Annotated in this window: 53 protein-coding genes (1 of these 53 running past the window's edge); 27 read left to right on the top strand and 26 right to left on the bottom strand. The window is 45.6% G+C overall.

Annotation, left to right across the window (positions count from 1 at the left end):
* Window positions 1-340, bottom strand: the 5' portion of a protein-coding gene (locus tag BP688_RS02625) for an XTP/dITP diphosphatase (RefSeq protein ID WP_290596778.1). Its footprint begins 203 nt before the window's first position; only the first 340 of its 543 coding nucleotides appear in the window; the start codon lies at window positions 338-340; its stop codon lies off the left edge, out of view.
* A 78-nt stretch (window positions 341-418) separates the two neighbouring features.
* On the opposite strand from BP688_RS02625, the gene BP688_RS02620 reads away from it, so the two are divergent.
* Window positions 419-1,054: a hypothetical protein gene (locus BP688_RS02620; protein WP_290596779.1), complete on the top strand. Its 636-nt coding sequence runs from the start codon at window positions 419-421 to the stop codon at window positions 1,052-1,054.
* Window positions 1,055-1,071: 17 nt separating this feature from the next.
* Here the strand turns inward: BP688_RS02620 and BP688_RS02615 are convergent, their stop codons facing one another.
* The 10 genes from BP688_RS02615 to BP688_RS02570 all read right to left on the bottom strand — a co-directional run bounded on the left by BP688_RS02615 (window position 1,072) and on the right by BP688_RS02570 (window position 8,792).
* Complete coding sequence (locus tag BP688_RS02615; protein ID WP_290596780.1) at window positions 1,072-1,479, bottom strand: VOC family protein; 408 nt, start codon at window positions 1,477-1,479, stop codon at window positions 1,072-1,074.
* 155 nt (window positions 1,480-1,634) lie between these two features.
* Complete coding sequence (locus BP688_RS02610) at window positions 1,635-2,057, bottom strand: type II toxin-antitoxin system VapC family toxin (protein WP_290596781.1); 423 nt, start codon at window positions 2,055-2,057, stop codon at window positions 1,635-1,637.
* On the bottom strand, window positions 2,054-2,281 hold the full coding sequence (locus BP688_RS02605) for an AbrB/MazE/SpoVT family DNA-binding domain-containing protein (protein WP_290596782.1): 228 nt from the start codon (window positions 2,279-2,281) through the stop codon (window positions 2,054-2,056). Before BP688_RS02605 ends, BP688_RS02610 begins: the two co-directional genes overlap by 4 nt.
* A gap of 132 nt (window positions 2,282-2,413) precedes the next feature.
* Window positions 2,414-3,562, bottom strand: a complete 1,149-nt coding sequence (locus BP688_RS02600) for an acyl-CoA dehydrogenase family protein (RefSeq protein WP_290596783.1) — start codon at window positions 3,560-3,562, stop codon at window positions 2,414-2,416.
* 4 nt (window positions 3,563-3,566) lie between these two features.
* Entirely contained in the window at window positions 3,567-3,977 is a 411-nt protein-coding gene (locus BP688_RS02595; protein WP_290623896.1) for a Zn-ribbon domain-containing OB-fold protein, read from the bottom strand.
* A gap of 4 nt (window positions 3,978-3,981) precedes the next feature.
* Window positions 3,982-5,169, bottom strand: a complete 1,188-nt coding sequence (locus BP688_RS02590; protein ID WP_394329809.1) for a thiolase C-terminal domain-containing protein — start codon at window positions 5,167-5,169, stop codon at window positions 3,982-3,984.
* A gap of 12 nt (window positions 5,170-5,181) precedes the next feature.
* Window positions 5,182-5,667 carry an ATP:cob(I)alamin adenosyltransferase gene (locus tag BP688_RS02585; protein WP_290596786.1) on the bottom strand — a complete coding sequence of 162 codons (486 nt, stop codon included), beginning with the start codon at window positions 5,665-5,667 and terminating at the stop codon, window positions 5,182-5,184.
* On the bottom strand, window positions 5,651-6,691 hold the full coding sequence (gene meaB, locus BP688_RS02580; RefSeq protein ID WP_290596787.1) for a methylmalonyl Co-A mutase-associated GTPase MeaB: 1,041 nt from the start codon (window positions 6,689-6,691) through the stop codon (window positions 5,651-5,653). Before meaB ends, BP688_RS02585 begins: the two co-directional genes overlap by 17 nt.
* Window positions 6,681-7,103: a cobalamin B12-binding domain-containing protein gene (locus tag BP688_RS02575; RefSeq protein ID WP_290596788.1), complete on the bottom strand. Its 423-nt coding sequence runs from the start codon at window positions 7,101-7,103 to the stop codon at window positions 6,681-6,683. The genes meaB and BP688_RS02575 overlap by 11 nt, the downstream gene beginning before the upstream one ends.
* Window positions 7,104-7,112: 9 nt before the next feature.
* The gene (locus BP688_RS02570; RefSeq protein ID WP_290623894.1) at window positions 7,113-8,792 is read right to left on the bottom strand and encodes a methylmalonyl-CoA mutase family protein; all 1,680 of its coding nucleotides are present in this window, start codon (window positions 8,790-8,792) and stop codon (window positions 7,113-7,115) included.
* A gap of 134 nt (window positions 8,793-8,926) precedes the next feature.
* On the opposite strand from BP688_RS02570, the gene BP688_RS02565 reads away from it, so the two are divergent.
* Window positions 8,927-10,687 carry an acyl-CoA synthetase gene (locus BP688_RS02565; RefSeq protein WP_290623892.1) on the top strand — a complete coding sequence of 587 codons (1,761 nt, stop codon included), beginning with the start codon at window positions 8,927-8,929 and terminating at the stop codon, window positions 10,685-10,687.
* A 6-nt stretch (window positions 10,688-10,693) separates the two neighbouring features.
* Window positions 10,694-11,518, top strand: coding sequence for an arginase family protein (locus BP688_RS02560; RefSeq protein ID WP_290596791.1), 825 nt, complete (start codon window positions 10,694-10,696; stop codon window positions 11,516-11,518).
* A gap of 9 nt (window positions 11,519-11,527) precedes the next feature.
* On the opposite strand, the gene BP688_RS02555 is transcribed toward BP688_RS02560, so the two are convergent.
* Window positions 11,528-13,123 (bottom strand): sodium:solute symporter family protein, encoded by a 1,596-nt coding sequence (locus BP688_RS02555; RefSeq protein WP_290596792.1) that lies wholly within the window; start codon window positions 13,121-13,123, stop codon window positions 11,528-11,530.
* Window positions 13,123-13,341: a hypothetical protein gene (locus BP688_RS02550; RefSeq protein ID WP_290596793.1), complete on the bottom strand. Its 219-nt coding sequence runs from the start codon at window positions 13,339-13,341 to the stop codon at window positions 13,123-13,125. The genes BP688_RS02555 and BP688_RS02550 overlap by 1 nt, the downstream gene beginning before the upstream one ends.
* A 164-nt stretch (window positions 13,342-13,505) precedes the next feature.
* Here BP688_RS02550 and BP688_RS02545 point away from each other — a divergent pair, with 164 nt between their 5' ends.
* The 6 genes from BP688_RS02545 (at window position 13,506) to BP688_RS02520 (ending at window position 22,312) form a co-directional block, all read left to right on the top strand.
* Window positions 13,506-15,317, top strand: a complete 1,812-nt coding sequence (locus BP688_RS02545; RefSeq protein ID WP_290596794.1) for a DUF294 nucleotidyltransferase-like domain-containing protein — start codon at window positions 13,506-13,508, stop codon at window positions 15,315-15,317.
* Window positions 15,314-15,934, top strand: coding sequence for an exonuclease domain-containing protein (locus BP688_RS02540; RefSeq protein WP_290624497.1), 621 nt, complete (start codon window positions 15,314-15,316; stop codon window positions 15,932-15,934). The genes BP688_RS02545 and BP688_RS02540 overlap by 4 nt, the downstream gene beginning before the upstream one ends.
* A 90-nt stretch (window positions 15,935-16,024) precedes the next feature.
* A complete protein-coding gene (locus BP688_RS02535; protein ID WP_290623890.1) occupies window positions 16,025-17,347 on the top strand; it encodes a CoA transferase in 1,323 nt (440 codons plus the stop codon).
* Between the two features lie 9 nt (window positions 17,348-17,356).
* Complete coding sequence (locus BP688_RS02530) at window positions 17,357-18,709, top strand: CoA transferase (protein ID WP_290596797.1); 1,353 nt, start codon at window positions 17,357-17,359, stop codon at window positions 18,707-18,709.
* A gap of 23 nt (window positions 18,710-18,732) precedes the next feature.
* Complete coding sequence (locus BP688_RS02525; protein ID WP_290623888.1) at window positions 18,733-20,652, top strand: AMP-binding protein; 1,920 nt, start codon at window positions 18,733-18,735, stop codon at window positions 20,650-20,652.
* A gap of 4 nt (window positions 20,653-20,656) precedes the next feature.
* A complete protein-coding gene (locus BP688_RS02520; protein ID WP_290596799.1) occupies window positions 20,657-22,312 on the top strand; it encodes an acyl-CoA synthetase in 1,656 nt (551 codons plus the stop codon).
* 3 nt (window positions 22,313-22,315) lie between these two features.
* Here BP688_RS02520 and BP688_RS02515 read toward each other — a convergent pair whose 3' ends face one another.
* Entirely contained in the window at window positions 22,316-22,615 is a 300-nt protein-coding gene (locus BP688_RS02515) for a hypothetical protein (RefSeq protein WP_290596800.1), read from the bottom strand.
* A gap of 101 nt (window positions 22,616-22,716) precedes the next feature.
* Here BP688_RS02515 and BP688_RS02510 point away from each other — a divergent pair, with 101 nt between their 5' ends.
* Window positions 22,717-23,166 carry an Lrp/AsnC family transcriptional regulator gene (locus BP688_RS02510; RefSeq protein ID WP_290596801.1) on the top strand — a complete coding sequence of 150 codons (450 nt, stop codon included), beginning with the start codon at window positions 22,717-22,719 and terminating at the stop codon, window positions 23,164-23,166.
* Here the strand turns inward: BP688_RS02510 and argJ are convergent, their stop codons facing one another.
* Window positions 23,167-24,306: a bifunctional ornithine acetyltransferase/N-acetylglutamate synthase gene (gene argJ / locus BP688_RS02505; protein ID WP_290596802.1), complete on the bottom strand. Its 1,140-nt coding sequence runs from the start codon at window positions 24,304-24,306 to the stop codon at window positions 23,167-23,169. It abuts the gene before it with no gap.
* Between the two features lie 100 nt (window positions 24,307-24,406).
* On the opposite strand from argJ, the gene BP688_RS02500 reads away from it, so the two are divergent.
* The 12 genes from BP688_RS02500 (at window position 24,407) to BP688_RS02445 (ending at window position 40,194) form a co-directional block, all read left to right on the top strand.
* The gene (locus BP688_RS02500) at window positions 24,407-25,636 is read left to right on the top strand and encodes a phosphoglycerate kinase (RefSeq protein ID WP_290596803.1); all 1,230 of its coding nucleotides are present in this window, start codon (window positions 24,407-24,409) and stop codon (window positions 25,634-25,636) included.
* A gap of 118 nt (window positions 25,637-25,754) precedes the next feature.
* Window positions 25,755-27,182 (top strand): acetyl-CoA hydrolase/transferase family protein, encoded by a 1,428-nt coding sequence (locus BP688_RS02495; RefSeq protein WP_290623886.1) that lies wholly within the window; start codon window positions 25,755-25,757, stop codon window positions 27,180-27,182.
* Between the two features lie 53 nt (window positions 27,183-27,235).
* Window positions 27,236-28,594, top strand: a complete 1,359-nt coding sequence (locus BP688_RS02490; RefSeq protein ID WP_290623884.1) for an MFS transporter — start codon at window positions 27,236-27,238, stop codon at window positions 28,592-28,594.
* 31 nt (window positions 28,595-28,625) lie between these two features.
* A complete protein-coding gene (locus tag BP688_RS02485; RefSeq protein ID WP_290623883.1) occupies window positions 28,626-29,594 on the top strand; it encodes a FecCD family ABC transporter permease in 969 nt (322 codons plus the stop codon).
* Window positions 29,591-30,814, top strand: coding sequence for an ABC transporter ATP-binding protein (locus BP688_RS02480; protein WP_290596807.1), 1,224 nt, complete (start codon window positions 29,591-29,593; stop codon window positions 30,812-30,814). The genes BP688_RS02485 and BP688_RS02480 overlap by 4 nt, the downstream gene beginning before the upstream one ends.
* Window positions 30,786-31,352 carry an adenosylcobinamide amidohydrolase gene (locus tag BP688_RS02475; protein ID WP_290596808.1) on the top strand — a complete coding sequence of 189 codons (567 nt, stop codon included), beginning with the start codon at window positions 30,786-30,788 and terminating at the stop codon, window positions 31,350-31,352. The genes BP688_RS02480 and BP688_RS02475 overlap by 29 nt, the downstream gene beginning before the upstream one ends.
* 73 nt (window positions 31,353-31,425) lie before the next feature.
* Entirely contained in the window at window positions 31,426-33,276 is a 1,851-nt protein-coding gene (locus tag BP688_RS02470; RefSeq protein WP_290623881.1) for an outer membrane protein assembly factor BamB family protein, read from the top strand.
* Complete coding sequence (locus BP688_RS02465; RefSeq protein WP_290623879.1) at window positions 33,276-35,723, top strand: PKD domain-containing protein; 2,448 nt, start codon at window positions 33,276-33,278, stop codon at window positions 35,721-35,723. The genes BP688_RS02470 and BP688_RS02465 overlap by 1 nt, the downstream gene beginning before the upstream one ends.
* Window positions 35,720-36,670: an ABC transporter substrate-binding protein gene (locus tag BP688_RS02460; protein ID WP_290596811.1), complete on the top strand. Its 951-nt coding sequence runs from the start codon at window positions 35,720-35,722 to the stop codon at window positions 36,668-36,670. Before BP688_RS02465 ends, BP688_RS02460 begins: the two co-directional genes overlap by 4 nt.
* 31 nt (window positions 36,671-36,701) lie before the next feature.
* Complete coding sequence (locus BP688_RS02455) at window positions 36,702-37,574, top strand: hypothetical protein (RefSeq protein WP_290623877.1); 873 nt, start codon at window positions 36,702-36,704, stop codon at window positions 37,572-37,574.
* 21 nt (window positions 37,575-37,595) lie between these two features.
* Complete coding sequence (locus BP688_RS02450) at window positions 37,596-39,893, top strand: tRNA(Met) cytidine acetyltransferase TmcA (protein WP_290596812.1); 2,298 nt, start codon at window positions 37,596-37,598, stop codon at window positions 39,891-39,893.
* Window positions 39,880-40,194: an ASCH domain-containing protein gene (locus tag BP688_RS02445; protein ID WP_290596813.1), complete on the top strand. Its 315-nt coding sequence runs from the start codon at window positions 39,880-39,882 to the stop codon at window positions 40,192-40,194. Before BP688_RS02450 ends, BP688_RS02445 begins: the two co-directional genes overlap by 14 nt.
* On the opposite strand, the gene BP688_RS02440 is transcribed toward BP688_RS02445, so the two are convergent.
* From BP688_RS02440 to BP688_RS02415, 6 genes are all read right to left on the bottom strand, one after another.
* Complete coding sequence (locus tag BP688_RS02440; protein WP_290596814.1) at window positions 40,160-41,320, bottom strand: MFS transporter; 1,161 nt, start codon at window positions 41,318-41,320, stop codon at window positions 40,160-40,162. The two genes, BP688_RS02445 and BP688_RS02440, sit on opposite strands and share 35 nt — an antisense overlap.
* Entirely contained in the window at window positions 41,317-42,681 is a 1,365-nt protein-coding gene (locus tag BP688_RS02435) for a pyridoxal phosphate-dependent decarboxylase family protein (protein WP_290596815.1), read from the bottom strand. Before BP688_RS02435 ends, BP688_RS02440 begins: the two co-directional genes overlap by 4 nt.
* A 146-nt stretch (window positions 42,682-42,827) precedes the next feature.
* Entirely contained in the window at window positions 42,828-44,495 is a 1,668-nt protein-coding gene (locus tag BP688_RS02430; protein WP_290596816.1) for an FAD-dependent oxidoreductase, read from the bottom strand.
* Window positions 44,496-44,531: 36 nt separating this feature from the next.
* Window positions 44,532-44,912 carry a toprim domain-containing protein gene (locus BP688_RS02425; RefSeq protein WP_290596817.1) on the bottom strand — a complete coding sequence of 127 codons (381 nt, stop codon included), beginning with the start codon at window positions 44,910-44,912 and terminating at the stop codon, window positions 44,532-44,534.
* Window positions 44,905-46,383, bottom strand: a complete 1,479-nt coding sequence (locus tag BP688_RS02420) for a hydantoinase/oxoprolinase family protein (protein WP_290596818.1) — start codon at window positions 46,381-46,383, stop codon at window positions 44,905-44,907. Before BP688_RS02420 ends, BP688_RS02425 begins: the two co-directional genes overlap by 8 nt.
* A 40-nt stretch (window positions 46,384-46,423) precedes the next feature.
* Window positions 46,424-47,662: an MFS transporter gene (locus BP688_RS02415; protein WP_290596819.1), complete on the bottom strand. Its 1,239-nt coding sequence runs from the start codon at window positions 47,660-47,662 to the stop codon at window positions 46,424-46,426.
* Window positions 47,663-47,762: 100 nt separating this feature from the next.
* Here BP688_RS02415 and BP688_RS02410 point away from each other — a divergent pair, with 100 nt between their 5' ends.
* The gene (locus tag BP688_RS02410) at window positions 47,763-50,105 is read left to right on the top strand and encodes a DNA-directed DNA polymerase (RefSeq protein WP_290596820.1); all 2,343 of its coding nucleotides are present in this window, start codon (window positions 47,763-47,765) and stop codon (window positions 50,103-50,105) included.
* Here the strand turns inward: BP688_RS02410 and BP688_RS02405 are convergent.
* From BP688_RS02405 to BP688_RS02395, 3 genes are read right to left on the bottom strand one after another with little or no spacing between them, the layout of a single operon-like run.
* The gene (locus BP688_RS02405) at window positions 50,094-50,594 is read right to left on the bottom strand and encodes an archaemetzincin family Zn-dependent metalloprotease (protein WP_290596821.1); all 501 of its coding nucleotides are present in this window, start codon (window positions 50,592-50,594) and stop codon (window positions 50,094-50,096) included. The two genes, BP688_RS02410 and BP688_RS02405, sit on opposite strands and share 12 nt — an antisense overlap.
* Before the next feature lie 8 nt (window positions 50,595-50,602).
* Entirely contained in the window at window positions 50,603-51,778 is a 1,176-nt protein-coding gene (locus BP688_RS02400; RefSeq protein ID WP_290596822.1) for a TraB/GumN family protein, read from the bottom strand.
* On the bottom strand, window positions 51,763-52,842 hold the full coding sequence (locus BP688_RS02395; protein WP_290623874.1) for a M50 family metallopeptidase: 1,080 nt from the start codon (window positions 52,840-52,842) through the stop codon (window positions 51,763-51,765). Before BP688_RS02395 ends, BP688_RS02400 begins: the two co-directional genes overlap by 16 nt.
* Window positions 52,843-52,987: 145 nt before the next feature.
* Here BP688_RS02395 and BP688_RS02390 point away from each other — a divergent pair, with 145 nt between their 5' ends.
* The 4 genes from BP688_RS02390 to priL are packed head-to-tail and all read left to right on the top strand — an operon-like array spanning window position 52,988 to window position 56,628.
* Entirely contained in the window at window positions 52,988-54,466 is a 1,479-nt protein-coding gene (locus BP688_RS02390; RefSeq protein ID WP_290596829.1) for a 4-hydroxyphenylacetate 3-hydroxylase family protein, read from the top strand.
* Window positions 54,463-54,726 (top strand): hypothetical protein, encoded by a 264-nt coding sequence (locus BP688_RS02385; protein ID WP_290596824.1) that lies wholly within the window; start codon window positions 54,463-54,465, stop codon window positions 54,724-54,726. Before BP688_RS02390 ends, BP688_RS02385 begins: the two co-directional genes overlap by 4 nt.
* A gap of 28 nt (window positions 54,727-54,754) precedes the next feature.
* Window positions 54,755-55,492, top strand: coding sequence for a DNA polymerase sliding clamp (locus BP688_RS02380; RefSeq protein WP_290596825.1), 738 nt, complete (start codon window positions 54,755-54,757; stop codon window positions 55,490-55,492).
* Window positions 55,492-56,628, top strand: coding sequence for a DNA primase regulatory subunit PriL (gene priL, locus BP688_RS02375; protein WP_290623873.1), 1,137 nt, complete (start codon window positions 55,492-55,494; stop codon window positions 56,626-56,628). Before BP688_RS02380 ends, priL begins: the two co-directional genes overlap by 1 nt.
* 2 nt (window positions 56,629-56,630) lie before the next feature.
* Here the strand turns inward: priL and BP688_RS02370 are convergent, their stop codons facing one another.
* Both BP688_RS02370 and BP688_RS02365 read right to left on the bottom strand, forming a co-directional pair.
* Complete coding sequence (locus BP688_RS02370) at window positions 56,631-56,834, bottom strand: histone family protein (protein ID WP_290596827.1); 204 nt, start codon at window positions 56,832-56,834, stop codon at window positions 56,631-56,633.
* A gap of 195 nt (window positions 56,835-57,029) precedes the next feature.
* On the bottom strand, window positions 57,030-57,548 hold the full coding sequence (locus BP688_RS02365) for a DUF488 domain-containing protein (RefSeq protein ID WP_290596828.1): 519 nt from the start codon (window positions 57,546-57,548) through the stop codon (window positions 57,030-57,032).
* Window positions 57,549-57,671: the final 123 nt, after the last annotated feature.

Below are 57,671 nucleotides of genomic sequence, written 5' to 3'. Positions count from 1 at the left end.
CATCGAAATATGCCACCACTGCCTTGAAGTATGCCTTTCTGTTCTCCTCCCCTTTCATGAGCTTCAGTATTCCCTCATTGCCAATAGTCTTGAAAACGTAGCTTGAATAAGGTCCCGGAAAGCCCTTCAAAGCCTCAACAAAAAGCCCGCTATCTTCAATGACAAAGTCTCCGTCTACTTTCTCAGCCAGCATTTCCGCACTCAGCTTGGCTATTTCTTCAAGAGAGTTTCCCTGTGGCTCTATATATTCCATTTTCAGCCATTTAACCTCAACACTGTACTTTGCAGCAAGTTCCTTAGCCTCTCTGAACTTTCCCTCATTGGAGGTTATGAAGTACATGCCCTGAAGTGGAGAATGGATTAAAAAATGGTTTGGCAAAATGGTAAATATTAAATAATCCAGAAAAATTCGAATGATATGCCAACACAAGCAGCTCTTCAGGCTCTGTCAATTCTCAGAGATGCATCCCAGTTTCAGTGGTATGTCATTACCCTCTTTTTGGTTGTGATTTACATCTACGCCTCGGAAATTTCCGCTAAGAACTACAGGGCTGTGTTTGCTGCGTTAGCCTTCTGGGGGATGGACTGGTTTAACGAAATCTGGAATGCTCTCGTGTTTCACTTCACAAATTACGCTGCCGTATGGATGGCGCCCGGAAAGACTTCCTATCTAATCCTCATTGGGTTGAATATTGAAATATCAATGATGTTCGCAATAATGGGTATTGCAGCAACAAAGATTCTACCTGAGAACAAGAACGAAAAGGTATTTGGTGTAAACAACAGAATTTTCTATGCGGTTGTACTTTCCGCAGCCTGTGTATTTGTTGAAATTCTGCTGAACGCTGCCAATGCGCTTGTCTGGGAATATTGGTGGTGGAATACGAATATGCCCTTCCTGATCTTTCTCATTGGCTACCTGCCTTTCTTCCTCGTAGCCTACTGGGTGTACGATATGGACTCAACAGAGAAACAGGCTGCAGTGACCTTTGGTATTCTTGGATTTGATATGACACTATTGGCAATATTCTCAGGATTTCTTGGATGGATTTGAAGGGCTTGGTTATAAAATCAAACCTGAATAAACTCCAGAGTTATGCCGATGTCTTTCTCCGTGTCAAGGTACGCGTACCTTACACCAGCTATCTCGCCCTGCTCAACAACGTCAATACCCCTCTTCTTGGCAATTCGGAGTTTTTCATCCAAATCCTTCACAAAGAATCCAATGTGGTGCAATCCCCCTCCCTTACGCCTGAGAAAATCTGCATGGATTGTCTCGCCCTCGATGACCTGAATGAGTTCAAGTTGCACCTCGCCGAGATTGGTCAAACCAATTCTGATCTTTCCTCTCTCCTGCTCCGTTTCGAAGGTGACAAAGTCAATGCCAAACTTTTCCTTGAAATACTCAGCAATTCGATCGAGGTTGTCGGTAACAACCCCTATCTGATCTATTTTCAGGTCGCCAAATTCGGATGACATGTTAAAAATGGAACGATAAAAAATAAAAATGTATCTGTAACATCCCCAGACTCGTAAAATTTACCTTATCACCAGTATTATTTTCAGTATTATATAAGTCGTGGAGCAAGTTTTAGATTACGTGTTGAAATTAGGCAAGAGGGTTTAACAAAACATTAAAATCCAACTTCACCAAGTTTCTCTTTTTCTACAACCTCTCTTATTACAGGATCAAGGTCTAAATACTCTAATCTGTCTATGATAGCAATTGAAGCGTGAAGCGAATCGAAAAAAGTTAGTTCTCTGTATTTCTTCCTCAATTCCGCCGAAAGAGCTAAATGCTCCGCTCTCAAGCAAGCATACTGAACCTTAGTATACATTTTTATTGCATCCTCGATAGATAGGAAAGCGGTGCTAATGATATCTTCATCCAACCCCTTACTTCTAAGCAAAAGTGAAAGCTCGATAAGGGAAGGAGAAGATATGTAGAGTTTGATCTCGCCTTTTTTAGCTTTTTTCAATACATCCATTGCTCTTTTATGGTGAGAATCATCAGGATTCAGTGCAAGGAGAAAACCTGTTTCGACAAGTGCTCTCATTCATTCACCAGTTTTATAGCTTCACTTTCAGCGACCTTTCTAATTTCTCTGGAAAAGCTCAAACCAGAAAAAGCTTTCCTGAGGTTTTCAAACGGGTCTTCTGCTTTTCTTATAACCAATTTATCTCCCTCTACGGAGATTGCGACCTCGTTATTAATCCCAAGTTTCTCTCTGATTGCCTTCGGTATTGTTATTCTACCCCTTTTATCAATTTTGACCCTCATTAAATTAATTTACCCACAGAAGTTATAAAATCCTATCGTTTTGGTGTTAGGCCCAGTAAAAGAATAAATTATCTCCACAAAATGTTTCCGGCTGGGTTTGATGGCAGGAAATAATTTTAGAAAATGACAGAATTACCTATTAATCTTCCCAGCTAAACTCCTCGCAATTACAATCCTCTGAGCCTCGCTCGTCCCCTCGTAGATGGTTCCAACCCTTGCATCCCTGTAGTAGCGTTCAATGTCGTATTCCTTGCTGTATCCGTAGCCCCCAAATATCTGCAAAGCCTCGTATGTAACCCTAACAGCAGCCTCACTCGCAAAGAGCTTTGCTGCTGAGCTTAAAGCTGGCAAAGGTTTGCCCTGATCTATCAGCCACGCTGCCTTGTACACCATAAGTCTTGCAGCCTCAATGTCCTTCCACATATCCGCAAGCTTGAACTGGATTGCCTGATGCTCGATCAGAGGTTTTCCAAAGGCCGTTCTTTCCTTCGCATATTCCAAAGCCCTCTCGTAAGCTCCAACCGCCATTCCGAGATGTAATGCGGCAATTTTAACCCTGCTCTCGTTGAAAAACTCCATGAGCTGATAAAATCCTCTGTTCTCCTCCCCGAGCAGATTCTCTGCAGGAACCTTTACATTTTTCAGAGTGATCTCAGCAGTATCGTGGCAGTTGAGTCCCATCTTCTCTATCCTTCTCGCTTCATAGCCCTCAGTATTGGTCTCCACAATGAATGCCGTGATGCCCCTGTGAGGGGGTTCCACCTCAGCCGTCTTCGCCATCACAAGGGTGTGACCAGCGACGCTTCCGTTGGTTATGAAGGTCTTTGAGCCGTTGAGAATCCAGTATTCTCCCTCTCTAACAGCCTTAGTCCTCATCGCTGCCACATCCGTCCCGCAATCTGGCTCGGTAATGGCAATGGCTGATGGAGCTTTACCGCTCACAACTGGAGGGATGTATTTCTCCTTCTGCTCCTCTGTGCCATATCTCAGAATCATTGGAACGCCGAGGATAGCCAAGTCAATGGCAGTTCCGATACTGCTGTCCGCCCTCGTTAGCTCCTCGCTGATTATAGCTTCACCAAGATAGTCCATCCCCGCCCCACCATACTCCTCTGGAACACTCGCTCCCACATAACCAAGCTTTGCGGCCTTTCTGAATATCTCCATTGGATACTCCCTTTTCTCGTCATATTCCTTGCCGTAGGGCATTATTTCCTTCTCGGCAAACTCCCTCACTGCGTTCTGAAGCATTCTGTGCTCTTCATCAAGCTCAAAATTCATCCTTTCACCTCTCCAGTTTAAACATGGGAACTACCCTTCTCTTCTTGTCCGGGTAGAAAGGCTCTGTCGGAAACTCCTTGCCGTAAACGCTCACTCTCGCCCCTATCAGTTCTTGGCCAAGCTTCTCTACCTCCTCATTCGGCAAATCAATCCTTCCAACGATCCAAGGCCCCTCGTCAAGCTCGACCATTGCAACGGTGTATGGAGTTTCCTCAGTATAGCCTGACGGAGCTACATAGGTTGTGGTGAAAGTCCTTATCACACCTCTACCGCTCATCTCCACAGCTTCAAGGTTCCTGCTCCCACATTCATCACATGTCGCTTTCGGCGGACACGTGTAGCTACCACAGTCATTGCACTTTTGGCCGATAACCTTTCCCTCTAAGAGGGCGTTGAAGAAGTCAACAAACCTCACATTCTCACCTCCTGTGCACGCTGAAAATCATGTTAACCAGCGTTCCAAAATCTCCACCAAGCGTGTCGGTCATTGCTGTTTCTGCATTCTTTACTGGATTCTCCTTGAATTCCCCTCTCAGCTGCTTAACCACCGAATAAACTTGTGATACGCCAGTCGCTCCAACAGGATGCCCCTTACCAATCAGCCCTCCATCCGGGTTGACTGGCAGATCACCATCAATACTCGTAACACCATCCCTCACCGCATAGCAACCCTGCCCATACTCGAAGAAACCCATGGCTTCAGTGGCTATTATCTCCGCAATTGTAAAGCAGTCATGAATTTCCACAAAGTCTATGTCCTTGGGACTCATGTTGGCTTCCTTGAAGGCCATCTGCGATGCCGTCCTCCTCGGAACAGCTCTAATTATATCCTCCTTCTGCCTGAACAGCCCACCCGCTGAAGACTGTCCCGTCCCCCTCACGTAAATCGGCGTGTCAACCAAGTCTTCAGCTAAATCGGCAGCTGCGATTATCGCGGCACTCCCACCATCGGTCATGGGACAGCAGTCCAGAAGTGTTAGGGGTGAGCTTATCATTCTCGAATTCAACACATCCTCAACCTTCAAATCTCCCAGCTTGCCGTAGAACTGTGCCTTGGGATTGATGGCCCCATATTTATGGTTCTTAACAGAAACCATGGCCATCATCTCTCTCAGCTCCTCAAGTGGAATTTCGTATTTCTTGGCATAAAGCCTCGCCGCCAAGGCGAACACACCCGGAAATGTTAGACCGGCAGTGATTTCGTAAACCCCATCTACCGCTGTAGCCAATGCCCTCGTTCCAATTTCAGTTCCCGCTGTGTAAAGCCTTTCACTCCCGCCAACAGCCACAATATCATAATAACCGGCAGCAACAGCCCTCACAGCCTCCCTGAAGGCGACACTCGAAGAGGCACATGCCCCCTCGTATCTAATCGCAGGAATTCCCCTCAGCCCAATCTCGTCGGCCATAAAACCTGACAGATTACCAGAGCCGTCAGTCATCTCTCCCACAAAGTTTCCGTAGTAGAGAGCCTGAATGTCCTTCAGCTCAATGTTGGATCCTTCAAAAGCTTCATAAAACGCCTCAGCAAACAAATCAACAAGTGATTTATCCGGATGCTTTCCGAACTTTGTCATTCCAACTCCAAGAACAGCAACATCCCTCAAAAACAACACCCCCTAAATCTTTTCAAAATCCCTACCCTCTTTAAGGGTCATGAGGTAGAGAAGGTAGTTGAGCTTGTTCAACCACTCAACAACGTTCATACCAACCACACCTTCTCTGTAAAGCCTTACTGCTATCCTCTCTGCCCTCCTCACAACAGCCCTTGCAACGCTCAGGAATGCAGTTGGCTCGTCCTTTTCAAGTATGACGAAGCTATTAGGCTTCCTGACAGCATCTTCAAACTCCTTCACTTTACCCATAAGCCACTCATAATCACTCTCTGCGAGAGAGCTTTTCGCGTACTCTACACCAACAACAAACATCTTTCTCTGAACTTCCCCAAGCGTTCTCTTTACCTCTTCATCTCTCGCAAAAACCTTTGCAAGCCCTATGAAGGCATTAGCCTCATCCAGAGTCCCCACATACCACGCAATGTTGGAATCTTTACTGACGACTTTTCCGTTGGCAGTAACTGTTACGCTACTATCTTTCCTTTGCATTTTTTAACACCTCTTCCACTATCATATCTGCCGCTGTATATGGATCAATTTCATTCCTCGCAAGCTTTGCAATCACATCTCTGTAGTTCGTTTTTTCCTTAACAAGCTTAATCACGTCATTCATGACAATCTCAAAGAGTTCTCTCTTTACCCTCTCCTTCCTCCTCTTCTCTATCAATCCCGTCTCCTCCATATACTTGAAATGTCTCTCAATGGCATCAGCAAGCTCTGCAATCCCCTCTCCCTTATCTGCCACAGTCTTTATAACCGGAGGACACCATCCCTTCCTGCGCTCAAAAAACTCACCGCTCGCAACCCTCGCCTCGTCTGCATGAGTCATCTGGGACAGCATCTGAACGCTCTCCTCATCCAGAGAGAGCATGTATCTCAGCCACCTTTCAACCTTCTCCGCCCCTCCGAGATCAGCCTTGTTGACCACGTAAATATCTCCGATTTCGAGAATTCCTGCTTTGTTAACCTGAATCTCATCTCCAGTTTCAGGCATCATTACTACCACTGAAGTATCCGCAACCTCTATGATGTCAACCTCGCTCTGCCCCGCTCCGACAGTCTCAACGAGAATGATGTCGAAACCGAAGGCGTCGAGCAGCCTTACAACATCTCCTGTCTTCGCCGCTAAACCTCCAGCCCTACCGCGAGAGCTCATACTCCTGAAGAATACTCCTGGATCCGTCCACAGAGGTTTTCTTGAGTCCATTCCATCCAGCCTTAACCTGTCTCCAAGCAAGGCTCCTCCTGTAAAGGGTGAACCGGGATCAATGGCTATTATACCAACCTTCTTTCCTCTTTTTCTAAATTCCTCCGTCAGCTTACTAACCAAAGTGCTCTTACCAACTCCCGGAAAGCCAGTAAGTCCCACAATGTGAGCTTTGCCGGTATTGGTAAAAATCCTCTTCATTATCTCCTTCGACTCCGGATATTCGTTTTCCACGTAGGTTATGGCCCTCGCTAAAGCCCTTCTGTTGCCGGAAAGCAGCCCCTCAACAAGCTCTTCAACTTTCATTCTTCTTCCTCTTCTCAGGCAGTTTCGTTTTTATGAATTCAACAATCTCCGAAATGGGGGTTCCGGGGATGAAGACCTCATCTACCCCCATTTTCTTCAACTCAACAATATCATCGGTCGGAATTACACCCCCAACCAGAATCAGCATTTCATCAGGATTGCCTCCATACTCTCTGATGTAGTTTATCACTTTTGGCACCAAGGCAAGATGCGCACCGCTATGCAAGCTTATCCCGACAACATCAACATCCTCATCCACAGCAGCCATCGCAACTTCCTGGGGGGTTCTATGCAATCCAGTATAGATCACTTCGAAGCCTGAATCCCTCAGAAATCTCGCCAGAACCTTTGCTCCTCTATCATGCCCATCGAGGCCTACCTTCGCCACCAGAACTCTTATTTTCTTCTCCATTCAACCACCTCAGATGATGATTGGTTTCTTGTATGTGCCGTAAACCTCCTTCAGCACACCCATTATTTCTCCGATTGTGGCGTAGCTCCTGACAGCTTCCATTATCGGCGGCATCACGTTCTCATCATTTTCCGCAGCACTCCTCAACCACTCTAAAGCCTCCCTTACCGCTTCATTGTCCCTCTCGGCCTTAACCTTTTTGAGCCTCTCAATCTGTCTTCTCTGCACTTCTGGGTCAACCTTCAGTATGGGAATTCTGAGTTCCTCCTCGATGGTAAACTTGTTAACACCAACAACTATCCTTTTACCCTCCTCAATCTCCCTCTGGTATCTGGCTGCAGCATCAGAAATCTCCCTAACGAAGAAACCGTTCTCGATTCCCCTCAGCACACCCCTGAGCATGCTGCCGTCTCCCATCTTCCTGATATCCTCGATGTATTTCCACGCAAGCTTCTCCATCTTGTCTGTCAGCCACTCAACGTAGTAACTTCCCGCAAGCGGGTCAACAACGTTGGGTATTCCGCTCTCATAAGCAATTATCTGCTGCGTCCTCAATGCAACCCTCACAGCCTCCTCACTCGGCAGAGCCCAGGCTTCATCAAAGCTGTTTGTGTGCAAAGACTGAGTACCACCAAGCACGGCAGCCATTGCCTGAATTGTAGTTCTCACTACGTTGTTCAGAGGCTGCTGGGCTGTCAGAGAGCATCCTGCAGTTTGAGTGTGGAACTTCAGCCACCATGACCTCGGATCTTTTGCCCCATACTCATCCCTCATTATCTTTGCCCACATCCTCCTCGCTGCCCTGAACTTCGCAATTTCCTCGAAAAAGTCGTTGTGCGAGTTGAAGAAGAAGCTGAGCTGAGGAGCAAGGCGGTCTATGTCTATCCCTCTCTCTATAGCAGCCTCAACGTAAGCCATTCCGTCTGCGATTGTAAAGGCAAGCTCCTGAACAGCAGTAGAGCCAGCTTCTCTGATGTGGTAGCCAGAGATGCTAATTAGGTTGAACTTTGGTACATTCTCAACTCCCCATTCGAAGATGTCCACTATAATCTTAAGAGAGGGTTCAGGAGGCAAAACCAAGGTGTTTTGAGCATGGAATTCCTTAAGCATATCATTCTGAATCGTCCCTCTTATTTTCTCCTTGGGCACCCTCTGCTTTTCAGCAATGGCAACGTACATTGCAAGTATTATCCCCGCTGGTGGGTTTATTGTGAAGGAAGTGGAGACCTGATCGAGTGGAATGCCGTCGAAGAGTATTTCAAAGTCTTTCAAAGTGTCAATAGCCACACCTACCTTTCCTACCTCTCCGTCTGCAAGTGGGTCATCGCTGTCCACACCCATAAGAGTTGGAAAGTCAAATGCTGTGCTTAAGCCCGTCTCTCCTTCCTCAAGGAGCATTTTCCACCTTCTGTTCGTATCTTCAGCGGTTCCAAAGCCTGAGAACTGTCTCATCGTCCAGAGTCTTCCTCTGTACATATTCGGATAAACTCCTCTTGTGAAGGGATACTCTCCGGGGTAGCCAATGTCCTTCACAAAGTCGAGGTGTTCTATATCCAAAGGGTCGTAGACGGTCTTAACTTCCACACCGGATAACGTCTCAAACCTTTCTTCCCTTTGTCCAGCCTTCTGAAGCCAAGGTTTCAGACATTTCTCTTCCCATTCCCTTCTTTTTTCATCTATCCTCGTCATTGATACTTGGTTTATTTTAAAGACTTAAAACTTTTCCATTAATTCGCCATGTTTCAAAATTCTTAAATACTACGTAAAACAATAGCGATTAAATATTGCGTAAAAACCTTGAATAAGTCGAGGTTGGTGTTAGTATGGGGTTAGAAGATGTGTATAAGGAATTTATAGAAATTACAAAACTGCCGGACGACGAGACAAAAGAAAAAGCTATGATGGGTTTCTTTGACAAGCTGAACAAGATGCAGTTGCCTGAGTACTTCAACTGGGCTGAGGAGGTTTTTGAAGGAATACACGTAAAAGAGAGAGGTGATCAGAAGGCACTGATCTGGTCGAACATTGAGACAGGAGAGAAAAAGGAGTTTACATACGAGGAGTTTGCTGCAGAAGGAAACAAGGTTGTTAATTTCCTGAGGGGACATGGAGTGGAGAAAGGAGATAGCTTTTACATGATGATCCCACTGCTTCCTGAAATCTGGTTTTCAACATTCGCCACGGTGAAAGGTGGCTTCATTGGAGTGCCCACTGCAACAACCATGACCGTCAGAGATTTGGAGTATAGGTTCAGAGTCTATCCACCTGTTGCCGTAATAGCCGATGAAAACTCCGCAAAGTCCATTGATGAGGCTCTCAACAATGTTGGTGTCACGCCGAAGGTAAAAATTGTAATTGGAGACAGAGAGGGGTGGGAGAGTTACGACAGTATAAGGAAAGAGTCCTCAGAGGCTGAAGCTGCTAAAACAAAACCAGATGATACGATATTCAGCTTCTTCACCTCAGGAACCACTGGATTGCCAAAAAGAGTTGCTCATACAGCCACTTCGTATCCACTCGGCCACCTGGTAACCGCAAGCATCATAAACGTTCAGCCGGGAGACATTCACCACAACCTCAGTGCCCCAGGCTGGGCGAAGTATGCTTGGAGTTCCTTCTTTGCCCCTCTAATTGTAGGAGCCACGGCAACAGGATTTTACTTCACAAGGCTAAACGGAGACCTTTATTTGCAGGCTGTGTCTGAATTCAAGGTAAACACCTTCTGCGCTCCACCAACAGCATGGAGGCTTTTTATGTTCTCCGATCTATCCAAATATGACTTCTCAGCACTGAGAGATGTTGTAAGTGCTGGAGAACCTCTCAATCCGGAGCTTTACGAACAGTGGAAGAAGTATACTGAGACCGAGATCAGAGACTTCTACGGACAGACAGAGAGTACGGCGATGATAGGCAACCCGCCGTGGTATAAGGGTGAAAAGATAATCCCCGGCTCCTTCGGCAGACCAACCTTCATGTATGATGTGACACTGGTTGATGATGAGGGGAATGAGATAACAAAGCCCAACGAGGTAGGACACATAGTCGTAAGATTGGACAGGTGGAGACCGATAGGGTTGTTCAAAGAGTATATGGGCGATCCCGAGAAGACGGCGAAGGTTTTCGTTGGCAATTACTATTACACTGGTGACAAGGCTTTCTTCGACGAGAAGGGCTACTGGTGGTTCGTTGGCAGAGCGGATGATGTCATAAAGACTTCCGACTACCGTGTTGGACCTTTTGAAGTGGAAAGTGCTTTGATTGAGCATCCGGCAGTGGCTGAGGCTGCAGTAGTTGGCAGTCCACACCCGATAAGATACCAACTCGTTAAAGCTTTCGTGATGCTTGCACCCGGCTACGAACCATCACGAGAGCTCGCCCTTGAACTTTTCCAGCACTGCAAGAAGATTCTTGCAAGATACAAGATTCCAAGAATAATCGAGTTCGTACCAGAGCTGCCGAAGACCATCAGTGGTAAGATAAGGAGGGTAGAGCTTAGACAGATTGAGGAGGAGAAGAGAAAGAAAGAAGAAAGAGGGGAGCACGAGTACTTCTACGATGACTTCCCAGAGTTGAAATCCTCTTAATTTTTTATGGTTACAGGTGTTTTCTATCACCCTTCTTTCAGCAGAAGAAGCTATTTAACTCTTGGAACGAGGCTCAAAGATTTCCCAGAAGCCTTTGAGGAATTAAAGGGTCAGAACTTCAGGCTCATAATTTCTCCTCCTGTCGAGACCGAGTTAATTCTGAAAGTTCATACTGAAGATCACCTGAAAGGTGTTGAGCAAGATTCACTCTGCTCCACTGCATGGCATTCTGCGGGAGGAGTTGTTAAGGCTGCTGAGATGGTATACAGTGGAGAGCTGAGAAACGCCTTTTGCTACATCGGTGCTGGAGGGCATCACGCAAGTAGAGACTACTTCTGGGGATACTGTTGCTTCAATGATGTTATTCTTGCCATCAGAAACCTCTACGACAAGTTCGGCAGGATAAGGATTGCGATTATTGACACCGATGCCCACCACGGTGATGGGACAAGGCAGCTTGTTGAACTGCTGAACTTCAACATACTGCATTTCTGTCTATGCGGAAACGATTATACCTCAAAGGATGGACTGAAAGTTGATGTGAGCTATTTTTCCCATGACTACTTTAATGCAATTGAGATGTTCTCTGGAAGAGTAGAGGAATTCAAACCTGAAATGATCTTCTGGTATTTCGGCCACGACACGCACGTTGGGGAGTATGGAGATGTTGGTTTGACCGTCTCGGATTACACTAAAACCGCAAGAAGGTTGAAGGACTTGGCTGAAAACCTGTGTAGCGGAAAGCTGGTTGTGGTGCTTGGAGGAGGTAGTATACCCAAAATTGCCAGAGAATCCACTTTAGCAATAATTAAAGAGCTTTTTAAAAAATAAAGATTAAATTTAAACTTCTTTCGTCAGCTCAATACAGTATTTCTCCACAGCCTCCTTCTCAACCGGCTTTGTGATCAGTGAAACGATTATGAACAGTATGAATCCAACGGGTATTGCCCAAACCTGGTGCGGTGTGATTAGAGCGGTCTTGTCTCCGAACAGCACGTCGTTGAGGAAGAAGAACGCATGGTGTCCAAGAACGAGTTTTGCTTTAAGCCATGCATAGAGGTGCAGCGGGGTCATGATGATTGCAGTGGTCCACATTGCAGCTCTGGTAGCTCTCTTCCACCAGAGACCAAGAATCAATCCGGGTCCAAGAGCTGAGATTATAACTACAAACGCCCACCCTGAGAGGTCAAGCACAAGTCCCGGTGGGTTGACGGCAATCGCAAGTCCAACGAGAAGGAATATCACTGAAATGATTCTGGCAAGGGTGATCGGGTTCTCCTTTGCATACCTGCTCTTAAGCATCATGTCTCCCCAATCCCTCGTAACGAGGGTGTTGACGACCATGACCCATCCAGCGGCGGTTGACATGGCGATGGCTAAACCACCAGCACAGAGTATGCCGAGAATCCACGGGTTCTGTAATGCTTCAACTGCTGCAACCATCGAATAGTCTGGCCAGCCTCCAACTCCGTATTGTGCCATGTAGTTCTTCAGTATTGACACAGCATTGGCTCCCTCTCCACCCATTGGGCCAGTTTCAATCAGAAGCTTCGAACCAGCACCGATAATCTGCAATGCCATGTAGAATATACCTGCAGCCAGCGTGCACCAGAAAATACTTCTCCTTGCAGTCTTGATGTCCATAGTTGTGAAGAACCTGACAACCGTGTATGGCATTGTTGCGAATCCGTAGTGCCAAACGAAGAACCATCCTATGACAGCGATCCACGTTCCGCTGAGGAGATGGGGCACTTCAGGATCGCTGGGAGTGTTCCAGAATTTGGGATTGTTTGCAGCAACTGCCTCGTAGAATCCGCTAATACCTCCGAGCTTTATAAGGATGGCAACTGCAGCAATCACAGCTGCGAGCGTCATCAGGAAAGCTTGGAAGGCAGCGTTCCAGCTTGTTGCAATCATCCCTCCCCAGACAACGTAAAGCATAACTATAATCGTTCCAACGATAACTCCAACAATATACGGCACCTTTGCAATAGCGAGAAGGAAGAGAGCCATACCCACGATTGAGAGAGTTATATACAGCACCGCACCAATAACAGTAACTATGCCAACAAGCCATCTCAGTCTTTGATCGTTATATCTGTCCGCGTAGTAGTCAGCGAAGCTTGTTGGTGCGTATTTTCTCAGTGCTGATGCAGTGAGAAGAGTTGCTATTGGCATTCCTGCGATGATAGCTGACATCGCCCACCAGAAAGGATAACCGAGAATGAAAATGTATGCTGGCAGTCCAAGCATTGATGCAGGACTGAGATACGTTGATTCCAGAGCAAGACCATTCACAACAGCACCAACCTGCCTTCCTGCAACGTAGTAGTCAGTAGCGCTCTTCAGTCTCTGCCTCGAATAGTACCCGATTGCGACTATGGCTAAAAAGTACAGCACAGTTATTCCTACAACTGGAGCCTCTACCGTCACCATTAGGCACCACCTCTCGCCTCTTCAGCCTTCTCTGGGAAGTAGAAGTAGATCACAGACATCAGCAGCGGTATCAGGAAAGTCCCTAAGAACGACGCATACCAGAACGGCAGTCCTACTACATGATTTATCCCTGAAGTTGCTTCCGCAATCCAGCAAATCGCTACAAAGCCGTAGTATACTACCAAACCTACCCAAAACACCTTCGGTGGCCAAGGCATTTTTTCACCCTCCAACTACAAACTTACTTCCCGATTAGTAGTGAAAGTTTTAACATATTTAAATTTTTTGATTTTACTAATCATAAATTTTGAACAATATCAAGAGTGATTGAGAGGAGGTAACCAAAAACCTTTATAAACTCGAATAATTTATTGTTCAAAAAATGTTGCCTCCGAAAGAGTTTATAAAAAGAATAAGACCCTTCAGCTTCCTCAGAGACAATGAGATAGATTTGCTGCTTAATGAACTTGAGGTTGAAGCTTTCGAGGAAGGAGAAATGATACTTAAGAAGGGGGAGAGAAGCGACTACGTTTACCTTGTCTTTTCTGGCAGAGTTGGGATTTATGAAAACGGAGAGCTTGTTGACCAAATTTCAAAGGGAGAAATTTTTGGTCTCTTCCAAACACATGACAGAGAGGCGATAGCCGAAGAGGACACGATATGCTATCTGATAAAAAGGAGATCCTTTGAGGAGTTGATGGAAAGAAACAGAAAGTTCGCAGAGTTTTTCAAAAGTTTTGAAGAGAGGAAGTTCAGAAGAATCGCAGAAATTTCGAGGGAAGAGAGCATTACAGAAAGACTGTTTCTCGCGAGGGTTGGAGAACTCGTTTCTAAAAAGCCTGTGGTTTGCTACCCACACACCAGTATAAAGGATGCAGCGATAAGAATGGAAATGAGCGGGGTTGGTTCAATTGTTGTCGTCAATGGAGATATGAGGCCTGTGGGGATTTTAACAAGTAAAGATTTGAGGGGATTCATCATACATGGAAAGACACCTGAAGAAAAGGTATCAGCTTACATGAGCTCTCCTGCCGTGACTATTGAGGCTGATGCTCCAGTTTTCGAGGCTCATCTGGAGCTGCTGAAAAGAGGTATCAACCACCTTGTGGTAACAAAAAACGGAAGGGTCGAGGGTGTTATCACTGCCAACGACGTTCTCATGCTCTTTGAACCCACCACATCCCTTGTTGTTCTCTACCGGAAGCTGAAGAAGTCCAGGAATATTGATGAGATGAGGTCAGCATTTACAAGCCTGAAAATCTCTATTGCAAATTTGGTTTTGAAAGGTATGCACTTTTACGATCTCTCAGCTTTACTTACGGACATCTACGATTACGTTGTCGAGAAGACTATTGAAATCATAGTGAGTGAAATGGAAAAAGACTACGGAAAACTTTCGGACTTTGTCTGGGTACATATGGGAAGCTCTGCGAGAAAAGAGCAGGTTATAGCAACCGATCAGGATAACGCAATAATCCACTCCGGTGATAATGAAGCTATGCTTGAGCTCGGAAAGAGAGTTTGCGAGACACTTGATTACATCGGAATACCAAAGTGTCCGGGGAACTACATGGCTTCCAATCCCAAATGGAATATGGACGTTGAAAAATGGAAGAAGATGTTTCATGAATGGTTCATGAATCTCACATCTGAGAACGTTCGGTATCTGTCAGTTTTCCTCGATTTGAGGCCGATTTATGGAGAGGAGAAGCTTTACCGCGAGTTGATGGAAGAGATAAAGCAGAGCTTCACAAGTCAGTCCCTCAGATTTCTTGCATACGATGCAACCATGTTCGAACCTCCAGTAGGTCTTTTCGGTCTGAGGAGATTAAGAGAAGTGGATATCAAGATGCGCGGTATATATCCCACGACCAACGGAGTAAGGGTCCTTGCATTGGAGAGTGGATTTATTGATATTACAAACACAAAGGAGAGACTTGAAAAGCTTGGAGAGATCAAACTGATAGAGGAAGATTTGCTGAACTCTCTCAAAGAGGGTTATGAGTTCTTGCAAGACCTGAGGCTCAAGAATCATTCGAAAGGTTTGCTTGAGGGAAAAGAGGGGAGTGCGAATATTGTAAAACTCTCTGAAATTGATAAAATTGATGCTCTGGTTTTAAAGGAGACCTTTAAGATAATTTCGAGATTTCAGAAATTTTTAAAGGGACACTATGGCATTGAGAGGGGGTTATGATGAATATAAGAGAAGCAAATTTTATCTCAATTGATCTCGAAACCACAGGGCTGAACCAGAAAAAGGACGAGATATTAGCGATTGGCGCAGTTCCGATTTTAGGAACGAGAATCATGGCCGGAGAAAGCTATTACACTCTTGTAAGACCAAGTAAATTTCGAATTGATACTATTAGAATCCACGGTCTTAATCCTAAGGAGCTCGAAAATGCGCCGAACTTTTCTGAAATTGCTGAAGAAGTCTTCAGACTGATCAAAGGTAGAATCATTGTCGGATACGCAGTCGAAATTGATTACAACTTTCTTAAAAGGGCTTTTAAGATTGAGGGATACAAGCTGAAAAACCAGACCCTTGATGTTATTGATTTGGAGAGAGCGGTGTGCTACATACTCGGCGAAAGACCGATCAGTGAGATGACACTTGATAATCTTGCTGAAAAATACGGGATAAAGACTCCTTACAGACATAACGCTCTTGCTGATGCTTTCATAACTGCTCAGATATTTCAGATTCAACTTTTGAGGAGTATAAAGTATGGGATCAAAACCATTGACAAATTGTTTGAGTTGATAAAGAGGGGTGAAATAGATAGACAGTTTGGTTCTCATATATTTTAGATTTATATCTATAACTTTTTAAATTTCTAAATCGAAAAACTTATACATTTGAAATTAACTGAATTATTAATACTGCAAGGAGGGATTGTATTGAACGAGTATATGGAGTTTGTTAAAAATTTGCTCGGCGCTGAGGAAATCTTCGACAGGCCCGAACCTCTGAAAGGAGTGAGAATTCTGGAGGTCTGCTCAGTGGTACTTGGACCTTCTGCTGTGGACTATCTCGCAGAATTTGGTGCTGAAGTCATTAAATTTGAGGCAAAGAGAGGAGACCAGATGAGATACGTAACACCATACGCATTTTTCTGGAAAAATCTGTCTCCCGGATTGTTGGAGCAAAACCACAACAAGTACTGGGTTGGAATGCACCTCGGGCATCCAAAGGCAAGAGAGCTTTTCTATGAATTCGTAAAAAGGAGTGATGTTGTGGTTGATAACCTCACTCCCGGCAGACTGTCGAAGTGGGGGGTGAGTTATGACAGGCTGAGAGAGATAAATCCAAGAATAATACAGCTGCACGTTTCCGGATTTGGCACATGGGGTCCATATACAGGAAGAACGTCCTACGACGCGATAGCCCAAAGTGAGGGTGGGTTGGCTTATATCACTGGCTTCGAGGGCAGGGGTCCTCTCAAGTCAGGTGTTTGGATAGCAGACTGGACTACCGCTTTGATGTGTGCAATCGCAATAGTTGCTGCCCTCAACTACAGAGAAAGGACTGGAGAAGGGCAGTACATAGACTACTCCCAAGTTGAGAACGTCATCAGATTTCTCGACTGGACCTGGACATACGTTGACATGACGGGCGAGAACAGAGAGAGGGTCGGAAACAGAGATTTGGCAATCTGCCCTTCAGACTTATTCGACTGCAAGGATGGATGGATTGCGATTGTTGCCTTTACAGAAGAGGAGTTCATGGGGCTTTGCAAAGCAATGGACAGGATGGATTTGTATGAGAAATTTGCTGATCCCTTAGAGAGGCTTAAGGATGAGAATGCAAGGTATATTCTGAAGGAGATAGCTGCGTGGGCTAAGAACAAGACCGTTAAAGAGATTGAGGAACTTGCTGATAAGTATGGTTTTGCTGCAACACATGTTGTTGATGCTGAAGAAGCCTACTACAGTGAGCATCTAAGAGAGAGAGGAGCAATTATGGAGTACGATGACCCGCTCTATGGAGAATTTGTAGAACCATGCTATCCCCCAAGAATGGAAACACCATCAAGGCTGAAGTGGGGTGCAAGGCCCATAGGCTTCGACAATGAGTTCGTTTTGACCAAATACCTCGGCCTGAGTATGGAAGAAATTGAACAATTGTATGAGGAGGGCGTGATCTACAAGTGGAATCCAGATGTTCCTCCACAATGTCCGCCGCCAGACTGGGATGGAAAGAAGGGATTGAAATTCCCGTGAGGTGGTAAAATGGAAGAGAAAACGATTGTTGGAATGGCCTTAGACCCCCAATATGCGAGATTCGTCTACAACGAAACAAACCCTGATGATGTCATGAGAAAGCCTGAGGCTTTGGATGATGTGACTGTCCTTGATATGAGCTATGGAAACTTTGCTGGTCTTTTTGCATCTTCTATTCTGGCTGAACTTGGGGCTGAGGTTATCAGGATAGAGCCACCTGAAGGAGATATTGCAAGGAAGATGACTCCTTACGGAATAATGGTCAAAGATGCTGGCTTGGCATACCTGACAGAGGGTAGAAACAAATTCCATGTTACGTTGAACATTGAGAGTGAGGAAGGGAGAGACATCCTTAAGAGGTTGGTAAAGAAGGCAGATGTATTGATAGAGTCATTTAAGCCCGGATACATGGATTCACTCGGCGTTGGCTACAGACAGCTCAGAGAGATAAATCCAGGTCTGATTTACTGTGCAGTCAACACCTATGGACAGTTTGGAAAGGATGCGGAGGAAAGGGCAAATCAGCCTGACTACGACCTTACCGATCAGGCAAGAGGAGTAGTTATGTCAGTGACTGGAGAACCTGATCTGGACCCAGAGGTGCCAGATGAGTACAAGAAGCCTCTGAAACACGGAAACTGGATGGGGTGGTATGTTGGTGGAGCTTGGGCTGCCTTTGGCATACTGCTCGCTATGTTCTATAAAAGAAAAACCGGAAAGGGTCAGATGATTGATGCCGCTCCGCCTGAGGGTATGCTTGCAATTTCAAACTACCTGATGCAGTACTTCCATCTGACAAAGAAGAAGATGGTCAGGGCTGGTAATTTCGACTATGCCGTGTTCCCCTACACCTATGTGAAATGCAAGGATGGTTACACCTTCATGTCAGGCTTTACAGATCCAAACTGGGCTGCTTTGTGTGAAATCATGAACCGTCCCGATTTGCAACAGCAGTATCCCACCATCAAGGAAAGGCTAAACCCCGAGAATCAGCCGAAGATTCAGCATGAAATAGAGAAGTTCACAATGAACTACACAGCAGCAGAACTTCTGGAGATAGTAACTGAATACTCCAGAAGGCCAGATAAAAAGGGTACCGTTGTTACAGGAAGGTTGAACGCTCCAAAGGAAGTTCTCGACATCGAGCATTTCAAAGTCAAGAGAATGTTTGTGAAGCTTAAAGACCCACACTACGGAGAGGTGCTGGTTCCCAACTCGACACTTAGATTTATGTCCAAGACGCCGGGAAGAGTTAAGTGGGTATGCAGACCGATTGGAGCTGACAACGAGTATATTTATGGCAAGTATCTTGGTATATCGGGCAAGAAACTTGAGAAGCTTAGGGAGAAAGGAATTGTCTAATTTTATTTTTTAAGGTGGTGAAAATGAGTTTTGTATGGCATCCGCCAAAGGAGCTTGTTGAAGAGTCCAACGTTAAGGCCTTCATGGATGCAGAGGGATTTTCCGACTACAAACAGATGGTCGAGAAGTCAACAGACGATATAGAGTGGTGGTGGAATAAGGCAGTTGAGTGGCTAAACGTGGAGTGGTTTGAACCATACAAGAAAGTCTACGACATGTCCAAAGGAGTGGAGTGGACAGACTGGTTCGTGAGCGGTAGGGTTAATGTGGCTTATAACGCCCTCGACAGGCATAAGTCAAAGAGAAACAAACTTGCCTTTATCTGGCAGGGAGAGGACGGAGATGTTAGAAAGTATACATACCTCGAGCTTTACAGGGAGGTAAACAGGCTCGCAAACGCCCTTAAGGCTTACGGAGTGGGTAAAGGCGACGTGGTTGCACTCTATCTTCCAATGTTTCCCGAAACAGTTGTAACGCTTTTTGCAGCCATGAAAATCGGTGCAGTTGCGATGCCCATCTTCTCCGGCTACAGTTCCGCTGCGATAGCAACGAGACTGGTAGATTCTGAAGCAAAGGTTGTTGTTACAGCAGATGCAAGCTACAGAAGGGGTAAAGCAGTTCCGCTGAAGCCCGAACTGGACAGGGCTCTGGAGAGGACAAAGGTGGAGAAAGTTGTTGTCGTCAACAGGGCTAACACAGAAATTGAGATGAGGGAAGATAGGGACGTTTACTGGGATGAGATAAAGGAGAGCACAAAGTGTGAAACCGTCGAAATGGATCCAAACGACCCGGCACTGCTGCTTTACACTTCCGGAACCACGGGTAAGCCAAAGGGCGTGGTGCTTTCCCATGCCGGAGTGCTGCTGCAAAGCAGCAAGGAGATTTTCTTCAACATGGATTTAAAGCCTGAAGATGTTTTTCTGTGGATCACCGACATAGGCTGGATGATGGGGCCGTGGCAGATCATTGGCTGTCAGCACCTTGCTGGCACACACGTTCTGTTTGAGGGTGCTCCAGATTACCCAGAGAGAGATAGAATATGGGCGATGATCGAAGAATTTGAGATCACTCAAGTTGGTGGTTCTGCGACAGTTTACAGGCTGTTAAAGAGGTATGGGGATGAAGCGGTCAAGCAGCATGATTTAAGCAGTTTAAAGGCTACGGGCAACACGGGAGAGCCGATAGACCATGATACGTGGATGTGGCTGCTGAAGGTAGTGGGTGAGGAGAGGTGCCCCATTATAAACCTCTCAGGTGGAACAGAGATATTCGGTTGCTTCCTTCTCCCCTCCCCGGCAATGCCTCTTAAGCCTACAACACTCGGATATCCGGGATTGGGAATGGATATAGACGTTTTTGATGATGCTGGCAACTCCGTGAGACAACAGATTGGTTACTTGGTCTGCAAGAAACCTGCACCATCCATGACCAGAGGTTTCTGGAGAGACCCCGAGAGGTATATCAAAACCTACTGGAGTCGCTGGAAAGGAGTGTGGTATCACGGAGACTGGGCTTATGTTGATGAAGATGGATTCTGGTTCCTCTTTGGAAGGGCAGATGATGTCATAAAGGTTGCGGGAAAGAGAATGGGTCCGGCAGAGATAGAGACCATCGTCAACTCAATTCCCGCTGTGCAGGAGTCAGCGTGTATTGGAGTTCCGCACGAACTGAAGGGAGAGGTTGTGTGGGTCTTCGTAACACTGAAACCCGGATACGAGCCGAGTGAGGAGTTGGAGAAGGAGATCATTGACAGAATCGTCAAGGAATTCGGAAAGCCCTTCAAACCCGAGAGAGTAGTTTTTGCTCCTGATCTGCCAAGGACGAGGAGCGGAAAGATAATGAGGAGGTTGATAAAGGCCGTTGTGGCCAAACAGGAGCTTGGTGATACCTCTGCTTTGGAGAATCCCGAGTCGCTTGATAAGATAAAGGAAGTTTTGAGGTGATAGTGTGGATATTGAGAAGTTTATCGTGCCAAAAGAAACTTGGCCTGAGATAATAATCCCCGACGAGGTGCAGCAGTATATTGGGGAAAGGAAGGAACTGAATCTGGCAGAAGAGCTACTGGACAGGAACATAAAGGAAGGTAGGGGAAGAAAAGTAGCAGTTTACTTTGAGGACAGAAGGGTTACCTACAGGGACATCTACAGGTTGAGCAATAAGATTGCCAATTTTTTGGTTGCTACGGGAATTCAACCCTACGACAGGGTTGGATTTAGGACGAGGAATATGCCCGAGGCCATTGCAGTAAACTTCGGTATAATGAAGGCCGGAGCAATTCCAGTGCCTTTGAACCCCATGTGGGCTGGCAAGGAGATTTCATTCGTCTCGAACAACGCCGAAATAAAAGCTCTGTTTGTGAGTGGTGACGAAAGAGTTTTTCCTGCAGTGAATGAAGTAAAGGACGAGATAAAGACTGCCAGAGCTATGGTCGTGCTTGATGGTGAAAAGGAGGGATTCACTCCGTTTTCAGAAGTTCTTGCTGAGAGTGCGAAGTTTGATCCAGTTCCGCTGAAACTTGGGACTCCGGCGCTCATCCTCTACACCTCGGGAACCACTGGCCTGCCTAAAGGCTGCGTGCACTTCGTTGAGAACGTAATTTCCTCTGTTTATCTCGTGGGTAAGCACGTGTGGAAACTCACACCAGAGGACGTTGTTGGGGGGCCTGCTCCCGTTAGCTTCGCGATGGGTTACGGGAACGGCTGTCTCATACCTTACCTCCACGGTGCTGCGGCAAGCATCTGGCCGAGGTTTACGGTCGAGAATTTCTTCAGATACGTAGAAGATCACGGTATAACAGTGTTCTCCTCACTCCCAACATCCTACAGGATGATCCTCGCAGACCCAAAGCTGGAGGAATACATGCAGAAATACGACATAAGCAGTCTGAGGCTTTTCACCGGTGGTGGAGAAGCTCTGGGCGCTGAAACAGCAAAGAGATGGAAGGAAGTGTTTGGCATGGATATTTACGAGTCTTTGGGAGCTACAGAAATGTTGCATATCTGCATCGCCAACGCCTGCGCTCCGAAACCAGTTGCTGGAAGCATAGGCTTCCCTGTGCCGGGCTACATTGCTAAAGTGGTTGACCCGGAGACGGGCAAGGAGTGTGGAGCCGATGAGGTAGGAAGTTTATACATCAAGGGCCCAACTGGAATCAGATACTGGAATCATCCGTCCAGAAACCTGCAAGAAAAGCAGTCGAAGAGTGTGAGAGATGGCTGGAACGTTCTTGGCGACTTCGTCAGAAAGGACGAAAACGGCTACATATACTTCGTTTCGAGAGATGATGACCTCATCAAATCCAGCGGCTACAGAATCGGGCCAGATGAGATAGAACAGCCGTTGAACACTCATCCTGCCGTTGCCGAGTGCGCAGTGATTGGTGTTCCCGATCCCGAGGGAATAAGAGGGCAGGTTGTGAAAGCAATAATCAGGGTGAAAGAAGGCTATCAGGCAGATGAAAAGCTCAAGGAGGAAATTCTAACCTTCCTCGAAAAACACATCGCCAAATACAAGCTTCCAAGGATAATTGAGTTCACAGACAAGCCATTACCGAGAACGCCGACGGGGAAAATTATCAGAAGGTTGTTGAGGCAACAGAACTAATTACTAATTTTTACCCTTTATTATTTTTACTACATCCATTACCAGACAGGATGTCACGCTATAACGGTTCTTTATGAAACTGTGGAACTTGCCACCCAATAACTGACCGGAGAAAAATGCTGCAATCAAAACTGGAAACGTTATCAGACTCCAGCCCAAATTTGATAAAAACCTGATAGCTATAGTAATAGGCACAGGAACGTGTATAGCCAAGAACCACTGTATTGAGAGCTTTTCAGTATTTGCTCTCCAATATCCAAAGAATACATTAATGGACAAGACCGTCAAAGCTGCTTCGGGCATATTCACATGTGGTTCTTTGTTTGGCTGCTTTTTAATTTTCTGATTTGTCCAAAACTTACAGCTACAGAAAAACTTAAAAATTTTTTAAATATACCGCGTCCATGGTAAAAATTGATGAAGTTGACATCAAAATTTTGAAGGAACTGCAGGATGATGCCAGAAAAAGTTTGAAAGAAATTGCTGAGAGGGTTGGTGTTGCCGAGGGAACAGTATACAACCGAATCAACAAGCTGAAGAAAGCAGGGGTGATAAAAAAGTTCATCCCTGTGATTGACTACTCCTACCTTGGTTACGACATAATTGCGGTCATCGGTATCACGGCTGAGGGAGGTTATCTTGTAGAAATAGAGAAAGAAATAGCGAAGGAGAAAAATGTGACCGCCGTTTATGACGTTACAGGCGAATACGATATTCTCGTGGTTGCAAAATTCAAGAACAGAGAAAATCTCAACTCATTTGTGAAAAAAATTGCAAGTATGGAAAGGGTGATGAAAACATACACCATGCTTGTGCTAAACGTTGTGAAGGAAACCCATCTCATCGAGCTTTAGTCAGGTGGTGTATTCGGCGTTCAGCTTTACATAATCATAACCCAAATCACAGCCTATTGCAAATCCCTCTCCACTCCCTTTTTCAAGCTCGATTCTTATTGTGAATTCTTTGCTTTTCTCCAGTAGTTCTCTCGCATCCTCCTCGCTTCCAACAGGCTTTCCGCGATCAACGAGTAAAACTCTGCTAACTTCGTTCTCAAAGGAGAGGGTTATCCTCTCGTCAACATCAGCCTCGCTGTATCCAACCGCAGCGACAATTCTCCCCCAGTTTGGGTCGCGTCCAAAAATTGCTGTTTTAACAAGCAGAGAATCTGCAACAGTCCTTGCAATTCTGTAAGCATCCTCATCGCTTGCAGCGCCCTCAACGAAAACCTCGAAAACCCTTGTAGCTCCCTCGCCATCCATAGCCATCTGCTTTGCAAGGCTGTAACAGACTCTCTCAAGCTCATCCTCGAAAAGTCCCGCGTCAACCCTCTCCCTGCCAGTAGACACAAGAAGAACTGTATCATTGGTAGATGTATCTCCATCAACTGTCAATCTATTAAAAGATGCATCAACGGCATTTTTCAGCATCTCATAGAGGTCACCACTGTCGAACTTTGCCGAGGTGAAAATGAAGCACAGCATCGTCGCCATGTTTGGTGCAATCATCCCCGCCCCTTTCGCCACCGCTGCAATCCCTACCTTCTCCGAAGAAGCTTTTTTGACGAATCTATCGGTAGTGACTATAGATTTCGCGAATTTATCCGCATGAATGGTAGTATTTCCCAAGCCAGCGAATACCTCTGGAGCTTTCGCCCTAATCCATTCCATGTCCAGCCTTCTTCCTATTACTCCCGTTGATGCAACAGCGATGTCCTTGGCATCGCAACCAAAGAGCTTTGCAGCCATTCTACACATCTCTTCCGCATCTCTAACCCCCTGATCTCCTGTATAAGCATTTGCGTTGCCACTGTTCACAATTATGCCCCTTATGTAACCATCTGATATGTTCTCTCTGCAAACGATGACCGGTGCAGCCTTTATTTTGTTCTGCGTGAATACCCCAGCAACAGAACCGCTGCACTTCACCATTCCAAGCCCTAATTTTTCTTCTTTTATTCCATTACAGCAAACACCTGCAATATCTGTTATTTCCATGTCTTCATTCTGAATGCATGTGAATAAATTACTTCAGTTTGAATTCCTTACTCAGCTTAAACAAGTAAAAATTTTAAAGTCAGAGCATGAGGGGTGTTTAATGATTGATGGACTGCCAACGCTTGACGACATCAGCTTTTACGATAAGTTCGTTCTTCTGAGGGTGGATGTGAATGCACCCATTGTGAACTCCACAATTCTCGATACGACGAGGTTTGAGAGTCATCTGCCCACCATCGAGGAACTTTCCGACACAAAACTCGTTCTGCTTGCCCACCAGAGCAGGCCGGGTAGAAAGGACTTTACAACACTTGAGAGTCATGCATCAACCCTCTCAAGACTTCTCGGAAGAAGGGTTGAGTACATTGACGAGATATTCAGCAAGAATGTAGTCCAGAGGGTCAAGGAAATGGAGAGTGGGGAAATACTTCTGCTTGAAAACGTCAGGTTCTACTCGGAAGAGCAGCTTAGCAGAGGGGCTGAAGAACATGCCGAGTCACACATGGTTCGAAAGTTGAAGGGTCTTTTTGATTTCTTTGTTAATGATGCATTCTCCGCATCCCACAGAAGTCATGCCTCCTTAGTCGGTTTCGTTCCAGTCATACCATCGGTTGTTGGAAGACTCGTGGAAAAAGAAGTTTCTGCTCTGAGCAAGACTCTGAAGGGTGAAGGTAGGAAACTGTTCATTCTGGGCGGTGCAAAAATCAAGGATTCAGTGAAGGTTTTGAAAAATGTTCTTGAAAACAACATAGCGGACAAAGCAATTCTGACTGGCGTCGTAGCCAATTACTTCCTTATGCTGAAGGGTGTGGATATCGGAGAGGTCAACAAAAACATCGTGGAAGACAATAAGGAGGACGTGAGCGATGAGGAGATGAAAGCTTTGCTTGAAAGGTACTCAGATAGAATAGTTCTGCCAGTAGATTTCGGGGTAGAGAGAGATGGTGTTAGGGCGGACATTCCGATAAACAACTTTGATGGCAAATTCAGAATTATGGACATCGGACTTGAGAGTGTCAATCAGTTTTCAAGCCTCATACCTGAATTTGACTATGTAGTGATAAACGGCCCGGCTGGAGTTTTTGAGGATGACAGATTCTCGCTTGGAACCTATGAGGTTCTAAAGGCTGCAACAAAAGCCGGATACTCTGTTGTGGGAGGTGGGCATATTGCCTCAGCAGCAAGATTGTTTGGCCTGACAGAGAGATTTGACCACATTTCTACAGCTGGAGGGGCCTGTATAAGATTTTTGAGTGGTGAGAAGCTGGTGGCACTTGAAGTTATCAAGGAGTATTGGGAGAAGAAATGGGGTAAAAAGCAAGAATTATGATTTTTAAATCAGATAAAATCCTTTGGAGTTCTGATTTCTAAAAGGATTAATTAAAGTGTTTTTCAAATTGGAAAACGTTAAATACTACTGCCAAATCTCAAATGAAGAGGTGTGATGAATGAACGTCAGAGAAGAATATGACAGAAAGCTTATCAGTCCTGAAGAAGCTGCCGGACTTGTAGAAAGTGGAATGCACATAGAACTTGGTGGTTCAGCCAACACAGCTCTTATCATTGACAAGTATCTTGCGAAGAGAAAAGATGAGCTTGAAAGGGTGAAGGTCGGCACCTTCATTGATCTTGCAAATTACGAAATTCTAAGAGTTGATCCAATGGGTGAAGTTTTTGAGTGGTCAAGTGGTTTTCTATTTCGTCCGGTAAGGCAAAGAAGCAAGGAACTTGGCCCATGTGTCTTCAGACCCAATCTCTACCACGATGTTCCGAAAATAGTTAGAGAGTTTTCCCGCGACTACGAGCCGATAGACATTGCTTACATCGTTACGACGCCGATGGACAGGCACGGTTACTTCAACTTCGGCCTGACATGCTCACATATGAAGGCACTTGCCGAGGTGGCCAAAAAGGTCGTCGTTGTTGTCAAAGAAGACATGCCGTGGGTTAATGGTGGTTATGATGAATGTATTCACATCTCTGAAGTGGACTACATAGTAGAAGACAACGAAATGCCGTTACCATTTATGCCCTTTTCCTTCCCGCCAACTAAGGAGGACGAGATGATTGCCGAAAATATTCTTGAGGCAGAGTCTAAGGGGAAGAAATTGATTAAGAATGGTTCAACGATTCAGGTTGGGATTGGTGGACTCCCTGACACAGTCGTGAGAATGTTGAAGGAGGCTGGTTACAAGAATCTTGGTGTCCATACTGAGATGATGGGAGATGGCACCCTTGAACTCATTGAGGAAGGAGTGATTACGAATTGCCAGAAGAGACTTGACAGAGGTAAGAGTGTCTTCACCTTTGCCTTCGGTTCCCTCAAGCTCTACGAATATCTCGATCGAAACCCTGAAGTGGCCACATATCCTGTTGACTATACCAACGACCCATTCATCATCGCTCAGCAGCCAAAGATGTTCTCTCTCAACCAAGCTGCTCAAGCAGATTTGATGGGTCAGATAAATTCCGAACAGATGGGTTTGATCTCTCACACGGGCAAGCTTTATCAGGTAAGCGGCACCGGTGGACAGCTTGACTTTGTAATGGGGTGTCTTTTCAGCAGAGATAGGCAAGGATTTAGCGTCATCGCAATGTACTCGACACATAATGGCACTTCCAGAATCCTTCCGATTCTACCAGCCGGTTCTGCTGTCACAGTGCCAAGAAGCATGGTTCAGGTTGTCGCTACAGAGTGGGGAGTGGCTTATCTGAAGGGGCTCACCGTTAAGGACAGAGCCATTGCCATGATCCATCTCGCCCATCCGGATTACAGAGATTGGCTTGAGAAGGAAGCCGAGAAACTGGGAATATTCCCACCAAACTACACGATACCTGCAGGAAAGCCGGATTACGTCCTATACAAGAAGGACTGATTCTTTTTACCTTTTTTGAAAAATCTTAATAACACTGTGGACAGGCTTTGAGCATGAACATTCGTACTGCTGCCCTCCTCGCTGCCTGTGTTTCATCATTCCTCACTCCCTTTATTGGCTCAGCAACGAATGTTGCCCTGCCATCAATTGGGCGGGAATTCGAAGTTGATGCCATCACGCTTGGCTGGGTTGCAACTTCCTATCTCCTCGCTGCAGGAATGTTCTCCGTCCCTTTCGGAAGAATTGCAGATATAAAGGGAAGAAAATCCGTTTTCACCTTCGGACTGCTAACATTCAGCACTGGTTCGATTCTCTCCTCTTTCGCCCCTTCAGCTGAAACTCTTATAACATTCAGAGTTTTTCAGGGAGTTGGAGGGGCAATGATCTTTGCAACAGCGGTTGCAATCCTTACATCCGTTTTTCCACCTCAGGAGAGGGGTAAAGCTATTGGCATCAACACAGGAGCTGTCTACACAGGATTGAGCCTCGGACCTCTTGGTGGAGGTTTTCTTACACAAAACTTGGGGTGGAGAAGTGTTTTTCTTGTAAACGGGATACTTGGATTCTTGGCACTGGCAATCGCACTCACCTACCTCAAAGGAGAGTGGGCAGATGCAAGGGGTGAAAAATTTGACTTTACAGGTTCTGTGATTTACGCGTTAATGCTCCTATTCCTTATTTACGGATTTTCAGAGTTTTCCTTACCTTTCATAGTTCTTGGAGTGTTTTTGGTTGTCCTTTTTGTCCTCTTCGAGGGGAGACTGGAGCATCCGGTATTTGCAGTTAAGTTGCTTCTGAGCAACCTCACTTTTTCGCTCTCAAGCCTCGCAGCACTCCTCAACTACGCCGCAACCTTTGCAGTGGGATTTTTGATGAGCCTGTATCTCCAATATATCAAAGGCTTTGATGCTCAGACTGCAGGACTCGTTCTGGTCTCTCAGCCAGTTGTGATGGCACTGTTTGCCCCCATAGCTGGCTGGATTTCTGACAGAATTGAACCGAGAGTTGTTGCCTCTGCCGGGATGGCTATAACGACTGTAAGTCTGATTATGTTCTCTACCATCTCCGAAAACACAGCCGTAAGCAACGTAATCTCCTACCTGATGCTCCTTGGATTCGGAATTGCCCTATTCAGCTCACCAAACACCAATGCAATAATGAGTTCCGTCGAAAAAAGATTTCTGGGAATAGCTTCTGCAACGGTGGCAACAATGCGCCTCGTAGGACAAACAATGAGTATGGCTCTCGTTATGCTCGTTTTTTCCATAATTATTGGCAGAGTGGAAATTTCTCCGGAATACTACGGAAAATTTATAGAAAGTGCAGGAATTGCCTTCACAATTTTTGCCGGACTCTGCTTTCTCGGAATTTTCGCGTCTCTTGGGAGGGGGAGGGTGAGAGGACAAAAGTAACTTTTATCAAATGTCCAATTAACTTGACCTCGTGAAGGTCGCCACTGCAATATCTATCCTCCTGATTTTTAACCTGGCAGCGATATTGTTATCTCTTGGCGTTGGTAGCTCAGGCTACGATCATATTTTCAAAATAATTTCTGGAAACGCCGATGATAGTGTTAGAACAATAGTTTTTGAGTTCAGACTGCCAGCAATGTTACTTGCAATGATTGTTGGAGCATCTCTGTCTGCAAGTGGATGTGCGATGCAGGCGTTGTTCAGAAACCCTCTCGCAGAGCCATACATTCTGGGTGTGGCAAGCGGGGCGAGTGTTGGTGCGGCATTGGCTGTATCCCTCAAAATTGGAGAAATCTACTCCAGAATAGCATTTGCTTTCTTTTTTGCACTCTTCACAGCCTATCTGGTTTACCTCATTGGAACCTCAAGCCGATTCAGAGATCAGACCTACGCGATTCTTCTTGCTGGAGTAGCAATAGCTTCCTTCTTCTCCGGTGTAACGTCTATCCTCATCTATTTCTCATCTCAGAGCATGCACGAGGTAGTTTTCTGGATTATGGGTAGCTTTTCAAATCCTGCGTGGGAGAAGGTTTACATCTCTCTGCCAATTGCAATTGCAGGTATCGCCTATCTTCTGATTACGTCTTGGAACCTCAATGCCCTGCTTCTGGGCGATGAGCATGCCATTGCTGTAGGATTAAACGTTGAGAGCTACAGGAAATCACTGATAGCGGTGGTGGCTCTGCTGACATCTGCCACTGTTGCGGTGAGCGGCGTCATTGGTTTCGTAGGAATAATCGTCCCCCACACAATGAGGTTGTTGGTTGGAGAAGAGCATCAGAAACTGCTTCCTTCAACCATTTTACTTTCCACAGCTTTCATGCCACTCATCGGCCTAATTTCGAGAATTTCAACATCCGGAAACCTTCCCGTGGGGGCAATAACAGCGATGCTGGGAGGGCCGTTTTTCCTCTATCTGCTTCTGAGGAGGTCGGTATGAAGCTGAAGGTTGAAAATATCATAGTAAAGATAGGGAGCAGGGACGTGCTGAAAAATGTAACCTTCGAGGTTAAAGAAGGGGAGCTTATCGCACTGCTTGGACCCAACGGAAGTGGCAAATCAACGATGCTCAGAACGATTTTCGGCGTTCTCAGACCGGTAAAGGGTGTTGTCATGCTCGATGGAAGAGAGATTGAGAGTGTAGAAGCTGCTGCAAAGTCGTTTGGATATCTTCCTCAGGATACCCCCTTAACGAACCTGAGAGTTCTGGACGTCGTATTGCTCGGTAGAACACCTTATATGAGTGGTTTGAGGCGGCCAGATAGGGAAGATTACAGGGTGGCAAGAAAAGCGCTTAAAGAGGTTGGGCTGAAAGACTTTGAGACCAGAAGCTTATCAGAACTCAGTGGGGGGGAAAGGCAGAAGGTAATGCTTGCAAGAGTTTTCGCCCAGCAGCCCAAGATAATGCTGCTCGATGAACCAACCGCCCATCTCGACATTTCAGCCCAGATTGAGATAATGGAGATCATAAGGAGAAAGGTTGATGAGGGAAAGGCTGCGATTGTTGCAATTCATGATATAAATCTCGCATCGTCCTTTGCAACCCAAATTCTGATGATCAAAGATGGCAAAATAGCGTATGCTGGTAAAGCCGAGGAAGTGATAACGGAGGAGAACATAAAGGACGTATTTGGTGCTGACGTGAGTGTAAGGAGATATGGTAGAGGAGTCTACGTTGTTCCGAAGCTTAAGCCTACCGGAGGAAAAAAGAGGGTTCACGTGATTTGCGGAGGAGGGAGTGGACAGAAGATTTTGTATACGCTGGCAGAGGCGGGATTCAGGGTTTCAGCGGGAGTGCTCAATGCACTCGATTCTGACTGGGAAGTTGCTACTGAACTCGGAGAAGTTGTTGATGAGGCCCCTTTTTCGCAGATAGGCAATTCAGCGCACGAGAAGAACCTCGAGATGGTGGAGGAGAGCGATGCAGTTATTCTCGCAAATTTAAGCGTTGGCTGGGGCAACTTCAGAAATCTACTGGCTGCGAAAAGGGCTGCTGAACTTGGTAAGCTGATTGTCATAGATGAGACCCCTTTCAGCCAAAGAAACTTTGCTGGAGAAGAGGCAGAGGAGATTTATAGAGAGGCTTTGAAGAGGGCTGCAGTGGTCACCAAAACTGAGGAGGAGGTCATAAATGCCATACGAAAACTACTGGGTAGATGATAGAACGCTGATCGTCTCAGGAGATTTTTTCGGCGTGAGCACAGGGTTAGGTGGGGGATGGAAAAGAGTTAGCTATGCGTTTAACCACACTGTAGGAGAGGATTTTAATTTCAGCGAGCCATACGACTATCTCAGAAATGTTGCGAGAAGTTACGGGCTTAAGAACTACTTCGGCCTTCTCACCTCTGTACCAATGGACAACCTTAGCGTCGAAGGTTGCGGTAAGGTCACAGCCTTTGTGACAGCAGGAGTGCTGAATCCAAACGAGAGAATAGGAACGATAAATATCATAGCCGTGTTTGAGTGCAGACTGAGCAGAAGTGCGATGCTGAACTCAATTATCACGGCAACTGAAGCAAAGAGTAAGGCTTTGATTGAGTCGGGACACAATTTCACTGGCACCAACACTGACGCAGTCGTCATTCTCTGCACACAAAGAGGGAAATACTACAGATATGCAGGTCCGGGAAGTGATGCCGGCAAAATGCTATACAGGGCGGTTGTTGAGTCGGTCAAGGAAAGTTTATCCAAATGGTAGCAAATCAAACAAACTTTATCAAATATCCAACCATTTGGAAAAACTTAAAAATTGAGATCAAATAATCTTGGACATGAGAAAAGTTATATTGATATCTGTTCTGTTTACACTTCTCATTGTAGGGACAGCGGAGGCAAACACATTTCATGGAGACGTGCAGAGGACAGGAAATTTTACTGCAAGCAGCAAGATTTTACCGATTCTCGCATGGAAACAGGAACTAACGGGGTTGGTAGGCGCTTCACCCGTTTACAATAAAGGCCACATCTATGTTACCAACTGGTATGGATGGGGAAGCTGGAGTCCCGGTTTATACTCGCTGAATGCAGATACCGGAGCTATAGAGTGGAGAAACAACAAAATTACAGGAGCTTCGAGTGTGGCGGTGTATGGGAATACACTTATAGTTGGAAACCTCTCAGGACACCTCTACTACGTAAACGCTGATACTGGGACAGTAGAGAAGTCAGTTCTGCTTGAATCTTCTCCATCATGGTGGGGGATAGCGTCTTCGCCTTTAATTTACAATGGCTCGGTTTATGTCACAACATTCTCCAACGGGACACTGTGGAGTCTCGACATCAGTGGAAATGTTCGGTGGAAGTACAGAACAGGAGGAGAGATTGCACACTACACCTCCCCCACAGCTTACAACGGTCTGGTCTTCTTTGCTGGCAACGAAAGTGGAAGTAATGCGCTGTTTGCCATTAATGAAAGTGGAAATCTGGTTTGGAAGTTCTCTGTTGAAGGAAAGATAACAAATACTCCATCTGTTGGCTACGGTAAGGTCTTCGTTGCCACTGATAAAAAACTCTATGCCGTCAATCTGGACGGCAGTGAGGCTTGGAGTGTAAACTTCAACGGAACGATGTCATCCGCAGCTATTGCCTATGGTAAAATCTATGTGGGCTCCTCCGAGGGTAAACTCTACTGTTTCAATGCAACTACCGGGAACAAGCTATGGGAGTTCACTGCAAACGGAAAAATAGATTCTTCTCCAGCAGTGGCAGGTAACATCGTCTATTTCGCAACCAACACACCTCAGGGCACGGTTTACGCCGTTAATGCTGACACTGGCAGCTTGGTGTGGTACTACAGACTGCTACCTCCATCTGGAAGCTACTACAACATCATGTCTTCTCCCTTTATAGCCAATAACAGGTTGTATATTGGAGCGGACAGTGGTTTTATTTACTGCTTCAACATCTCAGGAAGCTTGGTGTATAACGTTTCCTTGATTCCCGGCAAGTTTGATGTTGAAGTAAATGGAAATACCTACAGCGTGAACAGAGCGACAGCAATGGGTGCTCTTTACGCTGCCCAGCAATACAGTGCAGAGGTCTTCTTTGAGATAACTCTGGACGATAGCTGCTATGATCCGCAAACAAAAACAGGTCTCTTCATATCTTCAATAATGGGTCTCGGAACTAAGCAAGTTAATGGAAGTCGGATATACTGGTCAATATGGAATGAAAGCAAGGTAATGATTCCCATTAGCGCTGATGCTTATCAGATTTCAGGCAACGAAACCATTTACTACTGTTACGGTGATGGAAGCAGCCTTGACACGTGTTCAGTGCTCCTCGTGATAAACTCACATGTAAAGCCAGTGGGTATCTCATCCTTGGCAGTCTCAGATGGAAACAGAGGAGGAGATGCAACAGCATGGGTAAATGTTACCTCTGCCGAAAACGATTGGTATGTTGTGGTTGTAAGCGGTGTGAATAGCGAAGGAGAGGCAATAGCAGGCATCTCAACCTTCTACCTGAACGCTGGAGGAGAGCTTAAAGTCCCAGTGCTTGTGCACATTCCGCAGTTGGCACAAACAGGGAGCTACAATCTCTACGCCGGGGTTTACAGGTTGAGTGATTATCCAAATGCTCTGATGCACCTTTACGGTCCAGTAAGCTGTGAGGTGAGCTGATGCGTCGTGTTCTCTTTGCAATTCTTGTCTTAATTTTTCTGCTTCCGGTAGCGTCAGCTTTAACCGTTAGCGTCACCGGAAACTGCCTGAACAAGCAGGTAAAAGTAACCACGGATCAGGAGGCAATGATAATTTTCAGAATAAACTCCGGAACTCCAATTTTTGCCAGTGCTTCACCAAGCAATCCGGCCTATTTCATCCCGAGGGTAGAGGGTGAGCTTAACGTTACGGCTATTGCTGGCGATGAGACATCATCTACGGTCATTCAGATTACAGAATGTTCGAGCAGTAGTAGTGGTGGAGGTAGCAAATATACCTACACACTACCATCGGGAACCTTTGATGTTCTCGGCAAGGAGGTTCAGTGGAGAACAGCATACGGAGCCCTGAAAAAGGCTGCTGAAATATTGCACTTCACGATCACTCCTGAACTCACAGAGTGGGGGATATTTGTTAAATGCATTAAAAGCCTCTGCAAGGGGGATATTGGTGAAACTTCAGGCTGGATGTACTGGGTGAATTATCCCAACGATCCTTTGCCCGGCGTTGCAGCAACCGATTTCAGAGTAAACCCTGGAGACGTAGTAGTGTGGTACTTCTCTCGCAGCATGAGTGAAACTCCCGAAAGTTCGCCTTATAAGATTCAAATCTCGCTCGGCGACAATTATGAGGTATACGTCAGCATTGTGTGGCCTAAAAAGGTGTCTCCCTTTCCAGAATTTACCTTTACCCCACAAAATCCTATGGTTGGAGAAGAGGTTACCTTTAACGCATCAAAGTCAAGCGACGATGGAGAAATAATTTCCTATCTCTGGGACTTTGGAGACGGGAGAGGTGGAGAAGGAGTGGTTGTTACCCACACCTACACCCAACCGGGAACATACAGGGTTGAACTCACTGTCGTTGATGATGATGGACTGTCGAGCTCAATAAGCAAGAACGTGACAGTTACACAACCTGAATCCGTTCTGAACATGAGTTACCCACTGGTTCTTAAGCCGGGAAATGCTGTTAACGTATCGGTGTCTGAGGAGGTTGCGGAAAACCTGTCCATCACAGGATTGTGGGTTGACAATCGCGACAGGACTCTGAAGATTTCCCTATCAAAGGCAAACACACCTCCAGGAGTCATCTACGGAACAATCTACTCATGTTTTGATCTTGAAGTAAACAGCACTGTTGATGTGAAGATACGCTTCAAAGTTCCAAGAGAATTGGCAGAGGGCAGAGAAGTTGTTATGATGAAGTTCAACGGTTCGTGGATTGATATCCCCACCGAGAGAACAGGGGAGGATGAGAAATACTTATACTACGCCGCAGAAGTGAGTGATTTCAGCATATTCGCTGTAACCATCAAATGGAGCAACTTTCCGCTCAATGCGAGTGATGAGAGAATAGTAAAGGCATTGAAATGGCTCAGATCAATTCAGAACGATGATGGTGGATTTGCAAACCCCGATGAGAACTGCAGCGTGGCAAAAACTTCTTGGGCTGTGATGGCGATTGTAGCTGCCGGTCAGAGTCCTCATGAGTGGAGGAAAAATGGAAATAGCCCGATAGATTTTATGAGGGAGAAGTTGAAGGATGAAATTGGGGTGATGGGGACTGCTGATTACGCAAGAACAATACTCGCCCTTGTCTATGCTGACGAGAATCCAAGAAACTTCGCAGGATTTGATCTGGTCAACATGCTAAAATCCAAAATGAAAGAGAACGGGCAGATAGGTGATTTTGTATACACCACAATCTGGGGGATGCTCGCTCTGAGTGCTGTGGGTGAGGACGTAAGCAAATCGGCAGAGTGGCTTAAGACACAGCAGAACCCTGATGGTGGATTTTCTTGGAATGTTGGTGAAAAGAGTGATTTCGATGATACTGCTGCAGCGATACAGGCTTTGATTGCTGCAGGCGAACCCAAGGATTCGAAATGCATCCTCAAAGCACTCGATTATCTGAAAGAGGGGCAGAACGATGATGGGGGGATGAGATACTTTGGAAACTCGGCAAGCAACGCAGCGAGTGATGCTTGGGCAATACAGGCACTTGTTGCTGCTGGTATAAATCCTGCAGAGTGGATGAAGAACAATCATAGTGTCGTGGAGCATTTACTCAGCCTTCAGACAGAAGAGGGCTACTTCATGTATACAGATTACCAGACATCCAATCCAGGATACATGACTGTCAGCGCCATTATGGCTCTGCTTGGTAAGCCACATCCGATCAAAGTTACTGCTGCGTCGTCTGAGACCAGTATTAATGCCACGGCTGGTTCTAATATGGATACGGAGACTGCTACCACAACTGTAAATCAAACAGAAGAGACTGCTGCCGTTACTGCTACCGTTACAGCGACTCAGGCTGAGAAGAGTGCGCCCGGATTTCTGACAGTAACAGCACTGCTGGCTGCACTCGCTGCTGCTGGATTGAAAGGGAGGAAAAGAGAATGAGAAGACTGGTGTATATTGTTCTCCTAACACTTTTTTTAACCCTCTGCATCTCCCAACCAGCATCGAATTATGATAATACTGAAAAGTTCAACCTGAGCAAGATTCTCAATGCTAAACCAGTTGATGATACTGGTTATCCAATTCCAGAAGGGCATCCCAACCGCATAGTCTCACTTGCTCCAAGCAATACAGAGATTCTCTTCGCCATCGGAGCAGGAGGGAAAGTTGTTGGAGTTACAGATTACTGCAACTATCCCCCAGTAGTGGTGGAGAAGAAGGAAAAAGGTGAACTGGAAAGTGTTGGCGGATACTCGACGATAAACATCGAGAGAGTTCTGGCATTGAAACCCGATCTTGTTGTAGCTTCTTACGGCAATGGCTTGGAAACGATAGAAACCCTCAGAAAGTTTGGAATAAATGTCATAGCCTTCGATCCCAGAACTATCGAGGACGTGATGAAGGACATAATTCTGATTGGCAGAGCCACTGGAAACTACAACAATTCTACCAAGCTTGTTAAAGAAATGGCTGAAAGGATTGAGAGAGTCAGAGAGAAAGTTAAGAATGAGCCGAAAGTTAGAGTTGTACATTTGCTGTGGCACGATCCGATATGGGTCAGTGGGAAGAATACGTTCATTGATGAAGTCATCGCCATTGCTGGAGGTGAAAACGTCTTTAAATTCGAGGGATGGAAAATTGTCAGTCTTGAAGACCTCATCGCTGCTAATCCAGACGTCATACTGGTAAGCAGTGGCACAGGAATGGGTGGAGGAAAGGATGTTGTTTATGAGTGGGTTGTTAGTGACGAGAGGCTGAGAAGTATCAAGGCAGTTAAGGACGGCAGGGTTTATGTCGTAGATGCAGACATCATCAACCGCCCTTCATACAGGCTTGCAGAGGCAGTTGAGATAGTTGCAGAGCTTATTCACAATAACAAAAAAGAATAATTTTTATTTTCTCTCAGTCACACCTCGATAAATGATAAGACTGGTCAAAAACTCAGCAGTTGTTTTCACACTTGCAATGCTCATTGCTCTCATCTTTCCATTCCTGGCCACATTTACAAGCAAACTCGTAATTCCCCTTCTTGCAGTCATCATGACACTATCGCTGGCAGAAGTTGACTTCAGAAATTTTAATGTGCGGACGTCTCTGCTGAACTTGGGCCTGAACTATGGTTTTCTCAGTGGGATAATTCTCCTTTTATCCTTTTTGCTTGTCAAGGACGAAATGTTAAAGCTCGGATTTGTGGTAATGGCTGCTGCCCCACCCGCCATCGCAATAGTCCCCTTTTCAAAGCTCTTGAAGGGAGATGTCACTGAAAGCATCCTTTCGAGCGGGTTTGCTTACATCTTGTCGCTCCTATTCACTCCTGCTGTAATCATCCTGTTTACGGGTAAAAAAGTGGATGTCATGGCAATCGTTGAAGCATTGGTTCTACTCATTATTATACCCCTTTTAGTTTCAAGATTTCTGAGATTTAGAGAATCGGATGCGTTGAGGTCTGCAATAAACCTTGGATTCGGAGTCGTAGTTTACTCGATTGTGGGTGTGAATGCCCATGTATTCTTTGAAGTTGACAAAATTACCGAAGTCATTTTTGTAGGTTTTGCCAGAACTTTTCTGATTGGAACACTGACGTTTCTTGTTTTCCTCAGATTTAGTCGTAGATTTGCTTTGACCAAAACACTTTTTGCATCATACAAAAATCTCGGCTTTACAGCGGGAGTTTCAATACTGCTTTTTGGAGAGAAGGCTGCAATACCCGCCGCAGTATGTGCAATCTTTGAGGTTTTATTTTTCAGCTACCTTTCAGTAATTGAAAAACTCAGCCAAATAAAATATTTTTAACCTTCCATACTCCTATAATCAATGACTGTACGAGAGCTTCTTGCAGAGATTTCAAGGGCAACAGAAATCGCTGCCGAGAATAGACACAGGTTCATGGTAGTCCTGTGCTCCGATAAGCTTGATGATAGAGTAATGAAGATTGCGAAGAGAGTTTACAAAAGGTGGAAGAGAAAACAGGAAGGAGAAACGTTACTGATCGCTGGAAGGAGCGATTTTCTCGAAATTTCTCGCAGATACTTTGAAGGAGAGTTTTTACATTACAAGGACTCTCCGAAGGTGCTTGGTCAGACATATTCATCCCTTATAATAGATTTTACCGAGGGTTTCCACCCAAACGATCTCGGAATAATTGTCGAAACAATCAAAGAGAGCGGGATAATAATCGCCATTTCTCCTCCCTTAACGAGGTGGGAGAATTTCAGGAGCAGATGGCATGAAGAGTTGGTGAGCGAACCCTATACGGTTGATGACGTAAAGGGCAGATTCTTTGCGAGATTTATGCGACGTACGCTTAAAGCGGAAGGAATTATCGTTTTTGATGCAGACAGGCGGAAGATTATAAAACCCTACGAATTTGAACCGAAGGACGTTTCAAGGGAAGAAATTGTTATCCCAGAGGACATTGAAATAAAGAGGAAGCTATACAAGCTCTGCGCCACACAGGATCAGGTAAGGGTTCTGCAGGTCTTTGAACGCCTTTTTGAGAGGGAAAAAGAAAGAAAGGCAGTTGTTATAACGGCAGACAGGGGAAGAGGGAAAACAGCGATTCTCGGCATAGCCACACCCTACATCATATCGAGGATGCAGAGACTGCTGAAGAGACCTGCCAGAATCATGGTCGTTGCTCCCACACCCCAGTCAGTCCAGACCTACTTCAAATTCCTGCTGAAGGCAATGGTGAGGCAGGGGATGACCAAATACTTCGCCAAGGAGACAAACGGGATGATTACGGTGGTCAACAGCAAGTACGCAAGGGTTGAATACGTTGTGCCAAGAAGAGCAATGCTGGAGAAGGATTTTGCTGATGTCGTAATTGTGGATGAGGCTGCGGGAATTGACGTACCTGTTCTGCTTAAAATTACTGAAGGAATGAGATATGTAATTTTCTCAACCACAATTCACGGTTATGAAGGCACTGGGAGAGGATTCAGCATAAGATTTTTGAAAAGGCTTGAAAAGGACGATAGCGTTGAGATCAACAGAATCCACATGGAGGAGCCAATCAGATACGGCAGGGGAGACCCGATAGAGAAATGGCTCTACGATGTGCTTTTGCTCGATGCGCAGCCTGCAGAACTTGATGATAAAGACATAGAGGCAATTCGGGAGGGCAAACTGGAGTTCAGGGAGATTTCAAAGGATGAGCTTGCAGGAGATGAAAGGCTTCTGAGGGAGTTCTTTGGCATCTACGTTCTCGCCCACTACCGCAACAGACCTTCCGATTTAGCAATCCTGCTGGACATGCCAAATCACTTGCCTTTTATCGTTACAGTTAACGGAAAACCCGTCTGCTCCCTCCACGTTGCAGTTGAAGGTAATCTTGATGAGGAAACCATAGATAAGATAAGGGACGGCTACAAGCCGAAGGGGCAGATCATCCCTGATCTGATGCTGAAACACTACTGGCACTTTGATTTTCCGAAAATGGTCGGAGCGAGGGTTGTAAGGATAGCAACACATCCGGAAGCAATGGACATGGGAATTGGCAGCTTTGCCCTTGCCAAGATAGTCGAGTGGGCTTTTGGCAGAGGAATGGACTGGGTGGGATCAGGATTTGGAGTCTCCCCTGAACTGCTGAGATTCTGGATAAGGAATAGCTTTACTCCGGTGCACATAACTCCCCAGAGAAACGAGGTGAGTGGAGAACACACGGTAATAGTTCTCAAGGCGCTAAAGCCGGATGTTGAGAGCATTGTCGAAATGCTCAACGCTGAATTTACCAGGAGGCTAATTGAATACCTTGCCGATGAGCTTTCAGACCTTGAGACTGAAACTGCTGCTCTGCTGTTAAAATCCCTGCGAAGGGACTTTGATCTACCTCTACCAGAATTCGGAAAGGTCGAAAGGAGGAGGATGAGCAAATACTTTCAGGGAATGAGCCTCTACGAGTATGTTTCGGACATTATCCGCCCACTCGTGAGATACTACTACTCAAGAACTGACAAAGATGAGCTGGAGGATGTGGAGGTGCAGGTTTTAATCGGCAAATGCCTGCAGCTCAAGCACTGGAAGGACCTGCCGGGAGAGGGGTTCAAGAAGTACCGAACTCTGCTAAATGCGGTTAAAAAGGTCTGGAGATGGTACTATGGAGAAGATTAACTTCGATGCCGAGTTTGTTGATCGGATAATTTCAGGGGAGAAGATAACTACTGTAAGAAGGGGAATAAAGAGCTATCCGGTTGGAAGAATTGTGGAATTGACAGCCAATGGAGAGAGATTTGCCTTAGCTAAGGTAAAAAAGGTGGTTATCAAGAGGCTCAAGGAGCTTACCGAAGAGGATGCAAGGAGAGATGGGTTTGAAAGTAGGGATGCTTTGCTTTCCACCCTAAAAAGGATTTACGGGGAGATAAAAGATGAGGAGTTCGTCACCGTTGTCCATTTTGAAGTTGTGAAATCCTGAGGTCATTGGGGAGCATTAGGGTAAGGATAAAGGCAATCATAACGGGTAGGGTGAGATAGGCGAAGTAGAGTTCGGCACTGGTGATGAAGTAAATCGCCCCCAGTGTCAGCGCTACAGAAATCGCCCTGCTTGTCAACCCAACAAAGCCAGCAGCGCTTCCATGAACATCCTTCTCACAGAATTTCCCTATCCAGTCCATTATTATTGCATAGGCGGGAAGCATGAGAAATCCGCTGACACCAAGAAAGACAAAGAGCAGAACATCATTAACGGCAAAAATGAGGATTACGAAGAACATGCCTATGAGCGGGGTTATTGACCTCATGTATATCGTTCTGAGGTTTTTCCTTGCAATTCTGTCTGGGATTACTGCAACTCCAATCAGTCCGAGAATTATGGCCAGGGCAACAGCATCCCCTGCAACCCTTTCCAAACCCTCGCTGCTAAGGGCAGGTTGAAGCCACGTAGCGAGGTTGTCGAAGGTGGCAACACCAAATCCCAGTATGGCACCGATAATCCAGAGGTCCTTTCTCCTCAAAACACCTCCAAACTGCTTTACCGCAAATTTTTCAGCCTTACGGAACTCTACGCCTCTTATAGAGACAAGGATGAGTAAAATACCAAGAACCGCTATTAAAGCAGCGGGCATAATCAGAATCTTTAATCCACCAATGGTGTAGAGCTTAAGTCCTGTTGCAAGGGCGAAAACGGTGCCGAGATACATTGAGAGACTCAACACTGAAATAACTGCCGTCCTCCTTTCCTCATAAAGCTGAGAGGCGTAGGGGACAAAGGCGTTCAGCAAGAATGGTTGCCCCAAGGCTCCTGAAAGCTGACATACAAGAAGCCAGTAATAGTTGAAGCTTACAAATCTTCCTGCAGCGGCAAAGAAAGTAGCTACGGAGCCAAAGAGAAACCATCGCTTGAAATCCCTGTCAAGAAGCAAACCGCTGGGTATTGTCAGAATAAGGAAGAAGATGGGATAAGTTACGGCAAGCAGACCAAGAAACTCAACGGAAACTCCAATTTCCTCGGCAGCAAAGGTGAGGACGGGTGAGAATGTCACCCATACTGCCTGTGAGGCGAACACAATGAATATGAAGCCCAATGTGAGCAGAGTCCTCATCTGAACCACTCGATGACAACGTTCTTTATCAGCTCAACTGCCATCTCCTCTGGAATCGCTTCGAGAAGCATTGGAATTACGCTTGAATCTATTCTGCCTTCCTCTATACCCTTGATGATATCTGCAAACTTCCCTTTTTCCGCAAGAGCAAAAATCTGTTTTGAATCCACTTCTGGCTTCATTTCTATTGCCCTTTCCGCATCCCTTATGAACTTCTCTGCAACTGATTCATGTACTGGGCTGAGGGCTAAGTGGATGTTGTCCGGGATGTTGAAGTCTTTCAGCCCCTTCTGTAGGTGAAGCTGCCAGCCAAATTTTTTTATGTTGTTTATGAATCCCATTAAGTCCAAATCTTCGTTGTAAAGGGATAGAACACTGCTCTCAACCTTGCCCACACTCTCAAAACCCAAATTTTTCATTCCTCGGTAAATTTTGTCTCTCGCTGACAGTACCTTCGCAGCAAGCTCTTTGTATCCATCAACGCCAAGATACTTTACCACCGCAAAAGATGCGGCCAATGGTCCCTCAGGCCTTGATGAAAGCACTGCTTGGTTTACAAAAACGTAGCCGGGTGAGGATACGTCAACATACATCGAGCACTTTTTGAGCTCAGGATTTTTGAAGAGAACAACAGATGCACCTTTGGGAGCGTAGCCGTATTTGTGCACATCTAAGGAGATAGAACTCACCCCTTCAACTCTGAAATCAAATAGTGGGATTTTCTCGCCGAGCATCTCAAAGAAGGGAAGGATGAATCCTCCAAGGCATGCATCAACGTGCAGCAGCACATTCTTCTCCAAGGCTATTTCGGCTATTTCCTCCACAGGGTCTATTGTGCCGAAAGGCCAGTTTGGAGCAGAGAGAGCTATTAAAGCTGTTTTTTCGCTGATGTTTTCTGCAAAAGCATCAACATCAGCCTTTGCTTCCTTAATGGGCATCCTTATAACCTTCAAGCCCAAGTAGTCAGCAGCCTTCAAAAATGCCGGATGTATCGTTACAGGGGCCAAGATTTCTGGAACAACTGCCTTGCCCTCTCTCTTCCTGTAGTAATCTCTCGCTGCCTTTACAGCCAGCATTATACTCTCCGTCCCCCCAAAGGTGTAGGAGCCAACAGTGCTGACATCACCGTGCATCAGATTCTTTGCAAAGCCTACAACCTCCTTTTCAAAGAATACGGCGCTTTTGAAGACTGTGAAGTCCAGAAGGTTCTTCTCTCCGAACATCTGCAGAGCTTTCTGCGCTATTTTCCTTATGTTCTCATCGCCCGTTTCATACACGTAGGCAAATAGCTTCCCGGAATGCGGGTCCAAGTCCTCCTTCTCAACCATCTCAAGAATCGAGAGAACTATGTCAATGCTCATCCTGTAAAATTAATTTTGATAAAAAATAAAGGTTTCGGCTCTATTTGAGTAGAAGTGTGCCCGATGGAAGTGTGATGGGTGGGGATGGAGACGCTAAGCAACCCATAATTCCGATTCCGATTAAGTTAAATAAAAAACTAAAAAAATCACTCAAACCAGAAGGCCATCCCACCCTCAAGAACCTTTACTTTCTCAAATCCTGCCCCTTTCAAAATTCTTGCTGCTTCATAGCTTCTCAGTCCGAGGGCGCAAACGGTTACGATTACGATCTCCTTATCCCTCGGAATCTCGCTCAGCCTCTCCCTGAGTTCCAGCAACGGAATGTTTGCGACCTTTTCCGAACTGATATGGTTCCTCTCAAACTCATCCTCACTTCTAACATCCAGTATGAAGATGCCGTCTTCTCTGTCAAGCATTTCCTTTAACTCGAAAACAGTAATGCCTTCAAACATCCCATCTCTCTTGTTCATTGCCACATTTGCGGCGGTGATTACAGGGTCGAGCGCGGGAGCGTAGGGTGGGGCATAAGCGAGGTCGAGGTTTGAAAGCTGGTCTATTGTCATCCCTGCTTGAACGGCCGTTGAAAGGATATCTATCCTCTTCGCTACCTCCCCCATCCCTGCCGCCTGTGCTCCCACAACCTTCCAAGTTCCCTTCTCAACCAGTAGCTTCAGCCTGATGTAGGCGGTGCCGGGATAATAATGCGCTCTATCTGGCCCAGGAGCAATAACACTCATATACTCGATTCCCGCATCCTTGGCTGCAGCCTCATTCACACCTGTTGCCGCAACGGTGAAGTCAAATATTTTAAAAACTGCAGTGTTAATCACACCGGGAAATACTGCCCTTCCACCAGTTATGTTCTCTCCAATAACCCTCCCCTGTTTGTTCGCCACGTCACCGAAGGGGGCGATAATCTTCCTGCCGGTAACGAGGTGATTGGTTTCAACGCAATCCCCACCTGCGTATATCCTCTCATCACTCGTCTGCATATACTCATTAACCCAAATAGCTCCTGTTTCTCCAATTTTCAGTCCTGCCCTCTCAGCAAGCTCGACATTGGGCCTTATACCTGTTGCAACAACAACGAGATCAGCGGAAATCTCCTTTCCGTTTGCCACTACCCCCTTGACCTTCCCATCACCTTCAACTATCTTTTCAACCCTCGTATTGGTAAGAACCTTTACTCCCTTCTCCTCCAGATGCTTCTCGACAAGTATTGCGATGTCCCTGTCCAGCATTGTCGGTGCAACTCTATCCATCATCTCGATAACTGTAACCTCCATGTCGAGGTTCTTCAAAGCTTCAGCAGACTCAAGACCGATGAGTCCTGCTCCAATAACAACAGCCTTCTCTGCTCCCTCCTCCCACATTTCAATTATCTTCTCAGCATCTTCTGCACTTGTAAGAGTGGTTACGCCTTCAGCATCAATTCCCTCAACTGGCGGTTTTACAGGCCTTGATCCCGTTGCAATGACGAGGTAATCGTAATTCAGCTCATCCTCCTTTCCGTTATTCACCACCCTAACAGTCCTCTTCTTCCTGTCAATCTCGATAGCTTTCGTGAGAGTCAAAATATCAATGTTCTTGAGCCTTTTGAAGTAATTTTCATCCCTAATTGCCCCATAGGTTGTCTCTCTTAGGTTGTCTATTTCATGAACGAGCCCGCCGATATAGTAGGGCAGCCCACATCTCCCGAGGGAAACATACTTTCCAGCTTCAACAACCGTTATCTTTGCCTCAGCATCTTTCCTTCTAATCCTCGAAGCTGCCTTGAGCCCAGCAGCACCACCGCCAATAACGACTACATTCATCGAATCACCCAGAAGAAGCTATTTTGTGGAAATAAATCACTTGCTATTTTTACTAACCCGAATTTTTGATATAAAAGAATGGAGCTCCTCAACCTTCGAAATTTCCTTCTTAACGTTTGAAAATATCCTCCTCTTTATTCCCGTATCCGGCACTTTACCGTAACTCTGCAGAGCCCTGATCAGTCCTCTCTCAATCTCCATCCCCCTGCTGTCATAATCGGTCATAATTATGGAATCTCTGTCCTTCACAATATCCGCTGTAGCGGCAAATCCCGAAAAAACGATTATCTCTCCCCTAACACCGAGATTCCTCAGTGATTCGGCATCCCTGACTCCTTCAACGATGATTACCCATCCTTCTCTTGCCCTTTCCTTCAAATCCTCTATTGCATCAAACAAGGGCTTATACTCATTCATATCTGATTCCCGGCTCTATCTGAACGATAACATCTGCAATAATTCCCCTCTTCATCCCACCCCTCACAACTGTAAAAGAGTTGAAGTATATTGCCCTCACGTTGCCAACTTCCTCATCAGTCGCACCGAATTTTCTTGCAATTTCCACAACCTTTTCAGTAACAACCTCCAGAATCTGCTCGTCGTCGGGAAGACTGCCAACTCTGAATGGACAGTCTTCAACACTACCGTTGTAGGCAGAAAATCCTTTTTCAGTGTCTATGCGAGCGTAGAGAGTCAGGCTTATCTTGGAGACTGCTACACCAACAGCATTAGCCGATTCGTAATGCTCAGGGATGATATGCTCCACACCAACCCTCCTCGCAATCTCCGGGATGAAATAGGGTGCCAGATATCCCGTTCCTATCAGCTTTTTGCAGCCAATATTCTCAACGGTCGAGGCTACAACTGAAACGTATTGCTCTATAACAGATTCTGCATCACATTCAACCGCTCTGGATGCCCTATAATCACCAATCTCATGACCGGCGCAATTCAAGGCGTCGGTGAGTGTAAAGTCTTTCCCACCAAAGGCGATGGACTTTCCGGATGTTGGTCTAAGCTTGCTGTTATCTACAAGTGAATCTCCGCCAAAGGGTATGCTGAAAGAGTCCACACACCTTATCAGAGTCTTTCTGCCCGCTATATCTATTCCCTCAACGATTCTTGGCATTCCGTCAACGATCTCAACAAAATCGGTTGAAGTTCCTCCAATGTCTATAACTAAGGCATCTTTCTCACCAGTCAGATATTTCGCCCCGAGAGCAACAGCGGCTGGAGATGAGTTGTAAAGCTCAGAAGGGTTTTCAAGGACGATTTGATAGGGCACTATACCTCCATCACCTTTAAAATAGTAGAAATCTCCAGCATATCCCTTTATAAGCTCTGTAAGGTTGTGGACTGTTTCTTTTATCTTTGCGTTCACGATAGTGGTGTTAATTCGGGCGGGAAAGTTCATTCCACCCGCAAAATGACTGCAGGCGACTTTCTTGCTGTCAACAAACTTTTTTACGATTCCATATATCCTATCTTCTATGTAGCTGTTTCTGACCGAAAATTTTGACGAAATTGCCACGTTATCAAATTTATTTTCCTTTACAACCCTCTCTACCTCCTCCTCCTCTATCTCCTCAGCCACATCACCTCTGTGGTTGATGTAACCCTTCAAAATTACCCCGTATTCAGAATAGTTCAAACCCGGTCCGGGGATGACGAGGCTGAGGGTTTGGTATTCACTAAATTTGGATATGATTAAATTTAAAGGCCATGAAGTGCTTACGACGACTTTTTCAGTTTTCAGATCAGCCATTTTTGATATTTCTTTGAGTATGCCACCGATACCAACATCATTGGAAAGTTTGATTGTTTTAATCTCATCGGAAACAATCGCAGCGTCCGTGTTGGTTCCTCCGACGTCAATTCCAATTATCATTATCTCCAGAAAATGGGGTCATATAAAAAAGCTTATCGTTTTATTCATAACTCTCCTTGATAAAAAACGATATAGCTGTAGCGATGAGCGATGCCATAAAGCAGAATTTGAAGGATAGTGCGTAAGCCTCTACGGGATACGCACCATTTTGCGAGCCAACAGTATCCATGAGATAGCCCATTATCACTTGAAATAACGCTCCACCAAAGAACGGAAAAACGTTCACAATGCTTGTGGCCATACCCGTAATCCTCAGAGGAAATATCTCCTTTATATAGGCATAAGCTACAGACCCTGCACCTCCGAAGAACCCGATCAGAAAGGATACCAGATACAGGTCTCCTACGCTCATACTTCCCGTGTGAAATGCAAGGAGGTAGGTGGCTGCGGTGAAACCAATACCGCCAAGGATCAGAAACCACTTTCTGGTTCGGAACACCCTATCTGACAGATATCCAATCACTGGAGCTCCAACAATCGTCCCTACACCAACCATCATCAATATTCCTCCAGCAGCATCCCTTGAAAGACCATAAATGTCCATAAGATACGGCCCTCCCCACAGCCCCTGATATCCCATCGTCACGCCGTATCTCAGAAACGCCGAAACTGCTATTATCCAGAGATACTTATTTGTAATTACCATTCTGAAAGTTTCAGATAAGCTGCCCTCCTCCACCGCAGAATCTTCCAGAGGCTCAAGCCCTACAGACTGTGGTGAGTCTCTCACAACTACCCAGCAGGTTATGGCGAGGAAGAGTGTGATTATACCGATGAGAAGGAATGCCGTCCTCCAGCCAAAGATTATTGCCATCATAGCTAAGGGATAAGCTGAGAGCAGAGCACCCATATTTCCCACTGCAAAGAGCACACCTGCTAAGGTTGCAAACTCGTGCTTTCTGAACCACTGGGAAAGAGCTTTGATTGTGGGGATGTAAACGCCGGAAACTCCAACACCAATCAGAAGACGGGCAAATACCACCATCGGAAATGAGCTTGAGATTGCAAAGAGCAGAGTGCCAGCAAAGGCGATAAAGGTGAAAAGTGTAGTCGTTTTTCTCGGCCCCTTGGTATCGGACAAAACTCCCACAGGTATTTGAAGGAGTGCGTAAGGGTAGAAGTAGGCTGAGGACATGAGACCGATGGCAAGGGCTGATACAGCAAACTCCTCCATTATCTCATCGGCCAAAACGGCTGTTGATGTTCTGTGGAAATAAACGAAAAAGTATATTGCAGATAAAACTGAAAAAATTGCCCAGCGATAACGGTATGTGCGCATCAATTATCATTGTTTGAGCCAAATATATGAATTTTTGGGATGGGTGAGAATTAAGGGTGATGGTCAAACTTTAAATCCTTTCAATCCTATTGAAGTTATAATGGAGGGCTGGCTGATTGATGCAGACTACATCACTGAAGATGGAAAAGCAATCATCCGATTGTGGTGCAAGGATGATGAGGGCATTTTTGTAGCCTATGACAGCAACTTCAGACCCTATTTTTACGTTATCGGTGTTGATGAAGACATTATTGAAAATGCTGTTGTCAAGACAAGGAAGGAGGACATCAAGCCTGCTTCCTATGAAAGGATAAAGATCAAGTCACTCGGCAGGAATTTTGAGGGATTTATCATTTATGCCCACCACCCACAGCATGTTCCAAAGCTGAGGGAATACTTCTCTCAGTTTGGAGATGTCAGAGAGGCTGACATTCCCTTTGCATATCGCTATCTGATAGACAGAGATTTGGCGTGCATGGACGGTGTGGAAATTGAAGGGAAGGAGATAAAAGGAAAAATCAGAAGTTATGAAATTGAGGAGATTAGAAGGAAGAGCAGAATTGAGTTTCCTGAGCTTAAGATTTTCGTTTTTGATTGTGAAATGCTATCCTCCTTTGGAATGCCCGATTCTGATAACGACCCGATTATCGTTATCTCCACAAAAATGGATGATGAGGAGGAAAAGATTCTCACAGGCAAGGAAAGGGAGATACTCTCCAGCTTTGTAAAGCTAATCAAGGACTACGATCCGGATATAATCGTTGGCTACAATCAGGATGGGTTTGACTGGCCCTACATCAGAAAGAGGGCTGAAAAGCTGAAAGTTAGCCTTGACATAGGTAGGGACGGGTCGAATCTGACCTTCAGGGGTGGCAGGCCGAAGATTACGGGTAGATTGAATGTTGACTTGTATGACATAGCAGTTAGAATTTCCGACATAAAGATCAAGAAGCTTGAAAATGTTGCAGAGTATCTCGGAACGAAGATTGAAATCGCAGATATTGAGGCGAAGGACATCTATAGATACTGGATGAAGGGAGAAAAGGAGAGGGTGCTCACATACGCAAAGCAGGATGTTATCAACACCTACTTGATAGCGAAAGAGCTTCTTCCTATGCATTACGAGCTTTCCAAGATGATAAGACTCCCAGTGGATGATGTCACGCGGATGGGGAGGGGAAAGCAGGTTGACTGGCTTCTTTTAAGCGAGGCAAGAAAAATTGGAGAGGTTGCCCCGAACCCACCGGAACATGCAGAGAGCTACGAAGGGGCGTTCGTTCTCGAACCTGAGAGGGGTTTGCATGAGAATGTTGTCTGTCTTGACTTTGCCAGCATGTATCCATCCATCATGATAGCCTTCAACATCAGCCCCGATACCTACGGATGTAGAGAGGATTGCTACACAGCCCCTGAAGTCGGACACAGCTTCAGAAAAAGTCCTGATGGGTTTTTCAAACGAATTCTGAGGATGCTCATTGAAAGAAGAAAGGAAATCAAGGCGGAGATGAAAAAACTGGATTACAACAGCCCAGAATACAGACTGCTCGACATCAAGCAGCAGACCCTTAAAGTTCTGACCAATTCCTTCTACGGCTACATGGGCTGGAATCTTGCCAGATGGTACTGTCATCCATGTGCTGAAGCAACAACAGCTTGGGGGAGATATTTTATCAGGAAATCAGCCAAAATTGCCGAGAGTATGGGCTTTAAAGTTCTGTATGGAGATACTGATAGCATCTTCGTAACGAAGCCAGCAAGCCTTGAAGAGCTTAAATCAGAGATTGAGAAGCTTATAAACAAACTTTCAGAGGAGCTTCCAATCCAGATTGAAGTGGATGAGTATTACAGCGCGATATTCTTCGTTGAAAAGAAGAGATACGCTGGACTAACAGCAGATGAAAGGCTCGTCGTTAAGGGTCTGGAGGTTAGGAGGGGAGACTGGTGCGAGCTTGCAAAGAAAGTGCAGAAAAAGGTAATAGAGATAATACTGAAGGGGAAAAATCCTGAAAAAGCCGTTTCACTCGTTAAGGAAGTCATATCTGACATAAAATCTGGAAAGATATCGCTCGAAGATGTTGTTATCTACAAGGGTCTGACCAAAAAGCCTTCCAAATATGAATCAATGCAGGCTCATGTCAAAGCTGCGTTAAAGGCGAGAGAACTGGGTATAGTTTACCCAGTCTCCTCAAAGATAGGATACGTGATTGTAAAGGGTTCGGGCAATGTTGGAGACAGGGCATACCCAATAGACCTTATTGAGGAATTTGACGGAGAAGTGATAAAGATAAAGACGAAAAGTGGCATTATGACGAAGAAGCTGGATAAAGACTACTATGTTGACAACCAGATAATCCCCTCTGTCCTGAGAATTCTTGAAAGATTCGGGTACAACGAGGCGAATTTAAAGGGCACCTCTCAGCTGAGCTTGGATTCATTCTTTTAGATAGGCCCTAATTTTGGAGGCACATGAGGCGCAGAAGTATGAGCCTTTAATGTCAACCTCTGCAAGGCTGTTTGAGAAGCTCATAACACAACTTCTGTTTCTGCAGTGCTTCAGACCGAGAACGTGCCCTATCTCGTGAACAGCCTCCTTGATTAACCTCTCTTCAGTAACTCTGCTGTCCATACTTCTGAGCCTGTAAATTGAAACTATCGCCCTGTTTCCATTCAATTCAGCCTCTCCAAAGACGAAGTTCATCCTGTCAGCGTAAATGTCCCTGTCGGTGACACCTAAGGTAATCCAAACCGGCTTTAGCTTTCTTAAAAGGCAAGTTGAGTTGAACTGATACCTCATAGGGTTAAAACAGGACATGTCGAGAGTTGTCGGAGCAAGTATACTGATTTGGGCGTTAAACCTGTCTGCCAGACCCCTTTCAAGTGAAAAAATCAAATCCTCTTCCAAATCCCCAATTGGCTGAATGAGAATTCTCATTACACCTCTCACAGTATCTCCCAAACCCTCTCTCCAACAACCTTCGCGACATCAATTCCGAAGGTGGATAGGATATACCAGCCCCCGTAGATCGTTCCGATCATACTTCCAATGTTTGTCAGGGCTGCAACAAGTAGAACTCTAAAGAATCTGTTGTTGAGCATATCACGGAAGCTTTCAGCCTCCACAAGCCCTGAGAAGTCATCCACCGTCGGCTTTCTTATCCATGCCTCCACAAGTCCAGAAACCCATCCCGCTGCTATCAGAGGGTTGAGGGATGTGAGCCATGCAAAGAGAAAAGCTGCAGCAATGGATAGTGGATGACCCCTTGCGATTGCAGCTCCGATAGCAGAAAGAATGCCGTTGATTAAAAACCAGAAAATGAAGGCCTGAATCAGTATCTCTGTGTTAAGGGAGACAGTTATGAGAACGAAGGTGGCTACTATCAGAGCCGTGAACGCTGCGGTAAAATACTTCAGCAAGCTCCTACCCTTTCTAACCTCCTCAAGCTCCCTTATGTTAACCGGATTGTATTTGAGCCTCTCCAAAGCATTCTCTATCCCCTTTCTATGCCCTGCACCTACAACAGCCACGATTTTGTCATACCTCGAAAAGGCATTCAAGAGGTTTGCTGCCATGTAGGTATCTCTTTCATCAATCAGGACCTTGGCAGCATTTGGAGATATTTTCCTGAATTCCTTTATCAGAATATCCAGAACATCCTCTTCGAGCATTTCATCAACATCAATATCCTCCCCAGAGAACATGCTTTTGACCAGATGCCATATAAGCTTCAGCTTTTCAAAAAAGCTCAGACTCTGCCAGAACCTGCTGAAGGTTATTCCGATGTCCCTGTCAATAAGCAGAACATCAGCCCCGACGCTTCTAGCCTTCTCCACAGCAGCAAGCATTTCTGCGCCGGGCTTTACCCCGTATTCTTCTCCAAACTTACGCTGGAAATAGGAAAGAACAAGTTGAAAGAGGAGCTGAAAAACGTTTCCTTTCCTTATAACGTCCGTAACAGGAATTTCATCCTTTACTCCGTGGACAAGGGCTCTATACCTTCTTGGACATAACTCAACAGCAACAGCATCAGGCTTTTCAGCCTCAATAATCTCATTTACCTCTTCAATACTCCTCCTCGATACATGCGCTGTACCGATGATTATTAGCCTCTTTTCCAACCCATCACCTCCATAGCTTCGAGTATGTCCTTCAGCCTCATGATGTCACTCCTCGAAATGATACCCACCACTTTACTATTTTCCACCACTGGCAGTCTACCAATCCCTCTCTCACTCATGATTTTAAAAGCCTCAAAGACAGACTTATGAGGCTCAATTGTAACAACATCCTTAGACATTACTTTCTCCACCGTATCATCAGGGTCTGCTCCCATGATGTCCTTCAACGTAACGATTCCAACAAGTCTGTCATCCTCCATCACCGGGTATCCGAGATGTTTGTGCTTCAGTAGCACCTCTATGACTTCCGAAACCTTTGCTGTTGGTGATAAAGAAAGCACGTCTCTGCTCATAACATCCTCAACCTTAACCCGTCCAAGAATATTTTCAAGCAGAACGAGCCTTTCTTCCTCGCTCGCCCCGATGTATATGAACAGTGCTATCAGAATAAGCCACGGGTTATAGAATATACCCAATATAGCCATAACGATTGCTAAACCCCTCCCAACTTCTGCAGCTATCCTCGTTGCCTTGGCGTAGCTCATTCTTTCCGCGAGGAAGCTTCTCAGGATTCTTCCACCATCCATTGGAAAGGCCGGAATCAGGTTGAAGAGGGCAAGAACGAGGTTGAAATAGGCAAAAAGTGTGAAGAATGCGGATACGACGGTATGGGGGGTAAATGAGAGGAAGAAAGACAATGCGGCAATACAAATGCTTGCAGCAGGTCCGGCAATCGCAACAGCGAACTCCTCTCTGGGCTTTTTCGGCATCTTTTCCATCATCGCAACTCCACCAAATATGAAGAGCATGATTTTCCTGACTTTAACCCCGTATCTGCGGGCGAATATGGAGTGGGAAAGTTCGTGAAGGAGTATTGACGCAAATAATGCTACTGCAGAAGTAGTTGACAGGGCGATTCTTTCAACAGTGGGGAAATTAGCGAATCCGAAAGGAGGGGGTGTAACCATGAATGCGTAAATCAGAAGCATGAGTAGAATCAGCAGGCTGATATGCACCTCCACATCAATTCCTGAAACTCTGAAAATTCTGAAGGATGCTCGCATGTCTTTATGTGTGGCAGCGCTTATAATAAATCTAATCCAACGCTCACTCTGCGGGCATAAACATCATCTATTGCGAACACACTTTGAACTAAAATTCAAACAATCGGAAAAGGTTATATTTTATCTGAATAACACTCAAAAAGTGATGGAAATGATGAATGGTAAAGAGTATATCGAGAGCTTGAGAAAATACAGGCCAAGAATTTACTTTATGGGGAAAAGAATAGACAGTGTGGCAGATGATCCAATTCTTGCACCCCACGTGAATGCCGCGGCAATGACGTATGAACTCGCTCACGATCCAAGGTATGCGGAGATAATGACTGCCACCTCGCATCTGACTGGCGAGAAAATCAACCGATTTACCCACATTCACCAAAGCACGGACGACCTTGTTAAGAAGGTGAGGATGATGAGACTTCTCGGCAGAAAGACCGGGAGCTGCTTTCAGCGGTGTGTCGGACTTGATGCGATAAACGCACTCTACATAACAACCTACGACGTGGATCAAAAATACGGAACAGATTACCACGAGAGGGTCAAGGAGTATATCAGGTATGTCCAGAAAAACGACCTGATGGTTGCCGGTGCGATGACCGATGTTAAGGGAGATCGCAGCTTAAGACCGCATCAACAGGCTGATCCAGACCTATACCTTAGGGTTGTGGAAAGGAGAGGGGACGGTATAGTCGTGAGGGGGGCGAAGGCTCACATAACCGGCGTTGCCAACTCTCACGAAATCATTGCACTGCCAACGAGGGCGATGGGTGAAGAAGATAAGGACTATGCTGTCGCATTTGCTGTACCCGTTGATGCTGAGGGTGTTACAATGATATTCGGCAGGCAGACGAATGATCTTAGGAGGCTTGATGGAGATATAGACTGCGGAAATGCGAAGTATGCGACCGTTGGTGGAGAGGCTTTGGTAGTATTCGACGATGTCTTTGTGCCATGGGAAAGGGTTTTCATGTGCGGGGAGTACGACTTCACCTCTGAGCTTGTAGAGACCTTCGCCACCTTCCACAGGCAAAACTACGGAGGCTGCAAGGTTGGTGTTGCTGATGTTCTGATAGGAGCATCTGCATGTATTGCCGAATACAACGGAGTTGAGGGAGCTTCTCACATCGTAGACAAGCTGACGGAGATGATCCACATGGCAGAAACATGCTGGTGCTGCTCTCTTGCATGCTCTTATGAGGGGTTTAAGACTCCATCGGGAGCATACATGCCTAACCTGTTGCTTGCGAATGTTACAAAGCTGAATATCACTCGCCTGCCCTACGAGTGGTCGAGGCTCTCTCAAGACCTTGCCGGGGGATTTGTGATAACAACACCATCCGAACTGGACTACAGAAACCCCGAAACGAGGGAAATGGTTGAGAAATACCTGAAGGGGAGGGCAGAAATTCCGACCGAGCATAGGCTGAGGATGTTCAGACTTATAGAGAACCTGTCTATCGGCGCGGAACTGCCAGAATCCATGCACGGTGCTGGCTCCCCAGCAGCTCAGAAGATCATGATATGGAGGAGGAGCAACATTGACATGAAGAAAGAGGAGGCAAAAAGGATTGCAGGAATTAAGCGGGATGAAGATTTCGAGAGAGTGAGAGGAAATCAAAAATGAAAGTTCTGATCAGATACTGTGGGGGTTGCAATCCCGAATACTTAAGGGAAAAGGTTGAGGAAATACTGAGAAAAAATTTCCACTCCTTTGAATTTTTTCACTCTGGAAGCAAAACTGGAGCCGATCTCGTAGTTCTGATAAATGGTTGTAGAAAAAACTGTCTTAACGAAGAATTTGTGCGGTCTGTCTGCTTTGACTCGGACGTTGGCGAGAAAGATATTGTGGAGAGAGTTAAGAGGGTACTGAGTAGAAAAAATTAAATATTAACACACCTAAAAAAAGTTGAGTATGATAGACGTCATAATGACTGGAGAGGTGTTGAAGACTGTTACAAGGGCTGTTGTGGCTCTCGTCAGTGAAGCAAGAATGCATTTTCTCGAAAAAGGTCTCCATTCACGTGCGGTAGACCCGGCAAACGTTGCGATGGTTATCGTAGATGTGCCGAGGGATAGCTTTGAGGTTTACAATATTGATGAGGAAAAGACCGTAGGCGTTGATATGGACAGAGTATTTGATATCAGCAAATCTATTTCGGCAAAGGACCTTGTTGAACTAAGTGTTCAGGATGAGAGCACACTCAGGATAAAGTTCGGAAGTGTTGAGTATAAAGTCGCCCTCATTGATCCTTCAGCCATTAGAAAGGAGCCAAAAATTCCCGAACTCGAACTTCCTGCGAAAATAGTCATAGACGCAGGTGAGTTCAAGAAGGCAATTGCCGCAGCAGACAAAATCAGTGACCATGTAGTGTTCAAATCCGATAGAGACGGATTCAAGATTGAGGCAAGGGGTGACGTGGACAGTATAATGTTCCAGATGAGTGAGACTGAGCTTATCGAATTTAACGGGGGAGAGGCGAGGAGTATGTTCAGTGTTGACTACCTCAAGGAGTTCTGCAAGGTAGCAGGCAGCGGTGATCTTTTAACGATCCACCTCGGAACCAATTATCCCGTAAGACTGGTATTCGAACTCGTTGGTGGGAAGACAAGGGTCGAATACATTCTTGCACCGCGCATCGAAGCCGAATAATGAAATATCTTCCTCTTTTACCCCTCCTAACTCGATATCCTTTCCTAAGACTCTCCTCAAGGGTTTTCACCTTCGACGTTGCAAAGGGACTTGAGGCGTCTCCAGACGCTATTGAGGTCGCGAAGGAAATTGTAAGCCACGCGATTGATGGAAAGATATACAGAGATAGATATGTCGAGGAAGCAGACTTCTTCTGTGTCGGTTGTGATGGGCGTTGCTACGATTGTTCTGAGAAAGGAAGCTTTGTTAACTGTGATCTCTGCATGAAGTGTTTTGAGAACTGCTCTTATGACTATCCAGAGGACATCTACCGAGAGTGGTATAGAAAGGCGGAATTGTCCCTTTTGTCCCATATCTCCTCGAGGATGATTGTCTCGGCTCTCGATGACTGGGTCAGGATGAGGTATGCAGTGAATGAATCAAGCTACTATGCAGAGTTGATGAGAAACGATGTAGGTTTGAAAAAACCAGAGATAAAGAAGCAAGATGGTGATGTCGTTCTCAGGCTGATAGCTCTGGATATAGGTGTGAAACTGAAGGGGTGGGATGTGCACGTTTCGACCTACGTTAAAGCGTCTTCAAGGATTAGGGACGAGAGGTGGAGACTCGTAAACAGAAAGCTGAAAGACGGCTTTGTTGAGACAGCGAAAGCAGAGGTTATTCGAATCATTGAGGAAATGTTGAGGGCAAAGCTCTTCGAAAAAGTACCGGTCATACCCTCCATCCAGCCCGCTGTAAAGGAGCTAAGCAGAAAAGCAGCGAGAGAAGCGAAGAGATTCAGCTTTGATCTCGGTGAGGTTGATCTGAAATGTCTGCCACCCTGCATGAAGGAAATACTTTCTGAACTGCAGAGGGGTATGAACGTCCCCCACACTGCAAGATTTGCTCTCACATCGTTTTTGCTTAACATCGGAATGGATGTTGAGGGCATAATTACTCTGTTTAAGTCTGCTCCGGATTTTGATGAGGAGAAGACAAGATATCAGGTAGAGCACATCGCTGGAGAGAGAGGAAAGGGATCTGAATACACCTCTCCCTCATGCGACACAATGAGGACATACCAGAACTGCGTCTGGGATTGCGGAGTTTCACATCCCCTAATATATTATAAAAAATGTAAATCAAAAAGAAAATAACTTTACAGCTCTCTAAGAGCGACCTTTATGTCCTCAGCCTTAACAGTCTTTCTTCCTGCATGTTTTGCAAGTTCGGAAGCCTTCTTCGAAAGTTTTAGAGCATAATCTTCAATTGCCTTCGCCAGTTCGACCTTTGCATTCTCACTGACTCTTGTTGCTCCAGCCTTCCTCAGCAGCCTTTCCACAGGAGCAAGTGGAAGCTCCATCACACACACCTCCATTCAGGTTTACTCCTTCCAATAATTTAGGTGTCAAAATCTTATATAAATTTTTTCATGAAATACACTTTTCAGTGGGCAAAATAGTTAAAGGCACATCAACTGCATCAAGCTATCCCAAAGATTAGGTTGGGATAAAATTAGGTTGGATGATGATGCTGTAACAACATCCCGTAATCTCAATCACAACTCCACATCGTAAATAAGCCCAATATTAGTAACTCTTGCCTCTCTGCTTAATCTATGTTCTTTAACAACATCATTTATTATATGGATTACTATAAAGCCTCTGAGGGTCAAATAGTCAGAAATGAACTTTCTATGGCATTTCCAGAAAAACTTTTCAGAGCACATTATGGCAACCTTTCTCTTCTCTGCAATTTCGATCAATTTTTCGACTTCCTCTCTGAACTCCTTAGTCAGCATGTAATCAGCATAATTTCTGAATCCCCTGCTCTTTATGGCTGTGTTAGGAGAATTTTCCAGAATCTTTTTTCTATATCCTCCAAGTCCCTCAAACCAGATGTAGTCAATTCCAACATCTTTGAGACTCTTCTTTAGCTTGTCCTGATTAAAATGCTCGTATTTGGAACTGGGAAACCTTCTCACGTCAGCAAGAACTTCCACTGAATGTTCTATCAGAAGCCTCTTGAACTCCTCTATGCTTCTGTTAGAATGTCCTATCGTGTAAATTTCTTTCAAAGCTCTTCCACGCCGAGATACTTCATTGCTCTCTCCGGGTTGACCTGATATGCATGGATGACATGAGCCACATCCTTGAACGATCTGATTCCGTTTGAAGTCATGAACTCCAGCACCCTCCTT

The sequence above is a fragment of the Archaeoglobus sp. UBA230 genome, assembly GCA_002507545.1.
Lineage (GTDB): Archaea > Halobacteriota > Archaeoglobi > Archaeoglobales > Archaeoglobaceae > Archaeoglobus.
Note: the sequence above shows the minus strand (reverse complement) of the source record. Positions and strands in the feature narration are given on the sequence as shown.

Coding starts and splice junctions, on each gene's coding strand:
- BP688_RS02435 (WP_290596815.1), bottom strand. CDS start 42,681: ATGAGCATTGACATAGTTCTCTCGATTCTTGAGATGGTTGAGAAGGAG.
- argJ (WP_290596802.1), bottom strand. CDS start 24,306: ATGGAAATAACAGATATTGCAGGTGTTTGCTGTAATGGAATAAAAGAA.
- BP688_RS02585 (WP_290596786.1), bottom strand. CDS start 5,667: ATGCAAAGGAAAGATAGTAGCGTAACAGTTACTGCCAACGGAAAAGTC.
- BP688_RS02550 (WP_290596793.1), bottom strand. CDS start 13,341: ATGCCTTGGCCACCGAAGGTGTTTTGGGTAGGTTTGGTAGTATACTAC.
- BP688_RS02475 (WP_290596808.1), top strand. CDS start 30,786: ATGCCATACGAAAACTACTGGGTAGATGATAGAACGCTGATCGTCTCA.
- BP688_RS02620 (WP_290596779.1), top strand. CDS start 419: ATGCCAACACAAGCAGCTCTTCAGGCTCTGTCAATTCTCAGAGATGCA.
- BP688_RS02405 (WP_290596821.1), bottom strand. CDS start 50,594: ATGAGAATTCTCATTCAGCCAATTGGGGATTTGGAAGAGGATTTGATT.
- BP688_RS02615 (WP_290596780.1), bottom strand. CDS start 1,479: ATGTCATCCGAATTTGGCGACCTGAAAATAGATCAGATAGGGGTTGTT.
- BP688_RS02430 (WP_290596816.1), bottom strand. CDS start 44,495: ATGAATGTAGTCGTTATTGGCGGTGGTGCTGCTGGGCTCAAGGCAGCT.
- meaB (WP_290596787.1), bottom strand. CDS start 6,691: ATGAAAGTTGAAGAGCTTGTTGAGGGGCTGCTTTCCGGCAACAGAAGG.
- BP688_RS02510 (WP_290596801.1), top strand. CDS start 22,717: ATGGTAAAAATTGATGAAGTTGACATCAAAATTTTGAAGGAACTGCAG.
- BP688_RS02495 (WP_290623886.1), top strand. CDS start 25,755: ATGAACGTCAGAGAAGAATATGACAGAAAGCTTATCAGTCCTGAAGAA.
- BP688_RS02425 (WP_290596817.1), bottom strand. CDS start 44,912: ATGAATGAGTATAAGCCCTTGTTTGATGCAATAGAGGATTTGAAGGAA.
- BP688_RS02575 (WP_290596788.1), bottom strand. CDS start 7,103: ATGGAGAAGAAAATAAGAGTTCTGGTGGCGAAGGTAGGCCTCGATGGG.
- BP688_RS02515 (WP_290596800.1), bottom strand. CDS start 22,615: ATGCCCGAAGCAGCTTTGACGGTCTTGTCCATTAATGTATTCTTTGGA.
- BP688_RS02415 (WP_290596819.1), bottom strand. CDS start 47,662: ATGCGCACATACCGTTATCGCTGGGCAATTTTTTCAGTTTTATCTGCA.
- BP688_RS02385 (WP_290596824.1), top strand. CDS start 54,463: ATGAAAGTTCTGATCAGATACTGTGGGGGTTGCAATCCCGAATACTTA.
- BP688_RS02370 (WP_290596827.1), bottom strand. CDS start 56,834: ATGGAGCTTCCACTTGCTCCTGTGGAAAGGCTGCTGAGGAAGGCTGGA.
- BP688_RS02540 (WP_290624497.1), top strand. CDS start 15,314: ATGATGAATATAAGAGAAGCAAATTTTATCTCAATTGATCTCGAAACC.
- BP688_RS02570 (WP_290623894.1), bottom strand. CDS start 8,792: ATGACGAGGATAGATGAAAAAAGAAGGGAATGGGAAGAGAAATGTCTG.
- BP688_RS02470 (WP_290623881.1), top strand. CDS start 31,426: ATGAGAAAAGTTATATTGATATCTGTTCTGTTTACACTTCTCATTGTA.
- BP688_RS02565 (WP_290623892.1), top strand. CDS start 8,927: ATGGGGTTAGAAGATGTGTATAAGGAATTTATAGAAATTACAAAACTG.
- BP688_RS02605 (WP_290596782.1), bottom strand. CDS start 2,281: ATGAGGGTCAAAATTGATAAAAGGGGTAGAATAACAATACCGAAGGCA.
- BP688_RS02525 (WP_290623888.1), top strand. CDS start 18,733: ATGAGTTTTGTATGGCATCCGCCAAAGGAGCTTGTTGAAGAGTCCAAC.
- BP688_RS02480 (WP_290596807.1), top strand. CDS start 29,591: ATGAAGCTGAAGGTTGAAAATATCATAGTAAAGATAGGGAGCAGGGAC.
- priL (WP_290623873.1), top strand. CDS start 55,492: ATGAAATATCTTCCTCTTTTACCCCTCCTAACTCGATATCCTTTCCTA.
- BP688_RS02555 (WP_290596792.1), bottom strand. CDS start 13,123: ATGGTGACGGTAGAGGCTCCAGTTGTAGGAATAACTGTGCTGTACTTT.
- BP688_RS02600 (WP_290596783.1), bottom strand. CDS start 3,562: ATGAATTTTGAGCTTGATGAAGAGCACAGAATGCTTCAGAACGCAGTG.
- BP688_RS02530 (WP_290596797.1), top strand. CDS start 17,357: ATGGAAGAGAAAACGATTGTTGGAATGGCCTTAGACCCCCAATATGCG.
- BP688_RS02460 (WP_290596811.1), top strand. CDS start 35,720: ATGAGAAGACTGGTGTATATTGTTCTCCTAACACTTTTTTTAACCCTC.
- BP688_RS02380 (WP_290596825.1), top strand. CDS start 54,755: ATGATAGACGTCATAATGACTGGAGAGGTGTTGAAGACTGTTACAAGG.
- BP688_RS02440 (WP_290596814.1), bottom strand. CDS start 41,320: ATGAGGACTCTGCTCACATTGGGCTTCATATTCATTGTGTTCGCCTCA.
- BP688_RS02465 (WP_290623879.1), top strand. CDS start 33,276: ATGCGTCGTGTTCTCTTTGCAATTCTTGTCTTAATTTTTCTGCTTCCG.
- BP688_RS02450 (WP_290596812.1), top strand. CDS start 37,596: ATGACTGTACGAGAGCTTCTTGCAGAGATTTCAAGGGCAACAGAAATC.
- BP688_RS02445 (WP_290596813.1), top strand. CDS start 39,880: ATGGAGAAGATTAACTTCGATGCCGAGTTTGTTGATCGGATAATTTCA.
- BP688_RS02560 (WP_290596791.1), top strand. CDS start 10,694: ATGGTTACAGGTGTTTTCTATCACCCTTCTTTCAGCAGAAGAAGCTAT.
- BP688_RS02500 (WP_290596803.1), top strand. CDS start 24,407: ATGATTGATGGACTGCCAACGCTTGACGACATCAGCTTTTACGATAAG.
- BP688_RS02410 (WP_290596820.1), top strand. CDS start 47,763: ATGGAGGGCTGGCTGATTGATGCAGACTACATCACTGAAGATGGAAAA.
- BP688_RS02545 (WP_290596794.1), top strand. CDS start 13,506: ATGTTGCCTCCGAAAGAGTTTATAAAAAGAATAAGACCCTTCAGCTTC.
- BP688_RS02490 (WP_290623884.1), top strand. CDS start 27,236: ATGAACATTCGTACTGCTGCCCTCCTCGCTGCCTGTGTTTCATCATTC.
- BP688_RS02390 (WP_290596829.1), top strand. CDS start 52,988: ATGGAAATGATGAATGGTAAAGAGTATATCGAGAGCTTGAGAAAATAC.
- BP688_RS02610 (WP_290596781.1), bottom strand. CDS start 2,057: ATGAGAGCACTTGTCGAAACAGGTTTTCTCCTTGCACTGAATCCTGAT.
- BP688_RS02420 (WP_290596818.1), bottom strand. CDS start 46,383: ATGATAATTGGAATTGACGTCGGAGGAACCAACACGGACGCTGCGATT.
- BP688_RS02395 (WP_290623874.1), bottom strand. CDS start 52,842: ATGCGAGCATCCTTCAGAATTTTCAGAGTTTCAGGAATTGATGTGGAG.
- BP688_RS02455 (WP_290623877.1), top strand. CDS start 36,702: ATGATAAGACTGGTCAAAAACTCAGCAGTTGTTTTCACACTTGCAATG.